The sequence below is a fragment of the Rhizobium sp. BR 249 genome, assembly GCF_047445895.1.
Classification (GTDB): Bacteria; Pseudomonadota; Alphaproteobacteria; order Rhizobiales; family Rhizobiaceae; genus Rhizobium.
The window spans coordinates 1-56,623 of sequence record NZ_JARWKX010000027.1 but is presented as its reverse complement, the minus strand read 5'-3'; the positions used below and the strand labels follow the sequence as shown (position 1 = coordinate 56,623).

At 61.2% G+C, this 56,623-nt stretch carries 55 protein-coding genes, 3 tRNA genes and 1 pseudogene (1 of these 59 cut by a window edge); 15 read left to right on the top strand and 44 right to left on the bottom strand.

Annotated elements, in window-relative coordinates:
- From topA to rpmG, 5 genes are all read left to right on the top strand, one after another.
- Positions 1-595: the final stretch of a type I DNA topoisomerase gene (gene topA, locus QD408_RS22420; RefSeq protein WP_414140806.1), read on the top strand. 2,075 nt of this gene lie to the left of the window's left edge; the window shows 595 of its 2,670 coding nt (coding positions 2,076-2,670); its start codon lies off the left edge, out of view; the stop codon is at positions 593-595.
- Position 596: 1 nt separating this feature from the next.
- Positions 597-2,969: a ribonuclease R gene (gene rnr / locus QD408_RS22415; RefSeq protein WP_414140805.1), complete on the top strand. Its 2,373-nt coding sequence runs from the start codon at positions 597-599 to the stop codon at positions 2,967-2,969.
- Between the two features lie 172 nt (positions 2,970-3,141).
- Positions 3,142-3,594: a DUF983 domain-containing protein gene (locus tag QD408_RS22410; protein ID WP_088685466.1), complete on the top strand. Its 453-nt coding sequence runs from the start codon at positions 3,142-3,144 to the stop codon at positions 3,592-3,594.
- Positions 3,595-3,843: 249 nt separating this feature from the next.
- Positions 3,844-5,028 carry an MFS transporter gene (locus QD408_RS22405; protein WP_414140804.1) on the top strand — a complete coding sequence of 395 codons (1,185 nt, stop codon included), beginning with the start codon at positions 3,844-3,846 and terminating at the stop codon, positions 5,026-5,028.
- 92 nt (positions 5,029-5,120) lie between these two features.
- Positions 5,121-5,288, top strand: a complete 168-nt coding sequence (gene rpmG, locus QD408_RS22400) for a 50S ribosomal protein L33 (RefSeq protein ID WP_003587245.1) — start codon at positions 5,121-5,123, stop codon at positions 5,286-5,288.
- Positions 5,289-6,035: 747 nt separating this feature from the next.
- Here the strand turns inward: rpmG and QD408_RS22395 are convergent.
- Positions 6,036-7,409 carry a PleD family two-component system response regulator gene (locus QD408_RS22395; protein WP_414140803.1) on the bottom strand — a complete coding sequence of 458 codons (1,374 nt, stop codon included), beginning with the start codon at positions 7,407-7,409 and terminating at the stop codon, positions 6,036-6,038.
- A gap of 18 nt (positions 7,410-7,427) precedes the next feature.
- Positions 7,428-7,799, bottom strand: a complete 372-nt coding sequence (locus QD408_RS22390; RefSeq protein WP_003547430.1) for a response regulator — start codon at positions 7,797-7,799, stop codon at positions 7,428-7,430.
- Between the two features lie 133 nt (positions 7,800-7,932).
- On the opposite strand from QD408_RS22390, the gene QD408_RS22385 reads away from it, so the two are divergent.
- Complete coding sequence (locus QD408_RS22385; protein ID WP_414140802.1) at positions 7,933-8,241, top strand: DUF3572 domain-containing protein; 309 nt, start codon at positions 7,933-7,935, stop codon at positions 8,239-8,241.
- A gap of 2 nt (positions 8,242-8,243) precedes the next feature.
- On the top strand, positions 8,244-8,921 hold the full coding sequence (locus QD408_RS22380; protein ID WP_414140801.1) for a hypothetical protein: 678 nt from the start codon (positions 8,244-8,246) through the stop codon (positions 8,919-8,921).
- On the opposite strand, the gene QD408_RS22375 is transcribed toward QD408_RS22380, so the two are convergent.
- Positions 8,896-9,483 carry an N-acetyltransferase family protein gene (locus QD408_RS22375; protein WP_414140800.1) on the bottom strand — a complete coding sequence of 196 codons (588 nt, stop codon included), beginning with the start codon at positions 9,481-9,483 and terminating at the stop codon, positions 8,896-8,898. The genes QD408_RS22380 and QD408_RS22375 overlap by 26 nt on opposite strands.
- 75 nt (positions 9,484-9,558) lie before the next feature.
- Here QD408_RS22375 and QD408_RS22370 point away from each other — a divergent pair, with 75 nt between their 5' ends.
- A complete protein-coding gene (locus QD408_RS22370; RefSeq protein WP_414140818.1) occupies positions 9,559-10,848 on the top strand; it encodes a DNA polymerase IV in 1,290 nt (429 codons plus the stop codon).
- Positions 10,849-10,940: 92 nt separating this feature from the next.
- Positions 10,941-12,185, top strand: a complete 1,245-nt coding sequence (locus QD408_RS22365; RefSeq protein ID WP_414140799.1) for a L,D-transpeptidase family protein — start codon at positions 10,941-10,943, stop codon at positions 12,183-12,185.
- Here the strand turns inward: QD408_RS22365 and dnaE are convergent, their stop codons facing one another.
- On the bottom strand, positions 12,186-15,683 hold the full coding sequence (gene dnaE / locus QD408_RS22360) for a DNA polymerase III subunit alpha (protein ID WP_414140798.1): 3,498 nt from the start codon (positions 15,681-15,683) through the stop codon (positions 12,186-12,188).
- A gap of 516 nt (positions 15,684-16,199) precedes the next feature.
- Here dnaE and QD408_RS22355 point away from each other — a divergent pair.
- Positions 16,200-16,664: a DUF5680 domain-containing protein gene (locus tag QD408_RS22355; protein WP_414140797.1), complete on the top strand. Its 465-nt coding sequence runs from the start codon at positions 16,200-16,202 to the stop codon at positions 16,662-16,664.
- 16 nt (positions 16,665-16,680) lie between these two features.
- On the opposite strand, the gene QD408_RS22350 is transcribed toward QD408_RS22355, so the two are convergent.
- The 26 genes from QD408_RS22350 to QD408_RS22225 form a co-directional block, all read right to left on the bottom strand.
- Positions 16,681-17,364 (bottom strand): ABC transporter ATP-binding protein, encoded by a 684-nt coding sequence (locus QD408_RS22350; protein ID WP_088685457.1) that lies wholly within the window; start codon positions 17,362-17,364, stop codon positions 16,681-16,683.
- Positions 17,365-17,378: 14 nt separating this feature from the next.
- The gene (locus QD408_RS22345) at positions 17,379-18,683 is read right to left on the bottom strand and encodes a lipoprotein-releasing ABC transporter permease subunit (RefSeq protein ID WP_088685456.1); all 1,305 of its coding nucleotides are present in this window, start codon (positions 18,681-18,683) and stop codon (positions 17,379-17,381) included.
- Positions 18,684-18,698: 15 nt separating this feature from the next.
- Positions 18,699-20,021: a proline--tRNA ligase gene (gene proS / locus QD408_RS22340; protein ID WP_414140796.1), complete on the bottom strand. Its 1,323-nt coding sequence runs from the start codon at positions 20,019-20,021 to the stop codon at positions 18,699-18,701.
- A gap of 589 nt (positions 20,022-20,610) precedes the next feature.
- A complete protein-coding gene (locus QD408_RS22335; protein WP_088685527.1) occupies positions 20,611-20,886 on the bottom strand; it encodes a DUF1467 family protein in 276 nt (91 codons plus the stop codon).
- 201 nt (positions 20,887-21,087) lie between these two features.
- The gene (mce, locus tag QD408_RS22330; RefSeq protein WP_414140795.1) at positions 21,088-21,492 is read right to left on the bottom strand and encodes a methylmalonyl-CoA epimerase; all 405 of its coding nucleotides are present in this window, start codon (positions 21,490-21,492) and stop codon (positions 21,088-21,090) included.
- A gap of 2 nt (positions 21,493-21,494) precedes the next feature.
- Entirely contained in the window at positions 21,495-23,165 is a 1,671-nt protein-coding gene (locus QD408_RS22325) for a ribonuclease J (protein WP_414140794.1), read from the bottom strand.
- A gap of 17 nt (positions 23,166-23,182) precedes the next feature.
- The gene (locus QD408_RS22320) at positions 23,183-23,947 is read right to left on the bottom strand and encodes a biotin--[acetyl-CoA-carboxylase] ligase (RefSeq protein WP_414140793.1); all 765 of its coding nucleotides are present in this window, start codon (positions 23,945-23,947) and stop codon (positions 23,183-23,185) included.
- The gene (nuoN, locus tag QD408_RS22315; protein ID WP_088685451.1) at positions 23,947-25,392 is read right to left on the bottom strand and encodes an NADH-quinone oxidoreductase subunit NuoN; all 1,446 of its coding nucleotides are present in this window, start codon (positions 25,390-25,392) and stop codon (positions 23,947-23,949) included. The genes QD408_RS22320 and nuoN overlap by 1 nt, the downstream gene beginning before the upstream one ends.
- 18 nt (positions 25,393-25,410) lie before the next feature.
- On the bottom strand, positions 25,411-26,922 hold the full coding sequence (locus QD408_RS22310) for an NADH-quinone oxidoreductase subunit M (RefSeq protein WP_088685450.1): 1,512 nt from the start codon (positions 26,920-26,922) through the stop codon (positions 25,411-25,413).
- Positions 26,922-28,919 carry an NADH-quinone oxidoreductase subunit L gene (gene nuoL / locus QD408_RS22305; protein WP_088685449.1) on the bottom strand — a complete coding sequence of 666 codons (1,998 nt, stop codon included), beginning with the start codon at positions 28,917-28,919 and terminating at the stop codon, positions 26,922-26,924. The genes QD408_RS22310 and nuoL overlap by 1 nt, the downstream gene beginning before the upstream one ends.
- Before the next feature lie 7 nt (positions 28,920-28,926).
- Entirely contained in the window at positions 28,927-29,235 is a 309-nt protein-coding gene (gene nuoK / locus QD408_RS22300; protein ID WP_010066755.1) for an NADH-quinone oxidoreductase subunit NuoK, read from the bottom strand.
- A 23-nt stretch (positions 29,236-29,258) separates the two neighbouring features.
- Positions 29,259-29,873 carry an NADH-quinone oxidoreductase subunit J gene (locus QD408_RS22295; protein WP_088685448.1) on the bottom strand — a complete coding sequence of 205 codons (615 nt, stop codon included), beginning with the start codon at positions 29,871-29,873 and terminating at the stop codon, positions 29,259-29,261.
- Between the two features lie 144 nt (positions 29,874-30,017).
- Complete coding sequence (gene nuoI / locus QD408_RS22290) at positions 30,018-30,509, bottom strand: NADH-quinone oxidoreductase subunit NuoI (RefSeq protein ID WP_017959943.1); 492 nt, start codon at positions 30,507-30,509, stop codon at positions 30,018-30,020.
- A gap of 40 nt (positions 30,510-30,549) precedes the next feature.
- The gene (nuoH, locus tag QD408_RS22285; protein WP_085736875.1) at positions 30,550-31,593 is read right to left on the bottom strand and encodes an NADH-quinone oxidoreductase subunit NuoH; all 1,044 of its coding nucleotides are present in this window, start codon (positions 31,591-31,593) and stop codon (positions 30,550-30,552) included.
- Positions 31,594-31,605: 12 nt separating this feature from the next.
- Positions 31,606-33,687, bottom strand: coding sequence for an NADH-quinone oxidoreductase subunit NuoG (gene nuoG / locus QD408_RS22280; protein WP_088685447.1), 2,082 nt, complete (start codon positions 33,685-33,687; stop codon positions 31,606-31,608).
- Complete coding sequence (locus QD408_RS22275) at positions 33,668-33,910, bottom strand: hypothetical protein (protein WP_141105683.1); 243 nt, start codon at positions 33,908-33,910, stop codon at positions 33,668-33,670. Before QD408_RS22275 ends, nuoG begins: the two co-directional genes overlap by 20 nt.
- A 1-nt stretch (position 33,911) precedes the next feature.
- Positions 33,912-34,580 (bottom strand): 5' DNA nuclease, encoded by a 669-nt coding sequence (locus tag QD408_RS22270; RefSeq protein ID WP_088685446.1) that lies wholly within the window; start codon positions 34,578-34,580, stop codon positions 33,912-33,914.
- A gap of 2 nt (positions 34,581-34,582) precedes the next feature.
- Positions 34,583-35,887: an NADH-quinone oxidoreductase subunit NuoF gene (gene nuoF / locus QD408_RS22265; protein ID WP_025394097.1), complete on the bottom strand. Its 1,305-nt coding sequence runs from the start codon at positions 35,885-35,887 to the stop codon at positions 34,583-34,585.
- Positions 35,888-35,897: 10 nt separating this feature from the next.
- On the bottom strand, positions 35,898-37,064 hold the full coding sequence (locus QD408_RS22260; protein WP_414140792.1) for an NADH-quinone oxidoreductase subunit E: 1,167 nt from the start codon (positions 37,062-37,064) through the stop codon (positions 35,898-35,900).
- A gap of 16 nt (positions 37,065-37,080) precedes the next feature.
- On the bottom strand, positions 37,081-37,353 hold the full coding sequence (locus QD408_RS22255; RefSeq protein ID WP_414140791.1) for a hypothetical protein: 273 nt from the start codon (positions 37,351-37,353) through the stop codon (positions 37,081-37,083).
- Positions 37,353-38,543, bottom strand: coding sequence for an NADH-quinone oxidoreductase subunit D (locus tag QD408_RS22250; RefSeq protein WP_088685443.1), 1,191 nt, complete (start codon positions 38,541-38,543; stop codon positions 37,353-37,355). The genes QD408_RS22255 and QD408_RS22250 overlap by 1 nt, the downstream gene beginning before the upstream one ends.
- A gap of 67 nt (positions 38,544-38,610) precedes the next feature.
- Entirely contained in the window at positions 38,611-39,213 is a 603-nt protein-coding gene (locus QD408_RS22245; protein ID WP_088685442.1) for an NADH-quinone oxidoreductase subunit C, read from the bottom strand.
- A gap of 18 nt (positions 39,214-39,231) precedes the next feature.
- A complete protein-coding gene (locus QD408_RS22240; RefSeq protein WP_008521904.1) occupies positions 39,232-39,816 on the bottom strand; it encodes a NuoB/complex I 20 kDa subunit family protein in 585 nt (194 codons plus the stop codon).
- A complete protein-coding gene (locus tag QD408_RS22235) occupies positions 39,807-40,172 on the bottom strand; it encodes an NADH-quinone oxidoreductase subunit A (protein ID WP_008521906.1) in 366 nt (121 codons plus the stop codon). Before QD408_RS22235 ends, QD408_RS22240 begins: the two co-directional genes overlap by 10 nt.
- A gap of 246 nt (positions 40,173-40,418) precedes the next feature.
- Positions 40,419-40,495 (bottom strand) — tRNA-Asp (locus QD408_RS22230).
- Positions 40,496-40,545: 50 nt separating this feature from the next.
- Positions 40,546-40,622: transfer RNA gene (locus QD408_RS22225), tRNA-Asp, on the bottom strand.
- 415 nt (positions 40,623-41,037) lie between these two features.
- Between QD408_RS22225 and QD408_RS22220 the strand changes: the two genes are divergently transcribed.
- Positions 41,038-41,113 (top strand) — tRNA-Val (locus QD408_RS22220).
- Between the two features lie 515 nt (positions 41,114-41,628).
- Here the strand turns inward: QD408_RS22220 and QD408_RS22215 are convergent.
- Positions 41,629-42,045 (bottom strand): hypothetical protein, encoded by a 417-nt coding sequence (locus QD408_RS22215; protein WP_414140790.1) that lies wholly within the window; start codon positions 42,043-42,045, stop codon positions 41,629-41,631.
- 22 nt (positions 42,046-42,067) lie between these two features.
- Positions 42,068-42,616, bottom strand: coding sequence for a hypothetical protein (locus QD408_RS22210; protein ID WP_088685439.1), 549 nt, complete (start codon positions 42,614-42,616; stop codon positions 42,068-42,070).
- A gap of 253 nt (positions 42,617-42,869) precedes the next feature.
- On the opposite strand from QD408_RS22210, the gene QD408_RS22205 reads away from it, so the two are divergent.
- The 4 genes from QD408_RS22205 (at position 42,870) to QD408_RS22190 (ending at position 47,144) form a co-directional block, all read left to right on the top strand.
- Complete coding sequence (locus QD408_RS22205) at positions 42,870-43,037, top strand: hypothetical protein (protein WP_190237540.1); 168 nt, start codon at positions 42,870-42,872, stop codon at positions 43,035-43,037.
- Between the two features lie 89 nt (positions 43,038-43,126).
- Entirely contained in the window at positions 43,127-44,110 is a 984-nt protein-coding gene (locus tag QD408_RS22200; RefSeq protein WP_414140789.1) for a hypothetical protein, read from the top strand.
- Positions 44,111-44,133: 23 nt separating this feature from the next.
- The gene (locus QD408_RS22195; RefSeq protein WP_414140788.1) at positions 44,134-46,071 is read left to right on the top strand and encodes an FHIPEP family type III secretion protein; all 1,938 of its coding nucleotides are present in this window, start codon (positions 44,134-44,136) and stop codon (positions 46,069-46,071) included.
- Between the two features lie 38 nt (positions 46,072-46,109).
- Positions 46,110-47,144 carry a pectate lyase gene (locus QD408_RS22190; RefSeq protein WP_414140787.1) on the top strand — a complete coding sequence of 345 codons (1,035 nt, stop codon included), beginning with the start codon at positions 46,110-46,112 and terminating at the stop codon, positions 47,142-47,144.
- A 57-nt stretch (positions 47,145-47,201) separates the two neighbouring features.
- On the opposite strand, the gene QD408_RS22185 is transcribed toward QD408_RS22190, so the two are convergent.
- From QD408_RS22185 to QD408_RS22130, 12 genes and pseudogenes are all read right to left on the bottom strand, one after another.
- Positions 47,202-47,999, bottom strand: coding sequence for an EscU/YscU/HrcU family type III secretion system export apparatus switch protein (locus tag QD408_RS22185; protein WP_414140786.1), 798 nt, complete (start codon positions 47,997-47,999; stop codon positions 47,202-47,204).
- Positions 47,986-48,795 carry an EscT/YscT/HrcT family type III secretion system export apparatus protein gene (locus QD408_RS22180; protein ID WP_414140785.1) on the bottom strand — a complete coding sequence of 270 codons (810 nt, stop codon included), beginning with the start codon at positions 48,793-48,795 and terminating at the stop codon, positions 47,986-47,988. Before QD408_RS22180 ends, QD408_RS22185 begins: the two co-directional genes overlap by 14 nt.
- A 10-nt stretch (positions 48,796-48,805) precedes the next feature.
- Positions 48,806-49,075 carry a flagellar biosynthetic protein FliQ gene (locus tag QD408_RS22175; RefSeq protein WP_414140784.1) on the bottom strand — a complete coding sequence of 90 codons (270 nt, stop codon included), beginning with the start codon at positions 49,073-49,075 and terminating at the stop codon, positions 48,806-48,808.
- Between the two features lie 62 nt (positions 49,076-49,137).
- Positions 49,138-49,791: a type III secretion system export apparatus subunit SctR gene (gene sctR / locus QD408_RS22170; protein ID WP_414140783.1), complete on the bottom strand. Its 654-nt coding sequence runs from the start codon at positions 49,789-49,791 to the stop codon at positions 49,138-49,140.
- A complete protein-coding gene (gene sctQ, locus QD408_RS22165; RefSeq protein WP_414140782.1) occupies positions 49,791-50,810 on the bottom strand; it encodes a type III secretion system cytoplasmic ring protein SctQ in 1,020 nt (339 codons plus the stop codon). The genes sctR and sctQ overlap by 1 nt, the downstream gene beginning before the upstream one ends.
- Positions 50,807-52,126 (bottom strand): FliI/YscN family ATPase, encoded by a 1,320-nt coding sequence (locus QD408_RS22160; RefSeq protein ID WP_414140781.1) that lies wholly within the window; start codon positions 52,124-52,126, stop codon positions 50,807-50,809. The genes sctQ and QD408_RS22160 overlap by 4 nt, the downstream gene beginning before the upstream one ends.
- Positions 52,119-52,682, bottom strand: a complete 564-nt coding sequence (sctL, locus tag QD408_RS22155; RefSeq protein WP_414140780.1) for a type III secretion system stator protein SctL — start codon at positions 52,680-52,682, stop codon at positions 52,119-52,121. Before sctL ends, QD408_RS22160 begins: the two co-directional genes overlap by 8 nt.
- On the bottom strand, positions 52,679-53,308 hold the full coding sequence (locus QD408_RS22150) for a hypothetical protein (RefSeq protein WP_414140779.1): 630 nt from the start codon (positions 53,306-53,308) through the stop codon (positions 52,679-52,681). Before QD408_RS22150 ends, sctL begins: the two co-directional genes overlap by 4 nt.
- A 2-nt stretch (positions 53,309-53,310) precedes the next feature.
- Positions 53,311-54,141 carry a type III secretion system inner membrane ring lipoprotein SctJ gene (gene sctJ, locus QD408_RS22145; RefSeq protein WP_414140778.1) on the bottom strand — a complete coding sequence of 277 codons (831 nt, stop codon included), beginning with the start codon at positions 54,139-54,141 and terminating at the stop codon, positions 53,311-53,313.
- On the bottom strand, positions 54,138-54,614 hold the full coding sequence (locus QD408_RS22140; protein ID WP_414140777.1) for a hypothetical protein: 477 nt from the start codon (positions 54,612-54,614) through the stop codon (positions 54,138-54,140). The genes sctJ and QD408_RS22140 overlap by 4 nt, the downstream gene beginning before the upstream one ends.
- 51 nt (positions 54,615-54,665) lie before the next feature.
- Complete coding sequence (locus QD408_RS22135; RefSeq protein WP_088685425.1) at positions 54,666-54,923, bottom strand: hypothetical protein; 258 nt, start codon at positions 54,921-54,923, stop codon at positions 54,666-54,668.
- A 304-nt stretch (positions 54,924-55,227) separates the two neighbouring features.
- Positions 55,228-56,623, bottom strand: a pseudogene (locus QD408_RS22130) (hypothetical protein); the annotation flags it as partial.

Here is a 56,623-nt window from a genome sequence, read left to right as displayed (position 1 = left end):
TTCGCTGCCGAAAGGCTGGAAGCCCGAAGACATCGACTACGAGAAGGCGATGGCTTTGATTTCGCTGCCGCGCGATATCGGCAAACATCCCGAAACCGGCAAGATGATCTCCTCGGGCATCGGCCGCTACGGGCCATTCCTCCTGCATGACGGTTCCTATGCCAATCTGGAAACCGTCGAGGACGTTTTCTCCGTCGGCCTCAACCGCGCCGTGACCGTCATCGCCGAGAAGGCGAACAAGGCGCCAGGCCGCGGTGCGCGCGGCACGCCGGCAGCGCTGAAGACGCTCGGCGACCATCCCGATGGAGGCGCCATTACCGTTCGCGACGGCAAATACGGCCCCTATGTCAACTGGGGCAAGGTCAACGCGACCCTGCCGAAGGGTAGGGATCCGCAGGCGATCACCGTCGAGGAGGCGCTTGCGCTGATCACCGAAAAGGCCGGCAAGGCCCCCGCTGGCAAAACATCGGCCGGCAAGACGACCAAGGCGAAAGCCAAGCCGAAGGCGGCGGCCGCCGAAGCCAAGACCACCAAGACGGCGGCCAAGCCGAAGACAACGAAGGCGAAAGCGCCCGCAAAATCGAAAAAGAGCTGACGTGAGCAGAATACCGCGCGACAGAACGAACCCTGCGGGCAAGCGCCCCGGCAAGATCGGCCGCGCCGGCAAGGATGCTCCCGCCGTCGAGCCGCTGAACATCGTCCACGGCGCGCTGCCTTCGCGCGAGGTGATCCTGCGCTTCATCGCCGATCATCCGCAGAAGGCTTCGAAGCGCGAACTCGCCAAGGCTTTCGGGCTGAAAGGCGACAGCCGCGTCGAACTCAAGCATATGCTGCAGGAGCTCGAGCAGGAAGGCATGCTGCAGAAGAGCCGCAAGTCGCTGATTCGACCCGGCGCCCTTCCGCCCGTCACCGTTCTCGACATCACCACGCGCGACAAGGACGGCGACCTGATCGGCCGGCCGGCGGAATGGCCAGAGGACCAGGGTGTGGCGCCTGCCGTCGCCATCCGCCAGCAATCGCCGGCAGGCCGCCACGGCAAGGGCAAGGCGCCCGTCGCCGGCCTCGGCGACCGCATTCTGGCGAAGATCTTCCCGGCCGTCGATCGCGGCGGACCGGCCTATACGGCGCGTATCATCAAGGTGATCGACAGGCGTCGCGGCGCCTCGATGGGCGTCTTCCGCGCCACGCCTGGCGGCGGCGGACGGCTGCTGCCGATCGAGCGGCGCGGCGAGGAGATGGTGATCGATCCCGACTATACCGGCGGCGCCAAGGACGGCGACCTGGTCGAGATCGAAATCGCCCGCCTCGGCCGCTTCGGCCTGCCGCGCGCCAAGGTTCTCTCCGTCGTCGGTTCGGTCGGCTCGGAAAAGGCGATCTCGATGATCGCCATCCATGCGCACGGCATCCCGCATGTCTTCCCGCCCGCCGTCATGGCGGAGGCGGAGGATGCCAAGCCGGCGACGATGTCGCATCGCGAGGATTGGCGCGACGTGCCGCTGATCACCATCGATCCGGCCGACGCCAAGGACCATGACGATGCGGTCTACGCCGAGCTCGACCCCTCGCCCGATAATCCCGGCGGCGTCATCGTCACCGTCGCGATCGCCGATGTCTCCTGGTATGTCCGCCCCAAGTCGCCGCTCGACCGCGAAGCGCTGAAGCGCGGCAACTCGGTCTATTTCCCGGATCGGGTCGTGCCGATGCTGCCGGAGCGCATCTCCAACGATCTCTGCTCGCTGAAGGAAGGCGTCGATCGCCCGGCGCTTGCCGTGCGCATGAGCTTCTCGGGAGAGGGCCGCAAGATCGGCCATACCTTTCATCGCATCATGATGAAGAGTGCTGCCAAGCTTTCCTACCAGCAGGCGCAGGCGGCAATCGACGGAAATCCGGACGACAAGACCGGGCCGATGCTCGAGCCGATCCTGAAGCCGCTCTGGCACGCCTATGGGGTGATGAAGCGCGGACGCGACCGGCGCCAACCGCTGGAACTCGACATGCCGGAGCGCAAGATCCTGCTGAAATCAGACGGCACCGTCGACCGGGTCTTCGTGCCGCCGCGGCTCGATGCGCACAAGCTGATCGAAGAGATGATGATCCAGGCGAACGTCTGTGCCGCCGAGACGCTGGAAAAGAAGCGCCAGCCGCTGGTCTACCGCATCCATGACGGCCCGACGCTCGCCAAGCAGGAAGTGCTGCGCGAATTCCTGGCCACGCTCGGCATTTCGCTCGCCAAGGGCGGCAACATGCGCGCCAACAGCTTCAACGGCATCCTGGCCAAGGCCGAAGGCACCGCCCACCAGACGATGGTCAACGAGATGGTGCTGCGCTCGCAGAGCCAGGCGATCTACAGCCCTGAGAATATCGGCCACTTCGGCCTCAACCTGATGAAGTACGCCCACTTCACCTCGCCGATTCGCCGCTACGCCGATCTGATCGTGCATCGCGCGCTCGTCGGCTCGCTCGGCTTCGGCGAAGGCGGCATCACGCCCGACGAAGAAGCCACCCTTGACGATATCGCCGCTGAAATCTCGACCTTCGAGCGCCGCGCCATGGCGGCGGAGCGCGAGACCATCGACCGGCTGATCGCCCACCATCTCAGCACCCGCGTCGGCGAGGAATTTTCCGGCCGCGTCTCCGGGGTTACGAAATCGGGCCTCTTTATTGTTTTGCCGGACTATGGCGCGGACGGTTTCGTCCCTATATCTACGCTCGGCACCGATTATTTCATCTATGACGAGGCGCATCAGGCGCTCTCGGGTGAAAAGACGGGGCTCGGCTATCGCTTGGGCGACAGCGTCACCGTGAAGCTTGCCGAAGCAATTCCGCTTGCCGGCGCGCTGCGTTTCGAAATGCTGAGCGAAGGGCGCGAGATGCCGATGGCGGTGCGCTCCTTCCACAAGGCCGGCCGCCGCGACAGGGGCCAGGTTCGCAAGAAACCGGGAACGCGGCCGCCGCGCGGGCGCCGCTAGAGCATGTCGCGCAAAAGTGTGCAGCGGTTTTGCGTTAACGACATGCGTAAAACAAAGACCTAAAGCGCGAAGAGCGAATCTGAAAGATCGCGACGCGCTTTAGGCCGTTGTGCCGAAGCAGCAATAGTCCGCGTCCGGAACTCCATGCTTTTGGCCTGAAAGGAAAGATGCGATGAGCACACCGACCGACCCGGTCGTCCGCTACGGAGATGCGCCGGAAGTCGAGCGTCCGCTCGGGCGTTCCGTCATGCGCGGGCTGATGAACCGCTGCCCGGCCTGCGGCAGCGGCAAACTCTTTCGCGCCTTCCTGAAGCCCGTCGACCATTGCGCCGCCTGCGGCGAGGCGATGCATCACCACCGCTCCGACGACCTGCCGCCCTATATCGTCATCCTCGTCCTCGGCCACGTCGTAGTCGGCGGCTATATGCTGACCGACATGACCTTCATACTGCCGGTATGGGTCCATCTTGCCATCTGGGCGCCGATCACCGTCATCACTGCGCTTGCCTCGATCCAGCCGATCAAGGGCGGCGTCATCGGTCTGCAATGGGCGCTGCGCATGCACGGCTTCGGCGGAGAGAGCGACAGTCCCGATGATTACGACCTTCCCCGCCGGCCGGATTGAGCGCCTTCACCTTCCAGACATATTTAGCGTGTAGTGCCAGCCCTCCACCGACCACCACCGACACGCGGGAGTCAACGATCCTCACCGACTTGACATGGTAAGCTTTTCTTGTCTGAACAGGCTTTACATTCCGCAGATCACATCGGAAATACTGCGAAACGCTGCTCGTCACCTGGATTTGGCACGTCTGTGCCTTTCTATGTGCGGTGAGAGGTCGATTCGCTCGCGCAGCTTTCTAAGGATGGATAAATGTCTCAGCCGAGAAACGGCACACCAGGCGATCTCGAAGAAATCCATTGGCCTTCTCTGGTGGCAGCCATCTCGTCCATTTCAGCCGTCGGCATAGCAATCGGCCTCGGACTCCCGCTTCTCAGCATCATCCTCGAAAAACGCGGCATCTCGTCCACACTGATTGGGCTCAACACGGCGATGGCCGGGATCGCGGCGATGGCAGCGGCCCCCGTTACGACCAAGCTCGCCCATAAATACGGCGTTGCCCCGACGATGCTCTGGGCCGTGCTGATCTCGGCGCTGAGCGCGCTCGGCTTCTACTACGCCCAGGATTTCTGGATGTGGTTTCCGCTGCGTTTCGCCTTCCATGGCGCGACGACGACACTGTTCATCCTTTCCGAATTCTGGATCAACGCCGCCTCGCCGCCTTCCAAACGCGGCTTCGTGCTCGGCATCTACGCGACGGTGCTTTCCCTCGGCTTTGCAGCCGGGCCGCTGCTCTTTTCGCTGCTCGGCAGCGATGGCATCTTTCCCTTCCTGATCGGCGCCGGCGCCATCCTGCTTGCCGCCATTCCGATCTTCATCGCCCGCGACGAGAGCCCGATACTCGAGGAAAAGCCGGAGCTGCATTTCATGCGCTACGTTTTCCTGGTGCCGACGGCGACGGCGGCGGTCTTCATCTTCGGCGCGGTCGAGGCGGGCGGGCTGTCGCTTTTCCCGGTCTTTGCCGTGCGCGCCCATTTCACCGAATCGCAGGCAGCCCTGCTGCTCACCATGATGGGCGTCGGCAACGTCATCTTCCAGATCCCGCTCGGCCTGCTCTCCGACCGCATCGGCGACAAGCGGCCGCTTCTAGCCGGCATGGCGCTGATGGGTTTCATCGGCTCGATGATGTTGCCGGTACTGATCGACAATTGGCTGCTGATGGCCGGGCTCCTGCTCTTCTGGGGCGGCTGTGTCTCCGGCCTCTATACGGTCGGCCTCAGCCATCTCGGCTCGCGGCTGACGGGCTCCGATCTTGCGGCGGCCAATGCCGCATTCGTCTTCTGTTATGCGATGGGAACCGTGGCCGGGCCGCAAGCGATCGGCGCGGCGATCGATGTCGCTGGAAATAACGGTTTTGCCTGGGCAATCGCCACCTTCTTCGGCTTCTACGCGCTACTTTCCGGCATCAGATTGATGTTCATTCGAAAACGGACTTGACTTTTCGGGCGGGATTCGTAGTTTCGCGCCAGAATTTGCCGTGGAGCCCATCCGGCTTCCACGGCTTTCATTTTCTTAAAGGCAGGACGACCATGGCCAAGGCTACAACAATCAAGATCAAGCTGCTGTCGACAGCCGACACCGGTTTCTTCTACGTCACGACGAAGAACAGCCGTACGATGACGGACAAGATGACGAAGACGAAGTACGACCCGATTGCTAAGAAGCACGTCGAGTTCAAGGAAACCAAGATCAAGTAATCGCTTGATATCTGGGATTTCGAAAAAGCGCGCGCCCACGGGTTGCGCGTTTTTTATTGCCGGAATCGGCCCTCTTTGAGAGATGACAGCGCAAACAGAAAAACGCCGCCCTTCCATCTTCGGGAAGTGACGGCGTTTTCTTGAAAGGGGGTCGGCCAGCATGCAAAACGGCACGAGGAACCGTTATAGCTTGCCTACTAGCCGACCGACCCCACGACCCAGGAGATGCGGCGGACCTGAGCATCATGGGGTATCGACAACTCCTCTACGGGAGCGCTTCTCTTATGAGCCGATAATTTGCGCAAAAATGAAAGAAAATCAACAAATTCTTAATGGTAAAAAATCCGAGTCTGATTCTATGGTTAAAAGTCCAGTTTTGGAACACACAAAGAATCGCCGGCTCTGCTTGGCTTCAGAGCGTAACATCCGGGCACCCGAAGAAATTCGATAATATAACCTAATAACTTACGCCTCCCCTCCCCTTACGTGAGGTGACGCCTCGGCGCTCTATTTAGCCTTGTTGGCACCTACTACTTTTTATAGTTTCCAATTCATCACGAGCCACGGCCTGGCTATGTCAAGACTATCTCGCGCCAGCACATCACAGCAACGCGGCTTGTCCATTTTTGGGCTATTAAGTTGCAAAATTTTCGCCTGGCCTTTGCCGGGCCGGGATTAAAAATCGGTAACAATCTGCTTACCGCAGTGGATAACCTGCGAAGGACGCTGCGGACGGCAAATGATTCGTCAAGCGGCTGCGGCGACGACGCGGTTGCGGCCCGTGTTCTTGGCCTCGTAAAGGGCCAGATCCGCCTGCTTCATCAACTGGTCGGGGGTCAATACGGCAGCGATACGGGAAGCAATACCAAAGGAAGCGGTGACGTTCAGCGCCTGACCGGAGTGTTTCAGCAGGAAGGGAGCGCTTTCGACCGCCGCACGCAGGCGCTCGGCGACGGCGGCCGCAATTTCCGGCGAGGTGTCGGGCATCACGACGACGAATTCTTCCCCACCATAGCGGCAGGCGAGATCGGCGCCACGGATGGTCGAGCGAACGCGGTTTGCGAATTCCCGCAGCACTTCGTCACCGCCATCATGGCCGTAGGTGTCGTTCACCTGCTTGAAGCGGTCGATATCGGTGATCAGCACCGAAAGCGGCCGGCCCCGCGCCATCGAACGGTTGAAGAGCACGTTCAGATGATTGTCGAGATAGCGCCTGTTGTAGAGACCGGTCAGCGGATCGGTCACGGCAAGCTCGATCGTCTGCTTGACGCTGTTGCGCAGGCGGTCGTTGTAGCGCTTGCGGCGGATCTGCGTCAGGCTGCGGGCAACCAGCTCATTGGGATCGACCGGGCGGATGATGTAGTCGTTGACGCCGAGATCGAGCGCGCGGACGACCATCTCGTCGGCGCCCTGCTCGGTGATGATCAGGATCGGCAGGAAGCGCGTGCGCTCCAACGAACGCAGCTGCGAGCAGAGGCGGAGCGGATCGTAATCGTCGAAGTTGGCGTTGACGATGACGAGATCGAACGCATTTTCGGCCGCTTCGAAGAGGGCTGCCTGCGGATCGGAAAGAGCAAGTACATCCGCCACGGGCTTCAGCGCCTTGACGATGCGCTCCTGCGAATTGGCGCGGCCGTCGACGAGGAGCACCTGACCGGCCTCGTCGGCACGGCCCTCGCCTGCCCGCATCAGGTCGTCCATTCCTATCGTCTGGGCGGTATCGGCGCGGATGCGCAGCTCGTCGCTCAAGGTTTTCAGCCGAAGCAGGCTCTTCACCCGCGAGATTAGCTGCAGGTCGTTGACCGGCTTAGTCAGGAAATCGTCGGCGCCGGCCTTCAGGCCGCGCACACGATCGGCCGGCTGGTCGAGCGCGGTGACCATGACGACGGGAATATGCGCGGTCCTCTGGCTGGCCTTCAGCCGCTCGCAGACTTCGAAACCGTCGATGCCGGGCATCATGATGTCGAGCAGGATCAGGTCGACCTGGTTGCGCTCGCAGATCGCCAGCGCCTCGTAGCCATCGGCTGCCGTCATCACGTCGAAATATTCCGCAAGCAGCCGCGCTTCGAGCAGCTTCACGTTGGCCGGAATATCGTCAACCACCAGTATTCGCGCAGTCATAACGGTCTTTCCGATGCGTCAGGCATCGCCCAGATAGGTCTTGATCGTCTCGATGAATTTCGGAACCGAGATCGGCTTGGAAACATAGGCCTCGCAGCCACCCTGGCGGATCCGCTCCTCGTCGCCCTTCATCGCGAAAGCCGTGACGGCGATCACGGGAATCACATGCAGCTCGTCGTCTTCCTTCAGCCATTTGGTAACTTCGAGGCCGGAGACCTCGGGAAGCTGGATATCCATGAGGATGAGGTCGGGGCGATGTTTGCGCGCCAGATCGAGCGCCTCCATGCCGTTTCTCGTCTGAATCGTGGTATAGCCGGACGCCTCGATCAGGTCGCGAAAGAGCTTCATGTTGAGCTCGTTATCTTCTACAATCATTACCTGTTTGGGCATGACAAGCTGTCCCTACGTCCGTTCGCGCAGTCGTTCGTCCCATGAGAAATGCACATGCGGACGAATAGCTCCGTGAAACCGATAGCGCACGCTAGCGGTATTTGGTTGAAGAAAAGGTAACTTACCCCTCGAAATGCAAAGCAACTTCAAGACTTCGAAACAACAGGCCGCCGACCCGCACGAGACGGCGATCGCCGTGCTCGGCTGGCTTGCCGACGATCCCGACATGTTCGGCCGCTTCCTCGCGCTCACCGGTGTGGCGCCCGCCCAGGTGCGCAGCGCCGTCAACGACCCTGCGTTTCTCGCCGGCTTGATGGATTTCCTGATGGGCCACGAACCGACGGCGATGGCTTTCTGCACGGCGAGCGGCATCAACCCCGAGGTGGTAACCGCCGCCTGGCGACATTTTTCCTCGCCCGGTCTCGATTCCGGAGAATACTGACCGTGACTGGCGTAACGGAACTCGACATCTCGCACATCCGCCTCGGTGAACGGCCGCTGATCGTCTGCGACGTCGACGATGTCGTGCTGCAGTTCATCGGTCCCTTCCAGCTTTTCCTTCAAAGCCAGGGTCTTGAGTTCCTGCCGCGCTCGTTCCGGCTTCACGGCAACATCGTCTCGAAGGCAGATGGGGTGGAGGTCGAGGAGCAACAGGTCAGCCGGCTGATCGACGCATTTTTCGAAGCGCAGGAGCAGTGGCAGACCCCGCTCGACCGTGTCGTCGAGACGCTCGGCCAGCTTTCGGAAGTGGCCGATATCCTTTTTCTGACGGCGATGCAGCCGCGGTTCCAGGATCAACGCCGCCGTCTGCTTGACAGGACGGGCCTTCTCTTTCCGCTGCTTGCCAGCGAACAGCCCAAAGGACCGATCGTTCACGCATTGCATGCCAGCCGCTCCCTTCCTGTCGTCTTCATCGATGATATGGCGCGCAATCTGCATTCCGTCAGGGATCACGTCGCCGATTGCCTGCTCATTCACCTGATGCCGGACTCGCCGGTCCATCGTTTCGCGCCGGCAGCGGCCGAGGACATCACCCGGGCCACCGACTGGGCTGATGTGGCCGAACTCATCGAGGCACATTTCCTTTCCGGCACGGTCAATCGCGCAGCTCCAGCCGCATGAGCGGACGGCCATCCTTTCGCCTTGCCACCGTCTCGAAGCCGGCGGCATCGAAAATCGCCGTCGAGCCGATGCAGAGCGTCACGGATTTCGACTGTTTCACATGATCGATCGGACAGGCTTCGAGAAGCCGCGCGCCGTGGCGTCGGGCTTGCTCGATCGCGCCGGCGAGCAGGCGGTGGCTTAATCCCCTGCCGCGCAGTTTCGGCAGTAGGAAGAAGCAACTGACGGCCCAGACGGATGGATCATGCGCATCGCCCTCCTCCAGCGGCCGCGAGACCGTGCGCGGCGAATTGAACTGCGGCACGTCATAGCGCGGCCCCACCTGCACCCAGGCGGCCGGCGCACCATCGGCGTAACAGAGAATGCCCGGCGGCGGACCCGACTCGATCCGTTCCCGCATATGCGTCTTACGCTCCTCGGCCGACATTTCCGTCCTCACCGCATGCGGCAGGCGTAGCGCGACGCACCAGCAATTGCAGAATGCGCCCTGCGGGCCGAAGAGGATTTCGAAATCATCCCAACGTTCCCGCGTCACCGGCTTAAAACGAAGTTCGTTATCCAAAGGCAAAGCTCAGCCCTCTCTTGTGACTCGGAAGCTTAAGGCGTAGTGTCGCCGCGTTCAACCTTTGTTCTCACCATGACGCCCGCGCCCGACAAGACACCCGGCTTCTGTCGCGACTGCCTTGCCGAGCAGAAGGGCGAGACGCGCCGCTGTATTTCCTGCGGCAGCCCCCGCCTCGTGCGACATCGCGAACTCTACGCGTTGACGCTTGCCCATATCGATTGCGATGCCTTCTACGCAGCCATCGAAAAACGCGATAATCCGGAGCTTGCCGACAAGCCGGTCATCGTCGGCGGCGGCAAACGCGGCGTCGTCTCCACCGCCTGCTATATCGCCCGTATCCATGGTGTGCGTTCGGCCATGCCGATGTTCAAGGCGCTGGAGGCATGCCCTGCGGCGGTCGTCATCCGCCCGGACATGGAGAAATATGTCCGGGTCGGGCGCCAGGTGCGAGCGCTGATGCAGGATCTGACGCCGCTGGTGCAGCCGCTGTCGATCGACGAAGCCTTCCTTGAACTTGGCGGCACGGAGAGACTGCATCACGATCCACCGGCGCGCACGCTCGCCAAATTTGCGCGCCGCATCGAAAAGGAAATCGGCATTACCGTTTCGGTCGGGCTTTCCTACTGCAAATTTCTCGCCAAGGTCGCTTCCGACCTGCAGAAACCACGCGGCTTTTCCGTCATCGGCCGCGAGGAAGCGGTGGAATTCCTGGCGCCGCGTCCCGTCACCACGATCTGGGGCGTCGGCAAGGCCTTTGCGGCGACGCTGGAGGCGGACGGCATCCGCACGATCGGCCAGTTGCAGCAGATGGAGGAGAACGACCTGATGCGCCGCTATGGCAGCATCGGCCAGCGGCTCGCCCGGCTGTCGCGCGGCATCGACGATCGTGAGGTGCATCTCAACGATGCGGCGAAGAGCGTTTCGGCCGAGACGACCTTCTTCGACGACATCTCGCGCCATGACGACCTGGTCCCGATCCTGCGCAACCTTTCCGAAAAGGTCTCCTGGCGGCTGAAGAAAAGCGATATCGCCGGCCAGACCGTGGTCCTCAAGCTGAAGAGCGCCGATTTCAAGATACGCACCCGCAACCGCAAGCTCGAAGACCCGACCCAGCTTGCCGACAGGATCTTCCGCATCGGGCTCGAGCTTCTCGAAAAGGAAACGGACGGCACGAAATTCCGGCTGCTCGGCATCGGCGTTACCGATCTCGGCGACGCCGCCCGCGCAGATCCCCCTGATCTCATCGACCGGCAATCGGGCCGGCGGGCGGCTGCCGAAGCGGCGATGGACAAGCTGCGGGACAAGTTCGGCAAGAACACGGTCGAGACCGGCTATACCTTCGGCAGCAAGCGCGATCACTAAACCGTGAGGCGAGCTCACGCTCCCGGCTTTAAAATCTTCCTTAAACTTCGTCCCATAATGTGCCGGACCAGTATTGCGTATGGTTGGGTATCATGTTCTCGCGTCTCGTCTTCGGCCTCGGCTTGCTGTCGGCCACCGCACTCGTGCACCCTGCTCTTGCCGCGGATGTGCGCACGCTGCAGATCTTCGTCTCGAAGAACAAGCAGTCGCTCGCGGTCTATGACGGCACCGAGGTCGTCGCGACCTCGAAGGTCTCGACCGGCAAGGACGGCCACACGACGCCGAGCGGCATCTTTTCAGTGCTCGAAAAGCAGAAATACCACGAATCCAATCTCTATTCGAACGCGCCGATGCCTTTCATGCAGCGGCTGACATGGTCCGGCATTGCGCTGCACGAATCCAATTCGGTGCCGCGCTATCCGGCATCGCATGGCTGCGTGCGCATGCCCGGCGCCTTCGCCAAGATGCTCTACGGAATGACCGAGGCCGGCATCCCCGTCATCATCAGCGATGGCGAATTGGCGCCGCAGCCGATCGACCATCCCAATCTTTTCCGTCCGGACGCGCCGGCGGCAATGCCGCTGCTTTCGGATGTCGAACTGCGGCCCTCCATACCGCACAGCCGCGAGGCACCGGTACAGGTGGCGATGAACGACACGGCTGCAATGCCGATGCCGGTCGCAGCCCCGGAAGCCGAGCCGCCGTCCGAGCCGATCAGCATGCTCATCACGCGCCGGACCTTGCGCGAGACGGTGATCGACATCCAGGCCCTTCTCAACCAGCTCGGCTTTTCCGCCGGCGACCCGGACGGGCTGCTCGGCCCGACGACGGTGGAGGCGATCAGGGCTTTCAAGACGCTGCGGCCGGCGGAATTTGCCGGCGACAGGAGCCTGATCTCCGACACGCTGCTCAAATCGGTCTATGCGGCGGCCGGCAAGGGTGAACCGCCGAACGGCGTCATCATGGTGCGGCGGGCCTTCAAGCCGATCTTCGAAGCGCCGGTGATGATCGCCGATCCGGGCCTGGCGCTCGGCACGCATTTCCTGACGCTGCATGCGATCGATGAAACGGCCGGCACGGCCGACTGGCTCGGCGTGACGCTTGCGAACAATCTCTCCCGCGAGACGATGAAGCGGCTCGGCATCACCAATCAGGAAAGCTCGATCCTCGCGGGCAAACCGATCGCCCGGTCGCTCAGCCGCATCGCGATTCCGGAGGAAACCCGCCGCAAGATCGACGCACTGATCGCGCCAGGCTCGACCCTGACGATCTCCGATACCGGCGTCGGCCCGGAGACCGGGGAAGGCACGGATTTCATCACGATCACCCGTGGGTAATCAGACGAGCTCGACGTCGATGACACCAGGAGCGGCGCGAAGAGCGGCGGCGATCTCAGGCGTGATGCGGTATTTCTCCGGCAGCGCCACTTCCACCTCGCGTTTGCCCTCTTCCTTGATGACGATGAAGGAAACGAGGCCGTCGCCCTTGGCGTTGAGATGGCCGGCCACCATTTTCAGCGGCCCGGAATCTCTGACATAGACGCGCAGCGCCTTCTGCATCTGCAGCGACTTTTCCTCCAGCGACTGGATCGTCTGGATGCGCAAACCGATACCCTCCGGCCGCTCCTCCCCGGTCGCGGTCAGCAGGAAGGATTTTCCGGACTCGAGCACGTCGCGATACTGGTTCAGCATCTCCGAAAACAGCACCGCCTCGAACTGGCCCGAGGAATCGGAAAAGACGATGATGCCCATTTTGTTGCCGGTGCGGGTCTTGCGCTCCTGCTTCGAGATGACGGTGCCGGCAAGGCGCGCATTGGCGGCGCCTTGTTTGATCGCCTGAGAAAACTCGGCAAAGGTCTGCACGCGCATCTTCTGCAGGATGTTGCTGTAGGAATCGAGCGGGTGGGCGGTGAGATAGAAGCCCAGCACCTGGAATTCCTTGAGCAGCCGCTCCGAAGCCAGCCAAGGGGAATAGGGCGGCAAGGAGATCTTCTCCGGGCCTGAGTTGAGTGCGCTGCCAAAAATGTCCGACTGGCCGCTCAGCTTGTTTTCCTGGGCGCGCTGGGCATAACCGAGAATGCGATCAAGGCCGGCGGCCAACTGGGCGCGGTCGGTGCCGAAACAATCGAAGGCGCCGGCATAGATCAGGCTTTCGAGCACGCGGCGGTTCACCTGGCGCGGATCGATGCGCAGGCAGAAATCCTCGATGCCGGCAAAAGGCTTGTCGCCGCGCACCTCGACGATGTGGTCGACGGCGGATTCGCCGACGCCTTTGAGGGCGGCCAGCGCGTAATAGATGCGATTGTCGCCGGTCTCGAAATGACGGAAGGAGGTCTGCACCGAGGGCGCGATCACCTCGATGCCGAGGCGCTTGGCGTCCTGACGGAAATCATTGACCTTTTCCGTGTTGGACATATCGAGCGTCATCGAGGCGGCGAGGAATTCGACCGGATAATGCGCCTTCATGTAGGCCGTCTGGTAGGAGACGATCGCGTAAGCGGCGGCGTGCGACTTGTTGAAGCCGTAGTTTGCGAACTTCGCCAAGAGTTCGAAGATGTTGTCGGCCTGCGGCTTCGATACGCCATTCTTGACGGCGCCGACGACGAAGCGTTCGCGCTGCTGGTCCATCTCCGCCTTGATCTTCTTACCCATGGCGCGGCGCAGAAGGTCGGCTTCGCCAAGCGAATAGCCCGACAGGACCTGGGCGATCTGCATCACCTGTTCCTGGTAGACGATAACGCCCTGCGTTTCCTTGAGCAGGTGGTCGATCATCGGATGGATCGATTCCAGCTCCTCATCGCCGTGCTTGCGGGCATTGTAGGTCGGGATGTTCTCCATCGGGCCGGGACGGTAAAGCGCCACCAGCGCGATGATGTCCTCGATGCAGTCCGGCTTCATGCCGATCAGCGCCTTGCGCATGCCGGCACTTTCCACCTGGAACACACCGACCGTCTCGCCGCGTGACAGCATCTCGTAGGTCAGTTTGTCGTCGAGAGGAATGGCGGCGAGATCGACATTGATGCCGCGCTTGGCAACGAAATCGACGGCGACCTTCAATACCGTCAGCGTCTTCAGGCCGAGGAAGTCGAATTTGACGAGGCCGGCCTGCTCCACCCACTTCATGTTGAACTGGGTGACCGGCATGTCGGAGCGCGGATCGCGATACATCGGCACCAGCTTGGAAAGCGGCCGGTCGCCGATGACGATGCCGGCGGCATGCGTCGAGGCGTGGCGATAAAGCCCTTCGATCTTCTGGGCGATGTCGAGCAGGCGCGCGACCACCGGCTCTTTCGCCGCCTCCTCCTGCAGCTTCGGCTCCTCCTCGATCGCCTTGGAGAGCGGCGTCGGATTGGCCGGATTGTTCGGCACGAGTTTGCAGATCTTGTCGACCTGGCCGTAGGGCATTTCCAGCACGCGGCCGACATCGCGAAGGGCGGCACGCGCCTGCAGCGAACCGAAGGTGATGATCTGCGCCACCTGCTCACGGCCATACTTGGCCTGAACGTAACGGATCACCTCTTCGCGGCGATCCTGGCAGAAGTCGATGTCGAAGTCCGGCATCGAGACGCGTTCCGGATTGAGGAAGCGCTCGAAGAGCAGCGAGAAACGCAACGGATCGACGTCGGTGATCGTCAGCGCATAAGCGACCAGCGAGCCCGCGCCGGACCCGCGGCCCGGACCGACCGGAATATCATGCTGCTTGGCCCATTTGATGAAGTCGGAAACGATCAGGAAGTAGCCGGGGAAGCGCATACGCTCGATGACGCTGAGCTCGAATTCCAGCCGCTCGCGATAATCCTTTTCTTCGTAGCCCGGCGACATGCCGAGCGTGGCAAGCCGCATATCGAGCCCTTCGACCGCCTGGCGGCGCAATTCGCCGGCCTCGGCGCGCTCGGCCTCCTCGGCATCGTCGGTGGCGCCGGTGAAGCGCGGCAGGATCGGCTTTCGCGTCTTCAGCACGAAGGAGCAGCGCCTGGCAATCTCGATCGTATTCTCCAGCGCTTCCGGCAGGTCGGCAAAAAGCTTGGCCATTTCGGCCCGGCTCTTCAGGTAATGATCCGGCGTCAGGCGAAAGCGGCTGTCGTCGGAAACGATGGCGTTGTGCGCAACCGCCATCAGCGCGTCATGGGCGTCGTAGTCGTCGCGCGCCGGGAAGAAGGCTTCGTTGGTCGCAACCAGCGGCAGGTCATGGGCATAGGCCAGCCCAACAATTTTTTGTTCGTGCCGCTTGTCGTAGGTGCCGTGCCGCTGCAGCTCGACATAGAGCCTGTCGCCGAAGAGGCGTTTCAGCGCGAGCAACCGGACTTCCGCCTGGGCGGGATGGCCGTCCTTGAGCGCCGCATCGACCGGCCCGGTCAGGGCGCCGGTCAGAGCGATCAGCCCTTCGGTCCCTGCCTCCTCCAGCCAAGAGGCCCTGATATGGATGGCCTGATTGCCCTCGCCGCCGAGATAGGCGCGGCTGACGAGATCGACGAGGCGTTCGTAACCGGCGTCCGTAGCGGCGAGAAGAACGATCGACGGCAGCTTGATCACCGCCTGCTGGCCGCCGCGCTTTTCCGTTTCCAGCCCGTCTTCCATGTCGATCGAGACCTGGCAGCCGATGATCGGCTGCAGGCCCTCGTCCATCGCCTTCTGAGAGAATTCCAGCGCGATGAACAGATTGTTGGTATCGGTGATGGCGATCGCCGGCTGGCTGTCGCCGGTCGCCTTGTAAAGGATCTTCTTCAGAGGCAGCGCGCCCTCGAGAAGCGAATAGGCGGAGTGGACCCTTAGGTGGATGAAGCCCGGCGTGCCGCCGGTCGCCTCACCCGTTGAACCCTTTGCCGTCTCCGCCATGATATGCCTTCCCAATCACCCGAATGAATCGGACGCATTGTCGGCATTGAGGGCGATGATGTCCAGAAGAAGTCCCGCGTCCGAACCGCATGACTGCCATGCGATCCCCTGAAAACTTTAGATCGCGATGACGATAAGCGAGAAGCTGGCAACGAACATTGCGATGGAGGTGAATGCTGCGATATCACGGATCATGTCAGTCATTTGGCTCTCCTTTACTCGTTATGTTTTTAATTTGTTCCATATATGTTCGCATGTCAACAGGAATCTTTTCCTCCGTACTTGCGTTTGAAAAATGCCCGTCGCGTGCTGCGAATCGCGCGCGGCCTCGATGCCGGCGTTGAATATACCCGGCAACCGCGCCTGGCATTCCCAACCCGGGACGGATCGGCGCGGATCGTCCAATGTCGGACGCGTGTGCCCCAGAGGAACAAAGCGCCGCTCGCCATTTTGTTCTTCTTATGTTCTAACCGTCCTGTTATATCAATTCAGATGAGTCAGGGGAGGAGGATGATAATGCTCGATAGCGCGATGCTGCACGGCTTCATTGTCGAGGCCAAGGCCGCGACCTACGTCGGGGGTGGTGTGCCTCGCCTGCCCTGCCGGCCGGGTGCTCATGATATCGGCTATTTCAGCGGCGACTGGCGCTATCTCGACAGTTATTTCGGCGGCACGGATTTCGCCGGCCAGGAAGTGGTGTGGTTTGCCGATGAACCCATCTGGGCGATGAATTATTTCGGCTGCGTCATCGCGCCCGATCTCATCGACGGCAGTGCGGCCGGAACGGTGATCAAGGCGGCGCTCTCGGCAATGTATCGGGAAGGCCGGTTTCTTGGCGGAATGGAATTCGATCATCCACTCGGCCGTTATATCGACCGCAGCGAAGGCGGCTGCGACCGGTTCAACGGCCATCAATGCATCATGGTCGGCGGCCGCAAGGCCTATGCGCTCGACTATCGCGGCGGGCTGGTCATCCCCTGATCGCTGGGCCGATGCGCTAGAAGTCGACGATCTTGCCGTCCGAGATCGTCACGCGCCGGTCCATGCGACGGGCGAGTTCGTGATTGTGGGTGGCGATGAGGGCGGCGAGGCCGGATTGGCGCACCAGCGCCTCCAGCGCGTCGAAGACGTAAGCTGCCGTTTCCGGGTCGAGATTGCCGGTTGGCTCGTCGGCCAGAAGCAAGCTCGGCGCATTGGCGACGGCCCGGGCGATCGCGACGCGCTGCTGTTCGCCGCCGGAAAGTTCGCCGGGGCGATGGGCGCCACGATGGCCGATGCGCATGTAATCGAGAAGCTGGCCGGCCCGCTCGCCGGCTTCCTTCCAGGACAGCCCGGCGATCAGCTGCGGCATCATGATGTTTTCGAGCGCCGAAAATTCCGGCAGGAGATGGTGGAACTGGTAGACGAAGCCGATCTCGCTGCGGCGGATCGCGGTACGCTTCTCGTCGGAAAGGCCGTCGCAGGCGTGGCCATTGATGGTGACTTCACCGCCGTCGGGATGTTCGAGCAGACCCGCGACATGCAGCAGCGTCGATTTGCCGGTGCCGGAGGGAGCAACGAGCGCGACCATCTCGCCTTTCGACAGCGAGAAATCCGCGCCTTTCAGGATGGCGAGCAGCGTATCGCCCTGCCCGTAATGGCGCTCGACGCCGGTAAGCTTGAGAACGACGTTGCGTTTCATGAAGGCGGCATTCCTTATTCGTAGCGCAGGGCCTGCACCGGATCGAGCCTGGAGGCGCGCCAGGCCGGGAAGATGGTCGCGATGAAGGAGAGGCTGAGCGCCATGACGACCACCGAGATCGTTTCGCTGATATCCATCTCGGCCGGCAGCTGGCTGAGGAAATAGACCTGCGGATTGAAGATTACGGTGCCGGAGATCCAGGAAAAGAACTGGCGGATGGATTCGATGTTGACGCAGACGAGAACGCCGAGCAGCACGCCCGCAAGCGTGCCGACGATGCCGATCGCCGCCCCGGTCATGAAGAAGATGCGCATGATCGCGCCGGCGCTGGCGCCCATGGTGCGCAGGATGGCGATATCGCTGCCCTTGTCCTTCACCAGCATGATGAGGCCGGAAATGATGTTCAGCGCCGCGACAAGCACGATCAGCGTCAGAATCATGAACATGACGTTGCGTTCGACCTGGAGCGCCGAGAAGAAGGTCTGGTTGCGCTGGCGCCAATCGGTAATGGCGATCTGGCGGCCGGCCGCTTCTTCCACCTTGGGCCTCAGATTGTCGATATCGTCGGGGTTGTCGACGAAGAGCTCGATCGACTGCACCAGCCCTTCGGCATTGAAGTAAAGCTGCGCCTCCTCGAGCGGCATGAAGATGATCGAGGAATCATATTCCGACATGCCGATCTCGAAGAGGCCGGAGATCTTGTAGGACTTGACGCGCGGGCTGACGCCCATCGGCGTAATGTCACCATCCGGCGACGTCAGCGTAATCAGGTCACCGACGCGCAGACCGAGCTGATCGGCCATGCGGGTGCCGATCAACACGCCTTCACCGGAGGCATAGCCCACCATGTCGCCCGATTTGATGTTTTCGGAAATCGTCTTGAGCTTGGTCAGATCGTCGGCGCGGGCTCCGCGCACCAGCGCGCCGGTGCTGCCGCCGGCCTGGGCGGAGGCGAGCACCTGGCCTTCCACCAAAGGCAGCGCCATCTTGACGCCGGGCACGGCGGCGAACCTGCCGGCAAGGTCGGCATAGTCGGTGAAAGGCCCGTCGACCGGCTGCACGATCATATGACCGTTGATGCCGAGGATGCGCGAGACGAGCTCGGTGCGGAAGCCATTCATGACGGCCATGACGATGATGAGCGTCGCCACGCCGAGCATGATGCCGACGAAGGAGAAGCCGGCGATCACCGATATGAAGGCCTCCTTGCGGCGGGCGCGCAGATAGCGCCACGCCACGAGGCGTTCGAAGGTGGAAAATGGCTTGCCAGCCGGACCCAAGCCGGATTTGGAACTCCGGTCCACTGCTGCCTCTGCCATTTCGCCTCCGTTTCCTTAAGCCACGAACCTGTTGATCGCCGCTTCGATGGTCATCGTTTCGCGCGCGCCGGTCTTGCGGTCCTTCACCTCGACTTCGCCGTTTGCGACCGCACGCGGGCCAGCGATGATCTGGAAAGGCACCCCGATCAGGTCGGCGGTCGCGAATTTCGTGCCGGCCCGGTCGTCGGTATCGTCATAGAGCACATCCTTGCCGGCCTTGCTCAGCGCGGCATAGATCAGCTCGCAGGTATCGTCGCAGGCCTGATCGCCCGCCTTCATGTTGATCACGACGACATCGAAGGGCGCGACCGATGCCGGCCAGATGATTCCGTTGTCATCATGCGATGCTTCGATGATGGCGGGAACAAGGCGTGTGGGGCCGATGCCGTAAGAACCCATGTGAACGAAGTGTTCCTTGCCGTCAGGCCCCTGCACTTTCGCGCCCATCGGCTCGGAATATTTCGTGCCGAAATAGAAGATGTGGCCGACTTCGATGCCGCGTGCCGAAAGACGCTCGCCTTCGGGAACGGCGTTGAAGGCCGCCTCGTCGTGCATTTCCGAGGTCGCCGCATAAAGCGAGGTCCACTTGTCGAAGATCGCCTTCAGGCCTTCGACGCTGTCGAAATCGGTGTTTTCGCCGGGGATATCGAAACCGACGAAGTCCTTGTGGCAGAAGACTTCGGATTCGCCGGTATCGGCGAGGATGATGAATTCATGGCTCAGATTGCCGCCGATCGGGCCGGTATCGGCGCGCATTGGAATGGCGCGCAGGCCAAGCCGATCGAAGGTTCTGAGGTATGCGGCGAACATCTTGTTGTAGGAATGCTCCGCCCCTTCGCGGGTCAGATCGAAGGAATAGGCGTCCTTCATCATGAATTCGCGCGAGCGCATGGTGCCGAAGCGCGGCCGGATCTCGTCACGGAACTTCAGCTGGATGTGATAGAGATTGAGCGGCAGGTCCTTATAGGACTTGACGGAGGAGCGGAAAATATCCGTCACCATCTCCTCGTTGGTGGGGCCGTAGAGCATCGGCCGGTCCTGGCGGTCCTTGATGCGCAGCATTTCCTTGCCGTAAGCATCATAGCGGCCGCTTTCCTGCCAGAGATCGGCCGACTGCAGGGTCGGCATGGAAAGCTCGATGGCGCCGGCGCGGTTCTGCTCGTCGCGGATAATATTGTTGACCTTGTCGAGAACCTTCTTACCCAACGGCAGCCAGGAATAGATGCCCTGCGACTGCTGGCGGATCATGCCGGCGCGCAGCATGAGCCGATGGGAGACGATTTCTGCCTCCTTGGGGTTTTCCTTGAGAATGGGCATGAAGAAGCGGGACAGACGCATGGCGGATTCCGGACCAGTTGAGATCCCGCGGAGAAGCGGAATCGAAGACAATTGTTAATGTCGGGAGCGTTCATAGCCGCTTCGCGGCAGGAAGGAAACCCGCAACGGACGCTGGCAGCCTCCCCGAGGCGCATGTTCGCACCCGCAAAATGGAAGGACGTGAAAAAGCGCGTATTTATAAGGGTTTGAACGAAAATCTTGTCAACAGAAAAATTTTGCTAGAGTGTAGCAAAAATGCAAAAAAAGGTAATGACAAAGCCCAATGTTTGAGCTAGCTTTAGCTCACAAAACAGGCAAGGAGGTTAATTCTTGCCATTTCGCGGTCAAGTCTTGGGAGGATCAGATCTTAGGCGCGCTCGTCGCAGCCCCGGCAACGGTTACAGATCACGCGATACTTAAAACAAGGCTTTTAGCCTTGTTTTTTTTTGGTTTTCCGCCTTCCACAGATCCAAAAATCCGACCATCTCTCATAGGGGGATATGGCCTCATTCCGTTACGGAAGCTCTTTGCCGTAACAATATGACACTGGTATGACGGTATACCGTCTCTCGAATTTACATCTGCTCAAACTTTGAGCAAAAGCTACTTCTTAGTAGAAGCTCGGCCCCAATTGTGGAAGGGCATCGAAGCCCCAGCCGAAATAGGTGTCGGAGACATACCAGGCGCCGTAGATCATTGCAGAAATCAGCGTCGTCAGGGAAAAGACGAAGCCGGCGCGAAATCGGGTGGGCGCGCTCGGAACGGTGCCAAGCACCACGTCATTATCCTCGGCCTGGGTGCGCAGGCCGATCGGCAGGACGGCGAAAAGCGTCATCCACCAGATGATGAAATAGACGGCAAATCCCTGGAGAAAAATCTGGAGCATCATCATTCCCGTTAAGCCGCATCGGCGGCGAAGCATTCCGTTCTCACGTGGCGGAAATGCTCCATCTCTTCTTTCAGCCGGTCCTTGGAAAACGCAGCGCGTTTTCGACGGATTGTCTGGAGCGCCCTTATACGGCGAAACGGCGACCAACTCAAAGAGAACGACACCTTTGGCCGTCTTTAGGTCACTCTGCCGCAGCGCTCAGACCTGTTCGAGTTCGATCAGCGTGCCGAAGAAATCCTTGGGGTGCAAAAAAAGGACCGGCTTGCCGTGCGCGCCGGTCTTCGGCTTGATATCGCCGAGCACCCTTGCGCCGGCTTCGATCAGCCGATCACGGGCGAGAAGGATATCCTCCACCTCGTAGCAGATGTGATGCATGCCCCCCGACGGGTTCTTTTCGAGAAAGGCCGCGATCGGCGAGTTCTGCCCAAGCGGCTGCAGCAATTCGACCTTGGTGTTCGGCAGTTCGACGAAGACGACGGTAACGCCGTGCTCCGGCAGGGCCTGCGGCTGTGATACCACAGCCCCCAGCGTATCGCGATAGCTGGCCGCCGCTGCGGCGAGATCGGGAACGGCGATGGCGATATGGTTCACCCGGCCGAGCATGATCAGACCTTGGTGACGAAGGCGGTGACGAGAGGCTTCTTGCCCCAGGCATGGTTCGCGGCGGCGCGAACGGCGCGGCGCACGGCTTCCTGCAGCATGTCGATATCCTTACGGCGGGCACGCGGAATGCTCTCGATGGCGCCGATCGCCGCGTCGTAGAGCGTATCTTCCATCTCCTCGCCCTCGTCGTCATAGACCGGCAAGCCGATCGAAACGAGATCGGGATCGCCGATGATGTCGTAGCGGGCGTCGAGCACGATGTTGACCGCGACATGGCCGACATAGGAGAGCTTCTTGCGCTCGCCGATGCCCATCTCGTCGAAATCGCCGATCAGCATGCCGTCCTTGTAGATGCGGCCATGCGGCGCCTCGCCGATCACCTCCACAGGCCCGGGCGCCAACCGCAGAATATCGCCGTTGCGCACGCGCGGCACGATCGCAATACCGGATTGTTCGGCAAGTTCCTTATGCGCCGTCAGATGCGTCGCCTCACCATGCACGGGAACCACGATCTTCGGCCGTGTCCACTCGTACATCCTCTGCAATTCGTTACGGCGCGGATGGCCGGAAACATGGACCAGCGCCTCGGTATCGGTGATGATGTGCACGCCCTGCTCGACAAGGCCGTTCTTGATGTCCTGGATCGCTTTCTCATTGCCGGGAATAGCGCGCGAGGAGAAGACGACGATATCGCCTGCCGCAAATGCCACATTGCGCATCTCGTCACGGGAAAGCTTCGCAAGTGCCGCCCGCGCCTCGCCCTGGCTGCCGGTCAGGATGACAACCACCTTGTCGCGCGGGATATAACCGTATTCCTCCTCGGAGATGAAGGGCTTCACGCCGTCCATCAAGCCGATATCCTGGGCGACGTCGACGACGCGCTTCAGCGAGCTGCCGAGCAACAGCACTTCGCGGCCAGCCGCCTCGGCAGCCTCGGCGACAGTGCGGATGCGCCCGACATTCGACGAGAAGGTGGTGATCGCCACCCGGCCCTCGGCATCCTCGATGATCTTGCGCAGGCTTTCCGAAACATCCTTCTCCGAGGGCGAAACACCGTCACGCAGCGCATTGGTGGAATCGCACATCAAGGCCAGCACGCCCTCGTCGCCAAGCTGGCGGAAGCGCGTCTCATCGGTCAGCGGCCCGAGCGAAGGCTCGTGGTCGATCTTCCAGTCGCCGGTATGGATGACATTGCCGGCCGGCGTGCGAATCATCAGCGACATCGGCTCGGGAATCGAATGGTTGACGGCCACACCTTCGATGCTGAAGGGGCCGACATTGATCGTATCGCCTGCCTTGAACGGCGTCACCGGCACTTCGCCGATCGTAGCCTTCTCAAAATTGCGCTTGGCTTCGAGCAGGCCCGAGGTAAAGGCCGAGGCAAAGACCGGTACATTGAGGCCGGGCCAGAGATCGGCAAGCGCCCCGTAATGGTCTTCGTGCGCATGGGTGATGATGATCGCCTTGAGGTTCTTGCGCTCGCTGGCGAGGAAGCGGATATCGGGCAGCACGAGGTCGACGCCCGGCAGGTCAGGTCCGGGAAAAGTGACGCCGCAATCGACCATGATCCACTGGCGATGCTCGGGCGGGCCGTAGCCATAAAGAGCGAGATTCATGCCGATCTCGCCAACGCCGCCTAAAGGCAGGAACACCAGTTCATCCTGTTTCGCCATAATTTTCGTTTTTTCCGCTATCCAAAAAACACATCACCGGCGGCAATGGACATCATCCTGCCAGCGCCGGTATCGAGCATCAACAAGCCATTATCATCAATCCCGGCGAATTGTCCGGAAATCGACCGGTCCGGTAAATTGACCGTGATCTTTTCGCCGACGCCGCAGGCGATGGCGCGCCAAAGCTCCGTAATCGCGCCGATGCCGCGTCCCTCATCCCATATATCGAGCACATCGGCCATCGCGGCGAAGAGGTGGGCGAAGAGTTCCTCCGGCGAAGCCGCACTCCCCTGCTCGCGCAGGCAGGTGACGGGATAGAGCGGATTATCGGGCATCACCGAGACATTGATGCCGATGCCGACGATCAGCGCATAACGCCCATCCGGCAGTCCCTCGCCTTCGACGAGGATGCCGCAGGTCTTCTTCCGACCGATGAGAATATCGTTCGGCCATTTGACCTCGAGCGGCTCGGCGCCGGGCGGCAGCACCTGGCGGATCGCCTGGTGTACGGCGACGGCGACTGCCAGCGGCAAAGAGCCGAGGCGCTCCATCGGCGCCGGATCGATGAGAAGAAGAGAGGCGTAGAGGTTGCCGGGTTCGGAAACCCAAAGCCTGCCCCGGCGGCCGCGGCCGCCGGTTTGCCTGCCGGCGGTTATCCAGAGGTTTCCGCCATCGCCCGCCCGAGCCCGGGCGAGGCATTCGCTGTTGGTGGACGATGTTTCCGACAGAGCCTCATGCCTGATATCGCCGAGCGATATCCGGCGCCGTCCGTCGGAGGCCATCAGAAGAGCGTCGCGGCGGCAAGCTCTGCCGCGCCGCCGATCGGGCCGCCGATGAGAACATAGGCGGTGACGAAGAGGCCGGAGAGACCGAAGACCAGGCGCAACGCGCCGGAGACACGCGCGAATTCGCCGGTGGCCTCATCGAACCACATCAGCTTGATGACGCGCAGGTAGTAATAGGCGCCGACGACCGAGGCGAGAACGCCGATGATGGCGAGCGCATAGAGCTTTGCCTCGATCGCGGCGACGAAGACGAAATACTTCGCGAAGAAGCCGGCAAGCGGCGGGATGCCGGCAAGCGAGAACATCAGCGCCGTCAGCACCACGGCCATGAACGGGTTCGTGGTAGACAGGCCGGCGAGATCGTTGACATTCTCGACCATCGTGCCGTCCTTGCGGCGCATCGACATGATGATCGCAAAGGTACCGAGCGTCATGATCATGTAGATGACCATGTAAAGCATGACGCCGGAGACACCGGTCTGGTTGCCGGCAGCAAGGCCGACAAGCGCATAGCCCATATGGCCGATCGAGGAATAGGCCATCAGTCGCTTGATGTTCTTCTGGCCGATCGCGGCAAAGGAGCCGAGCAGCATCGAGGCGATCGAGATAAAGACGACGACCTGCTGCCAGTCCGCCAGCACCGGCTGGAAGGCGGTGATGACGATGCGGGTCATCATCGCCATGGCAGCGACCTTGGGAGCTGCCGCGAAGAAAGCGGTGACCGGGGTCGGCGCACCTTCGTAAACATCAGGCGTCCACATGTGGAAGGGAACGGCCGAAATCTTGAAGGCGATGCCGGCGAGAATGAAGACCAGGCCGAAGACGAGGCCGAGCGAACGCGCGCCCTCGACGGAAAGCGCCTGGGCGATTTCGGAGAAGTGGGTGTGGCCGGTGAAGCCATAGACCAGCGACATGCCATAGAGCAGCATGCCGGAGGACAGTGCACCGAGGACGAAATATTTCAGGCCGGCTTCGGTCGACTTCAGGCTGTCGCGGTTGATGGCAGCGACGACGTAGAGCGCCAGCGACTGCAGTTCCAGCGCGAGATAGAGCGAGATCAGGTCGTTGGCCGAAATCATCAGCAGGATGCCGAGGGTCGCGAGCACCAGCAGAACCGGGAACTCGAACTTGTCGAGCTGGTTTTCGCGTGCGTGACCGATCGTCATGAACAGGGCGACCAGCGAACCGATCAGTGCCACCAGTTTCATGAAGCGCGAGAAGCCATCGGCCATGTAGACGCCGCCGAAGGCAAGGCCTTCCGCCGGCACGAAGAGCAGCCACAGGCCGGAAGCCAGGAACAGGACGATGGCAAGGCCGGTGACGACGGGGCCCGACCGCTCGCCCGAGAAGACGCCGACCATCAACAAGACAAGGGCGCCGACCGCGAGGATGAGCTCCGGCGCGGAAAGATGCAGACTGAGGAGAATTGTTTCAGCGGTCATGTCCGATAAGTCCCGTCATCATTTCATAGACAGCGCAACATTCTGCGCTGCGTGCACGGCGGCCGTGTAGTTGTTGACCAGCAGATCCACCGAGGCGGCCGTCGCATCGAAGACCGGAGCCGGGTAAACGCCGAAGAAGATGGTCAGTGCGACCAGCGGATAGAGGATCAGCTGCTCGCGTGGCGAAAGATCGAGCAATGCCTTCAGCTTTTCCTTCTCCAGCGCGCCGAAGATCACCCGGCGATAGAGCCAGAGCGCGTAGGCGGCCGAGAGGATGACGCCGGTGGCGGCAAAGAGCGCAACCCAGGTATTGACCCGAAAGACGCCGATCAGCGTGAGGAATTCGCCGATGAAGCCCGACGTGCCGGGAAGCCCGACATTGGCCATGGTGAAGACCATCATCGCCACGGCATATTTCGGCATGTTGTTGACGAGGCCGCCATAGGCGTTGATCTCGCGGGTGTGGGTGCGGTCGTAGACGACGCCGACGCAGAGGAAGAGCGCGCCGGAGACAATGCCGTGCGACAGCATCTGGAAGATCGAGCCCTGAACGCCCTGCATGTTGGCGGCGAAAATGCCCATGGTCACATAGCCCATGTGCGCCACCGAGGAATAGGCGATCAGCTTCTTGATGTCGTCCTGCATCATCGCCACCAGGGAGGTGTAGATGATGGCGATGACGGACAAAGCGAAGACGAACGGCGCGAAATAATCGGAGGCGACGGGGAACATGCCGAGCGAGAAGCGGATGAGACCGTAGCCGCCGAGCTTCAGCAACACGCCGGCCAGGATCACTGAGCCTGCCGTCGGCGCCTGAACGTGGGCATCCGGAAGCCAGGTATGGACCGGCCACATCGGCATCTTCACCGCGAAGGAGGCGAAGAAGGCGAGCCACAACCAGGTCTGCATCGCCGGCGGGAACTTGTAGGCGAGCAGCGCGGTGATGTCGGTCGTGCCGGCCTGCCAGTACATCGCCATGATGGCGAGCAGCATCAGCACCGAGCCGAGCAGAGTGTAGAGGAAGAACTTGTAGCTCGCGTAGACGCGGTCCTTGCCGCCCCAGACGCCGATGATCAGGAACATCGGAATGAGGCCCGCCTCGAAGAAGACGTAGAAGAGCACGATATCGAGCGAGACGAAGACGCCGATCATCATCGTTTCGAGGATGAGGAAGGCGATCATGTATTCCTTCAGGCGCTTCTCGATCGAGAGCCAGCTCGCCAGCACGCAGAAGGGCATGAGGAAGGTCGAGAGGATGACGAACAGCATCGAGATGCCGTCGACGCCGACATGGTAGCCGATGCCGGTGCCGAGCCAATTGTGCTTCTCGATCATCTGGAAGCCCGGATTGGCATTGTCGAAGCTGGTCCAGATGAAAAGCGAGACGACGAAGGTAAAGACCGTCGTGATCAGCGAGATCCACAGCACGTTCTTGCGGCCGCTTTCACTCTCGCCGTTCATCAGCAACAGGAGCACGACACCGACGAGCGGCAGGAAGGTGACCGTTGAAAGAATAGGCCAATCGGTCATCAGAAGGAACTCCCGAGCATCATCCAGGTAACGAGCGCCGCAATGCCGATCAGCATGGCGAAGGCGTAGTGATAGAGGTAACCGGTCTGCAGGCGGACCACGCGGTCGGTGACGGCGACGACGCGGGCGGCCACGCCGTTCGGGCCGTACGTATCGATGACGCCCACATCACCCTTCTTCCACAGGAAGCGGCCGAGAGCTCGCGCGGTACGGACGAAGAGGAAGTCGTAAAGTTCGTCGAAGTACCACTTGTTCAGCAGGAACTGATAGAGCACGCGATGCTGCTGCGCGAGGATGCGCGGCGTCTGCGGCGAGCGGATATACATGTACCAGGCAATGACGAAGCCGAGCACCATGGAAATGAAGGGGCTCAGAGCCACGAGCGCCGGAACGTGGTGGAACTCTTCGACGAGCTCGTTCTCGGCACCGGTGAAGAGAGCGCCCTTCCAGAACTCCGCGTATTCCTCGCCGTAGAAGCGGCCTTCGAACAGGAAGCCGGCCACGATCGCGCCGATGGCGAGGATGTAGAGCGGAACCAGCATGACCTGGGGCGACTCGTGAACGTGATGCATGACCTCGTGCGAAGCGCGCGGCTTGCCGAAGAAGGTCATGAAGATCAGGCGCCAGGAATAGAAGCTCGTGAACAGAGCCGCGATGACCAGCAGCGAGAAGGCAAAGCCCGCAACCGGCGAGTGCGATGCATAGGTCGCCTCGATGATCACGTCCTTGGAGAAGAAGCCGGCAAAACCGATCGGCGTGAAGGGAATGCCGACGCCGGTGATCGCCAGCGTGCCGATGATCATCATCCAGAAAGTCACCTTGATGTGCGGCCGCAGGCCACCCATGTAGCGCATGTCCTGCTCGCCATCGACAGCGTGGATGACCGAGCCGGCGCAAAGGAAGAGCAGCGCCTTGAAGAAGGCATGCGTGAAGAGATGGAAGATCGCCGCGCCATAGGCCCCTACCCCGAGCGCCACGAACATGTAGCCGAGCTGCGAGCAGGTGGAATAGGCGATGACACGCTTGATGTCGTTCTGCACGAGGCCGACGGTTGCCGCGAAGAAGGCGGTGATCGCGCCGATCACCGTGACGACCGTAAGCGCATCGTGCGACAGTTCGAAGAGCGGCGACATGCGGGCAACGAGGAAGACGCCGGCAGTAACCATCGTAGCCGCATGGATGAGAGCCGAGACCGGGGTCGGGCCTTCCATGGCGTCAGGCAGCCAGGTGTGGAGCAGGAACTGCGCCGACTTGCCCATCGCACCCATGAAGAGCAGCAGGCAGATGCCGGTCAGCGCATGCGCCTTGTCGAGCTGCATGCCGAAGAGATTGAGGATCGCTTCGCCGGCCTCGCCGCCTTCATGCGGGGCGAAGTTCGAGGCGTTGGCGAAGATCGTGTCGAGATTGATCGAGCCGAACAGCACGAAGACGCCGGCAATGCCGAGCACGAAGCCGAAGTCGCCGACGCGGTTGACGATGAAGGCCTTCATCGCCGCAGCCGTCGCCGACGGCTTCTTGAACCAGAAACCGATCAGCAGATAGGAGGCAAGACCGACGCCTTCCCAGCCGAAGAACATCTGGGCAAGGTTGTCCGAAGTCACCAGCATCAGCATAGCGAAGGTGAAGAGCGAGAGATAGGCAAAGAAGCGCGGGCGATGCGGATCGGTGTGCATGTAGCCGATCGAATAGACATGCACTAGCGTCGAGACCGTATTGACGACGATCAGCATGACCGAGGTCAGCGTATCCACGCGCAGCGACCAGGAGACGTCGATGCCGCCGGACTGGATCCAGCGCAGCACCTCGACCTTGATCGGGCCGCCTTCGAGATGGCCCATGCCGACGTTGAAGAAGACGACCCAGGACAGGATGGCGGCGATAATCATCAGGCCGCTGGTGACATATTCCGAAGCCTTGGCGCCGATCGCGCGGCCGAAAAGGCCGGCGATGATCGCACCGATCAAGGGAAGAAAGACGATAGCCTTATAGAGGAACATGAGCCACTCAGCCCTTCATCATATTGACGTCTTCGACCGCGATCGAGCCGCGGTTGCGGTAGAAGACAACGAGAATTGCAAGACCGATCGCCGCTTCGGCAGCCGCGACCGTCAGGATGAACAGCGCGAAGACCTGGCCGACGATGTCGTTCAGGAAGTGAGAGAAGGCGACCATGTTGATATTGACGGCAAGCAGGATCAGTTCGACCGACATCAGGATGACGATGACGTTCTTGCGGTTCAGGAAGATGCCGAAGACGCCGAGCGTGAAGAGGATGGCGCTGACCGTCAGGTAGTGGGAAAGTCCGATGACCATGTTCTTTGTTCCTTGACCTGCCTTTAGACGCCCTGCCCGGGCTTGACCGACACCACCTCGACGGCGGTGGCGGGCGTGCGGGCAACCTGCCTGGAGATATTCTGTCGCTTGATGTTGGTGCGGTGCCTCAGCGTCAGAACGATCGCGCCGATCATCGCCACCAGCAGCACCAGGCCGGCAATCTGGAAGAAATAGACGTAGTTGGTGTAAAGCACGTCGCCGAGAGCGGCCGTATTGGTGCGTTCGGCAAGGGCCGGGATCGGCATGGCAACTGATTTGGCGATCTCGGGCGAGATAACGCTGCCGCCGATGACGACGATCAGTTCGGCCGCGAGGATGATCCCGATCAGCGCACCGATCGGCGCATATTCGAGAACACCGGCGCGAAGCTCGGTGAAATCGATGTCGAGCATCATCACCACGAAGAGGAAGAGGACCGCGACAGCGCCGACATAGACGACGAGCAGGATCATCGCCAGGAATTCGGCCCCGGCCAGCAGGAAGAGGCCGGCCGCATTGAAGAACACCAGGATCAGGAAGAGAACCGAGTGAACCGGGTTCTTCGCCCAGATGACCATGAACGCCGACGCTATCGCGACAAAGGCGAAAAGATAGAAAAATAGAGCCTGCAGACCCATGTTGGTGCCTTTTTCATCTTCCCCCGGGCAGCCGGGAGTTTCCCTGCCCGATAGAGCTTTCCGCGGCGCTGGCCGGCAAAGCTCCTGTGCATATTGACCGCGACGAAAGCGCCTTGGCGCCATCGCGGCATTTCAAAATCTCAATCAGCGGTACGGCGAGTCGATCGCGATGTTGCGCGCGATTTCGCGCTCCCACCGGTCCCCGTTATCCAGAAGCCGCGCCTTGTCGAAATAGAGTTCTTCGCGTGTTTCCGTCGCAAATTCGAAATTCGGCCCTTCGACGATCGCGTCGACCGGGCAGGCTTCCTGGCAGAAGCCGCAATAGATGCACTTCACCATGTCGATGTCGTAGCGCACCGTGCGGCGCGTGCCGTCGTTGCGGCGCGGGCCGGCCTCGATGGTGATCGCCTGGGCAGGACAGATCGCCTCGCAGAGCTTGCAGGCGATGCAGCGTTCCTCGCCGTTCGGATAACGGCGCAGCGCATGCTCGCCGCGGAAGCGCGGAGAAACCGGGCCCTTTTCGAAGGGATAGTTGATCGTCGCCTTCTGGCGGAAGAAATAGCGCATCGACAGAAAGAAGGCGCCGACGAATTCCTTGAGAAACAGCGAGTTGATGGAGCCGGACAAGCTTGCCATCTTCAACCTCCAATTTTGCCGGAAACGAGAGCGGACATGATCAAGCCCATCCCATCAGTTTCAGCACGAATGCAACGATGATGACCATGGCGAGCGACAGCGGCAGGAAGACCTTCCAGCCGAGGCGCATGAGCTGGTCGTAGCGGTAACGGGGAACGAAAGCCTTGACCATCGCGAACATGAAGAACACGAAGCAGGCCTTCAGCATGAACCAGATGATGCCGGGGACCCAGTTGAGGATCCAGATATCGACCGGGGGCAGCCAGCCGCCAAGGAAGAGGATCGTCGTCAGCGAGCACATCAGGCAGACGGCCGCATATTCGCCGAGCATGAACATCATGTATGGCGAGGAGCCGTATTCGACCATGAAGCCGGCGACGAGTTCCGATTCGGCTTCCGGAAGGTCGAAAGGCGGACGGTTCGTCTCGGCGAGCGCCGAAATGAAGAAGATGATGAACATCGGGAACAGCGACAGCCAGTGCCAGTCGAGGAACGACGCCGGCAGGCCGAGCATGGTGCCGAGGCCCGTGTGCTGCGCATTGACGATATCGGTCAGGTTCAGCGAGCCGACGCAAAGAAGCACGGTGACGATGACGAAGCCGATCGAGACTTCATAGGAAACCATCTGTGCTGCCGAGCGCAGCGCGCCGAGGAACGGATACTTCGAGTTCGAAGCCCAGCCGCCCATGATGATACCGTAGACCTCGAGCGAGGAAATCGCGAAGATATAGAGAATGCCGACATTGATGTTGGCAATCACCCATCCGTCTGCAAGCGGCACCACCGCCCAGGTCGACAGCGCCAGAAGCACCGTAACCAGCGGAGCCAGCAAGAAGACCGCCTTGTTGGCGCCGGCCGGGATGATCGGCTCCTTGAAGACGAACTTCAGGAGGTCGGCGAAGGACTGGAACAGGCCGAAGGGACCGACGACGTTCGGTCCCCGGCGCAGCTGCACGGCAGCCCAGATCTTGCGGTCCGCGAGCAGCACGTAGGCGATGAAGACGAGCAGGCAGACCAGAAGCAGCAGCGACTGACCGATCATGATGATCGCCGGCCAGACATAGGTCGAAAAGAAAGAATCCATAGTCCCCTGCCCTTACTCTGCCGCGACTTTGAAGTTGTTGCGGGCCAATGCCGAGCACTCGGCCATGACAGCCGAGGCACGCGCTATCGGGTTCGTCAAATAGAAGTCTTTGACCGGCGACGCAAACCCTGACTTGTTCATCTTGCCGGCTTTTTTCGCGACTGCGGCAATTTGGGCGCTATCGGTTTCGGCGATCTCGTCGATGGCGGCAAAATGCGGGAAAGCGGCATAGAGGCGGCCACGCAGTTCATTGAGCGAATCGAAGGGAAGCTTCTTGCCGAGCACGTCCGAAAGAGCGCGGATGATCGCCCAGTCCTCGCGGGCATCGCCCGGCGCGAAGCCTGCGCGGTTGCCCATCTGGACGCGGCCTTCGGTGTTGACCCAGGTGCCGGATTTTTCGGTATAGGCCGCAGCCGGCAGGATGACGTCGGCGTGATGCGCGCCGTTATCGCCATGCGAGCCGATATAGACGGTGAGCTTGGCCTTCTTGGCGGTGAAGTCGAGTTCATCGGCGCCGAGCAGGAAGAGCACGTCCATCGAAGTCAGCATCTCGGCCGCATTGACGCCCTTGGCACCCGGCACGAAGCCGAGGTCGAGGCCGCCGACGCGCGATGCAGCGGTGTGGAGGACGGCGAAGCCGTTCCAGCCTTCGACGACCGCGCCGACCGAACCCGCGAGCTTGGCAGCGCTGGCGAGAACGCCTGCACCGTCACTGCGCGACAGCGCACCCTGGCCGATGATGATCATCGGCTTTGCGGCATTCTTCAGAACATCAGCGAAGGCATGGCCGCCATCGACGAGATCCTTCAGCGTGTCGGGACCGGCGCCGAGGTAGTCATAGCTGTAGCGCAGTTCGCCCGGCTCGCCGATCACGCCGATGGGGAACTTGCCGCGGCGCCAGCGCTTGCGGATACGGGCGTTGAGGATCGCCGCTTCGAAGCGCGGATTGGCGCCGATGATCAGCAGCGCGTCGGCCTGGTCGATGCCCGCGATGGTCGGGTTGAAGAGGTAGCTTGCGCGGCCGAGCGACGGATCGAGTGCCGTCCCATCCTGGCGACAGTCGAGATTGTCAGATCCCAGCGACTTGACCAGTTGGGCGAGCGCATACATTTCCTCGACGGAAGCGAGATCGCCAGCGATCGCGCCGATCTTCTCGCCTGAGGTGGCGCTGACAGCAGCCTTGATGGCGCCGAAGGCCTCGGCCCACGTAGCGGGCTGCAGGCGGCCGTCGCTGCGGACATAGGGCCGGTCGAGGCGCTGGGTCTTCAGTCCGTCCCAGATGAAGCGGCTCTTGTCGGAGATCCACTCTTCGTTGATGGCTTCGTTGACGCGCGGCAGGATGCGCATGACTTCGCGGCCACGGGTATCGACACGGATTGCCGAACCGACGGCATCCATGACGTCGATCGATTCGGTCTTGTTCAATTCCCAGGGGCGCGCCGTGAAGGCGAAGGGCTTGGAGGTGAGCGCGCCGACCGGGCAAAGGTCGACGACGTTGCCCTGCAGTTCGGAGGTCATTGCCTGTTCGAGATAGGTGGTGATTTCAGCATCTTCACCGCGGCCGATCAGGCCGAGTTCGGAGATGCCGGCGACTTCGGTAGTGAAGCGAACGCAGCGCGTGCAGTGAATGCAGCGGTTCATGACCGTCTTGACGAGCGGTCCGATATACTTGTCCTCGACGGCGCGCTTGTCTTCCTGATAGCGCGAGGTGTCGATGCCGAAGGCCATCGCCTGGTCCTGCAGGTCGCATTCGCCGCCCTGGTCACAGATCGGGCAATCGAGCGGATGGTTGATCAGCAGGAACTCCATCACGCCTTCGCGGGCCTTCTTGACCATCGGCGTGTTGGTGAAGACCTCGGGCAGTTCGCCGTTCGGGCCGCCGCGGATGTCGCGCACGCTCATGGCGCAGGAGGCCTGCGGCTTCGGCGGGCCGCCCTTCACTTCGACAAGGCACATGCGGCAATTGCCGGCGACCGACAGGCGCTCGTGGAAGCAGAAGCGCGGAACCTCGGCGCCGGCGTCTTCGCACGCCTGCAACAGCGTGAAATGATCCGGAACTTCGATCTCGTTGCCGTCAATCTTCAGTTTTGCCATCGTCGCTCAGTCCTGTTTCCCGTTTGCCTGAAGACGGCAAACAAACCTGTTTTTGCAACACCATCATTGCCAAGCCGGAGCTTTCGTCCTGCCGGCAGCTGATGTCGCCCAAATTCTCTGTCGCGCATTCCAGACCCGGAACCCGCATCGGCATCTGCAGCTTGAGGCCCCCGCCCGTCCGCCGATCTGCCCGTTTTTCCGGCCGATTGATCCGGCCGGACATCTCATTTCTTCCTGCGGCCCCGCCCTGCCAGAATTTTCGCCTGGCCGGACCAGTCGTCGCGCCCGATACGGCCGTTGAAGCCGAGCTCGGCGTCCAGCCGGGCAACCTCTTCGTCGGTCCAGGCGGCAATCTCGGCGAAGCTGCGAATGCCCCTGGCGTTCAGCACCTGCTCCAACTTCGGGCCGATGCCGGCGATCAGCTTCAGGTCGTCGGCCTTCCCAGTCCGCGCAACCGGCTTTGCCTTCACAGCCGCCTTCGGCTGGCTCGCAGGCACCGGTTCGCTGGCCGGCGTGACCACCGTCAGTTTCGGCCTTGCCTTCTTCTCGACCAGCGGCTTGGCGAAAGCCTTGGCCGCCGGGCGGATATTTTCCGGCCGGATATCGACACCGGGCGCCGGCTCTTCCGGCGGGGTGTCATCGAGAGCGGCGGCAAGCTTGCCTGTCGTTTCCAAGGCGCTCTGGAAAGCCCCGAAAAAGGCGCCGGCCATCTGCGTCGAGAAACCGAAGCCGATCGCGGTTGCGGCGGCAAAGGCTGCGGCGGGATGGGCCATCAGGGGATGCACCGGCATTGCCCGCGCATTTTCCAGCACCTCGGCGGCAAGACGGCCGAAGCCGGCCGCAAATTCGGCAGCCTCTTCCTTCTTCCTGCTGTCGGATGCCTTGTCCGCCATGATTATTCAGCCGCCTCCAGAACCGCGCCGTGATCGAGCGCGCTTGCCGTATACTGGTCGATGCGCTTTTCGATTTCCGGACGGAAGTTACGGATCAGACCCTGCACCGGCCATGCGGCGGCATCGCCGAGCGCGCAGATGGTGTGGCCTTCGATCTGCTTCGTCACCTGGAACAACATGTCGATTTCGCGCTTCTGGGCATTACCCTTGGCCATGCGCTCCATCACGCGCCACATCCAGCCCGTGCCTTCGCGGCAAGGCGTGCACTGCCCGCAGCTCTCATGCTTGAAGAAGGCGGAGATGCGGGCGATCGCCTTGATGACGTCGGTGGACTTGTCCATGACGATCGCGGCGGCAGTGCCGAAGGAGGAGCCGACGCCGCGCAGGCCGTCGAAATCCATCGGGCAGTCGATGATGTCCTTGGCCGGAACGATCGGGCAGGATGCGCCGCCCGGAATGACGGCGAGCAAGTTGTCCCAGCCGCCGCGAATGCCGCCGGCATGGCGATCGACCAGTTCGCGGAAGGTGATGCCCATTTCCTCTTCGACCGTGCACGGCTTGTTGACGTGACCGGAGAGCATGAACAGCTTGGTGCCGACATTGTTCGGGCGGCCGATGGCCGAAAACCAGCCGGCGCCGCGGCGCAGGATCGTCGGGGCAACGGCGATCGATTCGACGTTGTTGACGGTCGTCGGGCAGCCGTAGAGGCCCATATTGGCCGGGAACGGCGGCTTCAGACGCGGCTGGCCCTTCTTGCCTTCCAGGCTTTCGAGCAGCGCGGTTTCCTCACCGCAGATATAGGCGCCGGCGCCGTGATGGACGAAGATGTCCATGTCCCAGCCGAGCTTGTTGTTCTTGCCGAGCAAGCCGTAATCATAGCATTCGTCGATCGCCGCCTGCAGCGCTTCGCGTTCGCGGATATATTCGCCGCGCACATAGATGTAAGCCGCGTTGGCGCCCATGGCGAAGCTCGCGACGACGCAGCCTTCGATCAGCGTATGCGGATCGTGGCGCATGATGTCACGGTCCTTGCAGGTGCCGGGCTCCGATTCGTCGGCATTGACGACGAGGTAATGCGGGCGTCCGTCGCTTTCCTTCGGCATGAAGGACCATTTGAGGCCAGTGGGGAAGCCGGCGCCGCCGCGGCCGCGAAGGCCAGACGCTTTCATCTCGTTGATGATCCAGTCACGGCCCTTTTCGAGGATCTGCTTGGTGCCGTCCCAGTGGCCGCGGCTCATCGCGCCCTTCAGGGATTTTTCCTTGAGGCCGTAGATGTTGGTAAAGATGCGGTCTTTATCTTGTAACATGCTTCACCTCTTACCGCGGCTTCTTGCCGAAGACCTTGATATATTCCGCTTCGCCGCCCTTGGCGAGCGCCTTGGCCTGCTTGACCCAGTCGTCGCGCTCGATGCGGCCGCGGAAGTTCAGGTAGCCGTCGACCCATTCGCGTTCGGCCTTTTTCCAGCCTGCGACCTGCGCGAAGGTGAAGATGCCGATTTCGTTCAACGTCGCCTCGATCTTCGGACCGACGCCGGAGATCATCTTCAGATCGTCAGGCGCGGCGGGCTTTTCGATGCCGGCCGGCCGGTTCTTGTCGGTCAGGCTGGGCTTTGCCACCGGGGCAGCCTCGGCCTTGACGGCGGGCTGCGGCGCCGGTTCGGCAGCGGCCGTTCCGGAAACCGGCTGCTCCTCGACAGCCTTGGCGTTTTTCGCAGCCGCCTTCGGCGCCGTTGCCGGCGTCTTCAGCGCGGCATTGGTCTCCGCATCCGTGCTCTTCGGACGGGCGGCCTCGGAGGGCGGAACCGGAGCGGCGTCGACCGGTGCCGAGATGGTTTCGGCATCGGCCTTCTTGGCGCGCGCCCTTGCCTTCGGCTCTTCCGTCGTCAGCGAGGTCGGACCGCCTTCAGGCGCGGAAAATATCCGATCGATCTGAGTGCCGGGCTTGATGCTGGCGCCGTTGCCGGCGGCAAAGGTGTCGATGATCTCTTCCAGGCGCTCCGGGGTCAGATCCTCGTAGGTGTCCTTGCCGATCATCACCATCGGGGCGTTGACGCAGGCCCCGAGACATTCGACCTCTTCCCAGGACAGCGTGCCTTCGGCATTGCGCTCGAAGGGATGGGCATGGATCTTGCTCTTGCAGACTGACATCAGCGCTTCCGAGCCGCGCAGCATGCAGGGCGTGGTGCCGCAAACCTGGACATGGGCGCGCGTGCCGACGGGATGCAGCTGGAACTGCGTATAGAAGGTCGCGACCTCGAGCACTCTGATATAGGCCATATCGAGCATATCGGCGATCTTTTCGATCGCCGCGCGCGTGACCCAGCCATCCTGCTCCTGCGCCCGCATCAACAGCGGGATGACCGCCGATTGCTGGCGGCCGGCGGGGTATTTCTGGATCGTCTTGTCCGCCCAGACCGCATTTTCATCGCTGAAAGCGAATGCGGCAGGCTGAAATTGATCTTCGGCTAATCGACGAACGGACATTCTTCCTCACGCCTTGTCAGTTTAGGGTTCCACACCGCGAAGCGGTCAAAGACTGCATTTCGCAGGCATAGGCCGACTGGTCTTTCTGCATAAACACTACGAATTTGCTGCCATTCGGAATGGCAGCCTTGATCTGATAGCCCTTGGACAAAAGCTCGCCCATGGACGATTGCGCAGCCGGCGGCGTCACTTCCTTATGGCCCAGCGGTACGCCGAGGGTATCGGCCTCCTGAGCCGAGACCCCGGATGCCGCAAGAAGAAGTGCGACGGCAAGCGGCAGACGCTGCATCAGCGGTCCACCTCGCCAAAGACGATGTCGAGCGAACCGAGAACGGCTGCGACGTCGGCAAGCTGGTGGCCGCGGCACATGAAGTCCATCGCCTGCAGATGTGCATAACCTGGGGCACGGATCTTGCAGCGATACGGCTTGTTGGTGCCGTCGGAGACGAGATAGACGCCGAACTCGCCCTTCGGCGCCTCGACGGCGGCATAAACCTCGCCAGCCGGCACGTGGTAGCCTTCGGTATAGAGTTTGAAGTGGTGGATCAGCGCTTCCATCGAACGCTTCATTTCTCCACGCTTCGGCGGCACGACCTTGCCGTCGATCGACGAGAAAGGACCGGTCTTGGCATCCGAAAGCAGGCGGTTGACGCACTGCTTCATGATGCGGACCGATTCGCGCATCTCGATCATGCGGATCAGGTAGCGGTCGTAATTATCGCCGTTCTTACCGATCGGAATGTCGAATTCGAGATCGGAATAGCATTCGTAAGGCTGGGCGCGACGCAGGTCCCAGGCAGCGCCCGAACCGCGCACCATGACGCCGGAGAAGCCCCAGGCCCAGCAATCCTCCAGCGAGACGACACCGATATCGACGTTGCGCTGCTTGAAGATGCGGTTGCCGGTGAGCAGATCGTCGATGTCGTCGAGCGCCTTCAGGAACGGATCGCACCAGTCGCCGATGTCCTGCACAAGCTTTTCCGGCAGGTCCTGGTGGACACCGCCCGGACGGACATAGGCGGCGTGCATGCGTGAGCCACTGGCGCGCTCGTAGAACACCATCAGCTTTTCACGCTCTTCGAAGCCCCAGAGCGGCGGCGTCAGCGCGCCGACGTCCATGGCCTGCGTCGTAACGTTCAAGAGATGCGAGAGGATGCGGCCGATTTCGGAATAGAGAACGCGGATCAGCTGGCCGCGGATCGGGATCTCGATGCCGAGCAGCTTTTCCACAGCCAGAGCATAGGCATGCTCCTGGTTCATCGGCGCGACATAGTCGAGGCGATCGAAATAGGGCACGGCCTGAAGATAGGTCTTGGTCTCGATCAACTTCTCGGTGCCGCGGTGCAACAGGCCGATATGCGGATCGACACGCTCCACAATTTCGCCGTCAAGCTCCAGGACAAGACGAAGAACGCCGTGCGCCGCCGGATGCTGCGGTCCGAAATTGATGTTGAAGTTGCGGACGTTATGTTCTGTCATTTGCAACGCGCTCCGCTATTGCAGGCATGAGCCAGTGGGCAATAGGCAATAGTGTATTCTTCAGATCCTACTGCTTCGCCTTCTCATCGCCCGGGAGCACATATTCAGTGCCTTCCCACGGCGACATGAAGTCGAAGTTGCGGAATTCCTGTTTCAGTTCCACCGGCTCGTAAACGACGCGCTTTGCCGCATCGTCGTAACGAACCTCGACGAAACCGGTCGTCGGAAAGTCCTTGCGCAGCGGGTGGCCTTCGAAACCGTAGTCGGTCAGGATGCGGCGCAGATCCGGATGGCCGGTGAAGAGCACCCCGTACATGTCCCAGGTCTCGCGCTCGAACCAGTCGGCGCCGGGATAGACGGCGCAGGCGGAGGGAACCGGCGTATCCTCGTCGGTCGCGACCTTGACGCGGATGCGCAGGTTCTTCTTCGGCGACAGCAGATGATAGACGACGTCGAAACGCAGCTCGCGCTGCGGCCAGTCGACGCCGCAAATGTCGATCAGGTTGACGAAACCGCATTTGGCATCGTCACGCAGGAAGGTCAGCAGCGCGATCAGGTTTTCACCCGTCGCCGTCAGCGTCAGCTCGCCATACTTCATCTGCGAAGCGGCAATCAAATTGCCGCGCGCTTCGCCAAGGTAGGACGCAAGCTCAGTCAGGGCTTCACTCATATGCCTAGTCCTTAACCCTTAGCGTTCGATCGTGCCGGTGCGGCGGATCTTCTTCTGCAGCAGAAGCACGCCGTAAAGCAGTGCCTCCGCCGTGGGGGGACAGCCCGGCACGTAGATGTCGATCGGCACGACGCGGTCGCAGCCGCGAACGACCGAATAGGAATAGTGATAGTAACCGCCGCCATTGGCGCAGGAGCCCATCGAGATGACATAACGCGGCTCGGGCATCTGGTCGTAGACCTTGCGCAGCGCCGGCGCCATCTTGTTGGTCAGTGTGCCGGCGACGATCATCACGTCGGACTGGCGCGGCGAGGCACGCGGCGCAAAACCGAAGCGCTCGACGTCATAACGAGGCATCGACAGCTGCATCATTTCGACGGCGCAGCAGGCAAGACCGAAGGTCATCCACATCAGCGAGCCGGTACGGGCCCAATTGATCAACTCGTCGGTCGAGGTGACGAGAAAACCCTTGTCGGCGAGTTCGTTGTTGATCTCACCGAAGAAGGCGTCGTTGCTGCCGATCGGCTTGCCTGTGGATGGATCGATGATCCCCTTCGGCTGCTGGGCAACAAGCGGCTGATTGCTCACAGGGGTCACTCCCATTCCAGGGCTCCCTTCTTCCATTCATAAATAAAGCCGATGGTCAGCACGAGAAGGAAGACCATCATGGACCAGAAGCCGAACCAGCCGATGGCGCCGAAGGAAACGGCCCAAGGGAAAAGGAAGGCGACTTCGAGGTCGAAGATGATGAAGAGGATCGACACGAGGTAGAAGCGGATGTCGAACTTCATGCGGGCGTCATCGAACGCGTTGAAGCCGCATTCGTAAGCCGAAAGCTTTTCCGAATCGGGCGCTTTGAAAGCCACGGCGAACGGCGCGATGAGCAGCGCCAGGCCAATGACAAGCGCGATACCGATGAAGATGGCGATCGGAATATAGGAACTGAGCAGTTCAGTCATCATGTTCATCCCTGCTTGCCGGCGGCGCCAGGAGGCGCATATGGGCAAATGCCCGGCAAGCGAACGTGCGTTGCAACAAGCCGTGGTTAGCGCAGCCGAAGCCCCGGCGCAAGACTTTATACAGAGGCAATTCGACGAGTGCGCGCGGACATTATCAAGCAGATGCAACGATGTCGCGACAAATCCGCGCAAGCGGCTTGAACCTGCATGGCTGACCACTGGAAACTGCATGGCTTTGAGAAGAAATGGCGCGAGTGACGGGGCTCGAACCCGCGACCTCCGGCGTGACAGGCCGGCACTCTAACCGACTGAGCTACACCCGCGCATAACGGACGGAAGAACCGGATGGCGGCGGATGTCGCCGGCTTGGAAATGGCGCGAGTGACGGGGCTCGAACCCGCGACCTCCGGCGTGACAGGCCGGCACTCTAACCGACTGAGCTACACCCGCACTTCATTTTCAAGCAATCCGGATGCCTTCGCACCCTCACCAAAACGGCTGCCCGTTTCGATGAGCGGCTAACTACGGGGTTCGCCTTTTAGTGTCAAGCAGGTTTGGAGACAAAACCATGACAGCCGTTGAATTGTTTCGTCGAAGCTCCTGCAGAAAGGATGAAAAGCCGGCAATTCCAATCTCCGCAGCCGTACCGAAGCATGGTCGAAGCCGGCGCCGCCGGCAAAACGCATATGTCGGCCGCCACCCCCTCCCCTTTATCCACAGCCCCGCCTCGCCCGACCGGCACGGCGAGAGACATGATCACCGCCAAAAAAATCAAAAAATCTTCACAAACACTCTTGCGGTTTTGCCGCGATCCGCATAGATCACGGCCACCAACGCGGCAGGCCGATCCGGCTTCGCCAGCGATGGGCGATTAGCTCAGTTGGTAGAGCGCCTCGTTTACACCGAGGATGTCGGGAGTTCGAGTCTCTCATCGCCCACCATTCCCTTACAAACCAAGCCGTGTAGCTTCGAATTTGCTCAGTGAGCCATTCAAGTGAGACATTGGCCCGCACAATCCCACCTATATTCTGAAGTCACGCAACGGCGTTTTCCATCCGCGCTGGCCCCTCCCCCGTGAAATTCATCCACAGAAACCGGCATCCGACATCAAGGTAACGAATCGGGCACCCCACTCTCCCTAACAAAACCCGACGATGAATTGCTGCTCCGCTTCATCGATAAGTATGGCCTCGACATCGCCAAGGGAACGGACCAGTACGACAAGCTGGAACGAGATATGAAACGGGGCTATCGGCGCTTTTTTGAAGATGTGCTGGCCTATGATTCGGCTGTGGCGGATTTCGATCTTGATCAGCCAACCTCATCCACGGCCATCGCGCAGTTCATACTGCTTAAACGCCATGCCGGACCTCCGTGCTCAACACGGCGTCCTATGAAGCAGCGATTAACGGATTTGGGAAACCTGAATGTCGATCCGACCTGGATATTGGTAATTTCAGTCGAACCTCGATGCGCGTGCCAGCTTTTCCGCGGCTTCGATCGAAATTTCGGTGCGCAAGGCAGCCTTCTCCGCACGGGAAAAATCGGCAGCGGCCTGTTCTGCCCGCTCCTGAGCGGCAAGCCGGTCGAGTTTGCGTTTTTCCAGCACCGCGCCGGCATCGGCCTCATGGCTGCGTAATAAGGATTGACGCATGACGGCGTCCTGAAGCCGTGCAGCGGGAATAATGCCGTTCTTGCGCAATTCGTCGATAACGGGGTTGCCTGCGGCTCGGCTCGCGGCGATGTCGAGTTCTGTGGAGGCCCTCGCCTCCTCCTCTCTTGCCCGTTCGGCGTCCGCGCGCGCCTCGGAGAGGCTGCGGGAAAGATTGTCGGCCCGCAGATTGCGTATTTCCAGCAACTGCTTGAGAGACATCAGTGCCTTCATCGCTGCCCTTTCAGGCGCCGTCGTTCGTCGTCAGGATTTCCAGCTGGCCGCCCTTGATGATTTTGATGCTGTCGGCCTGCTGCCGGCTCAGTACATCTTCGACGGCCTTGACGAACACGGCCGGGCCGCGCACGAGCACCAATCCGCTGGCCGCATCTTCACGCAAGGCATCGTCGGGCAGGAGCGGGAACAGCGCGCGTATGGCATTTTGCTCGGCCTTCCAGCTGCGGCCGCCGCGATCGAGGACGACGGTGGAGACCTCCTGTTTCGGCGCGATGATAATGCGGCTGCCGTCATAGGCGACGAATAGATTGCTGGCATCGCCAAGCTTCACGAATGCCTTCGCCCCGTTTTCCTGGACGGACCAGTGCTCGACCTTGCCGGTCAGCGTTCCGACGGTAGTGACCGGGATGCCCGACATGAAGGAAAGCGTCTGAACGACATCGCTGAGTGGCAGCGAGACGACATCCAGGCGCACCTCTCGCTCACTTGCTCCAGCCGATAGAGGAAAAGCCGCCAACAGTCCGATAGCGGCAGTGTAAACAAAACGCGCAAACATCTGAGTTTACCCCTCGGTCCGGACGCTCCGTCAGCAACATGATCGAGCGAAGGCACGGAATACGAAATCGAGATCATTAATAATTATCTGATCTACTATTACAGATCGCCAAGATCCAGGGAACACGGCTCATATCCATTTCGCGCATTCATTGTACATATTGCGCATTAATAACTTTTTAACATAAGCTATTGAAACCCATCTTGAATTCTGCAACGTTCTGGCCGCCAAAACCATGCAAGGAGTTCAAGACATGGCTACCAGCACCAGCACTTCCACACTCGATGCGGGCATCGGCTCCGCAATCTCCGCCTTCAAGGCGGCTCAGAACGAAGCAACCGCGCAGAGCCTGCAGGTTGCAACCGAGATCACCAAGATCAACGGCGTCGCCAACGCCATCAAGAAAATCGGTCCGGGCTGATTGAACGCAATGGCGAGACGGGTTCGCCCGTCTCGCTTTCCCCGCTCTCGAAGACAATAGAAGCCGCTCGACGGACGGTTCGGGAACAGATGGCTATCGATTTAGATCTCTCCTCGCCGACATTCAAAGGCGCCGCCGGCAACGCGGCCGCCGATAGCAGTGTATCCGGCGGTCTTGCACCGGCCATACGCATCACGCGCGCCGGGCGAAGCTCCATGCTGCCGTTGACGACGGAGCGGCAGATGGTCGGCGGCAGCGCCGATTGCGACCTGATCATCCTCGGCGACAAGCCGGAACCCGCCTTGGCCATATGTCTGCAGCGCTCGCGCGGCTCCTATACGGTGTCGTTGACCGCGTTGCGGGACGGCCTGACGGTCGATCGCCGTTCCATTCAGCGCGATCAGACGATTACCCTCGGGAAAAACCAGACCATCTCCTTTGACGGCACGACATGCCGGCTCGAAGGTCTTGGCGCCGCGCGCGCGCGGTTTGCGCCGCGCCGGATCGCCGCTGCCGGCCTTCTCGTGCTCGCGGCAATACTTCTGTTGACCGGCCTTTACGACAGCAACGCGCCGGCGCAACAGGCGCCGCTCGTCAAGGCTCAAACGGCCCCCGAACCGGCGCCGTTATCGGCTGCGATCGCCGCCGAAATCCGCCAGGCCGTTCGCATGGCGCAGCTTTCTCCCGATTTGAGCGTCGTCGCCACCGCCGACGAAATTCGCATCGGTGAGGGATCGCCGCCCCTCAGCCTGCCCGACAAAACCAAGCTGCGCGGCATCATCGCGTCGATGAGCCGCCGCAGTTCCGTCGCCATCGTCGATCTCACTGCCCTTTCCTCCGGCCTCGACGGCTTCGTCGCCGCCGCCGGTTATACGCCCGTCAGGTTCATCATCGGCTCCGACGGCCACCGCTACGAGGAAGGCGATGTCGTTCCCAGCGGCTGGCGGATAAAGGAGATCCGCAATGACCAGATGATCGTTTCCCGCGACAGCGAGGACGATACGGTCAATTTCGCCTCCGCCGGGAATGCCCAGCCCAAGCTGGCCGAAATTTCCAGCAGCGAACAAGATTAGGCGATGGCGTCGAAAGCCGGATCATGAAGGTAAGGTCATCCGCCATCGCCATGCTTGCGCAGCGCACGGATATGCTGCTCGCGGTGTTTTTCGCCTCCGTCGTCACGATGATGGTGCTGCCGCTTCCGACAATCGTTCTGGACGTGCTGATCGCCTTCAATCTTTCCTTCGCCTTCGTGGTGCTGATCACCACGACCTATCTGAAAAGTGTCCTCGAAATCTCGACCTTTCCGGCCGTCATCCTGATCGGCACGCTCTTCCGATTGGCCCTGACGATTTCCTCCACCCGGCTCGTGCTGGCGGACGGCGATGCCGGCGAGATCATCATGGCCTTCGGCGACTTCGTCGTTTCGGGAAACGTCGTCGTCGGCCTGATCATTTTTCTGATCGTGGCGCTGGTGCAGTTCATCGTGGTGACGAAGGGCGCGGAGCGCATCGCGGAAGTCGGCGCGCGTTTCACCCTCGATGCCATGCCGGGCAAGCAGCTCGCCATCGACAGCGACCTGCGCAACGGTCACATCAGCACGGAAGTCGCGCAGAAGCGCCGGGCACGCCTCGAACAGGAGAGCCAGTTCTTCGGGGCGATGGACGGCGCGATGCGGTTCGTCAAGGGCGATGCCGTCGCCGGACTGGTGATCGTCGCCGTCAATCTCATCGGCGGCCTGGCGATCGGCATTTTCCAGAAGGGCCTGAGCTTTGCCGAAGCCGCCCATCTCTATACGCTGCTGTCGATCGGCGACGGCCTGGTGTCGCAGATCCCGTCCATTTTGATGGCTGTCGCCGCCGGCATCGTCGTGACCCGTGTTTCCGACGACGGCAACGACAGCCTGGGCAGCGATATCGGCCGCGAACTCTTCCGCGAACCTCGGGCATTGGCGATTGCCGCCGCCCTGACGATATGCGCCGGCTTCGTGCCGGGATTTCCCACAGGCGTGCTCGGCGCGATCGGCGTGTGCCTGGCGGGCCTTGCCTTCGCGGTTCATCGCCGGCGCACGGGCCAGCCCGCAACCGGATCGGCGAATGCGGTGGAAAGCGCCAATTCCTATCCGCTCGACAGGACGAAATATGGCGATCCCGTCGTCGCCACGGTCTCCATGGAAACGCTGGCGCGGCTTGAAACGATGAGCCTCGGCGAAATGCTGGACGGGCGTATCCGCATGGCGGCGCGCGCCGTCGGCGTCTCCGTGACGGTGCCGACGTTCAACGCCGATCCCCGCATGGCCGAGGATCTCATTCATCTCCAGGTAGAAAACGTACCGGCCGGCCTCATCAAATGCGGCCCGGAACGAACGGCCGAACAGATCGCCGACGATATCGTGCGCATCGTGCGCCGCCATATCGGCGCGCTTTTCAGCGTCGACGACGCCGCGCAATGGCTCGGCAGCCTCGAACCGCGTCTCGGCAAACTGGCGATCGATGTCGCCACCCAGGTCCCGCTGATGCTGACGGTCGCGGTCGTCCGACGGCTTCTGGATTCCGGCGTGACGCTGTCCCAGCCGCGCGGACTTCTGGAAGTGATGCTGCATGCCGGCACCGATCACGAGCCGGACGCCCTGGCCGAAATGGCGCGCGCGGCACTGGTCAAGCAGATTGCCTTCGGGCTTCTCGACCGGCGCGGATTGCTGCCGGCACTGGTGCTTCCCGCCGAATGGGACCATTTCGTCCGATCCTATGGAGAGGTGGGCCGAACGGCTGATAAGATCGAGATCGGCGAAAAATTGCGTCTTCTCGCCGAAGACACCAGAGCTGCCTTGGCCGACGCCAATGAACGCGGGCTCGACCCCGTCATTGTCATGCCAGGCGAGCTTCGTCTTCCCACTCAGATGCTGATGATCCACCACAACTGCCGCATTCCGGTGCTGGCGGCGGAGGAAATCGATAGGGATATCACGATCGACACGGTTGGAGAGGTCGGGCAAATCCGGAACGCTGCCGGATCAAGACAAAGGTCGAGTGTATAAACACTTGAAGTAGAAGAGACCAGCAGGGGATGAATGCAATGTATGGCGTAGATGGACAAAAGCCCATAGACTTCGACAGAACCTCCCGTTTCGACGTTGAGTCCGATTGCCATGGCAGCGGTAATAAGATCGACATGGGCTCGCATCGCACCCAGAACACGGATTTCACCACCAGCCGAATCCGCAAGGTCTCACCCTTCGAAGATCTCTCCGGCAACCCGCCGATGCTGACCTCCTATGTGCCGACGTCGCGGGGAACGTCGGAAAGCGGCATGGATTCCGATTTCAAGGATGTGCTGCGCAAGCTCATCAACTGGCAGCCCGACTCTGAGAAGCCTGACAACGGGATGACCGATCCGGTTACACCCTTCAAGGTGAACGAAACGCCCGAGATCGAGACGGTTTCGCCCGGCTCTTCCGACACCAAGAAGGTCGATCCATCCGACGAGAAGCAGACCACGGTTTTGCAGACCACGACGGAAAAGTCCGGCCTCTCGAAGGAAGGCGACATCATCGTCGTCAACGAACCGATCGTCGTGGATGGAGGCGTGTTCGACGGCAAGGGCGCGACCTATACGGCCTCTTCCAAGCTCGGCGATGGCGGCCAGTCCGAAACCCAATCGCCGGTGTTCATTCTCAAGAACGGCGCGACGCTTAGGAATGTCGATCTCGGCGAGAACGGCGCCGACGGCATTCATGTCTATGGCGGCGCGACACTCGAAAACGTCAATTGGCAGAATGTCGGCGAGGATGCGCTGACGGTAAAAAGTGCGGGCGACGTCACTATTATCGGCGGCTCTGCCAAGGGCGCGACCGACAAGATCTTCCAGATCAATGCCGACACGACGTTCTATCTGAAGGATTTCGTCGCTGACGGCTTCACCACGCTCGTGCGCACCAATGGCGGCAAGCAGATCGATGCCGACGTCACCATCGATGGCGGCTCGTTCTCCAACGGCAGCAACGTCTTCCGCACCGACAGCTCGCTTGCCAGCGTAAAGTTCCTGTCCGATATCACGCTGGACAATGTGAAGAACTGGACGCGTGTGGGTGACAACCAATCGGGCGTCTGAGACGTCCACCGGAACGACAAAGTGAAGATCGGGCGGGCGCCTCAAGCTCCCGCTTTTTCATTTTTGGTCTGGCCCTTGCCTGCGCGGCGGGCTGCTGCGCATTTCCGCGCCGATCTGTCTGCGCGCCGATTTCAGCTTCGGATCGCCCTGAGTATCCTTGTATTCCCGCCGGGCCTCAGTCTTGGTCATGCGATGCTCATGCTTGAACAGCGCACGTGAAATGCGGATGTCGAAAAACGCCGCCGCCACCATGATGCCGGCGGCAATGACCAGGATCGAGCCGAGAAGATGGGCTGCCGTGGAGAGCGTGCATGCTTCTCCGCAAAGAGGCGACCAGAAGATGCTGTTGAGGAAATAGAGGATCGCACCGCCGCCGGCGGTTGCGAGCAGGACAAACTTGACGAGCCCCTTGACGAACTCGGCGATGCTCGCGAGCGAAAAAAGCCTCTTGATGCCCTCGAACGGATTGAGCCGGGTGAAATCGAAGCTCATATGTTTGAACGATACGGGAAACCCCTGCCCGTCGAGGATCGACACCAGGATGGTCGCGGCAAGACCCATGGCAAGCGGCAGCCAGATGAGATCGAGCAGCGCCACGCCGGTTTCGCTCAAGCCGACAGTGACGGCGTCGGAGACGTCGGCTCGCGCGGCGGACTGAAGGCCGGCATCGAAACTGCGGGTGAAATCCTCGAGGATATCAGGCAAGCCCCAGGTGACGTAGACGGCGATGGCAAGGACGGAGATCGCAACCGGGATTTCCTTCGAGCGGGGAACCTGGCCCTCGCGGCGGAGCCGATCGAGCTTCACCCGGCTCGGCGGCAGGGTTTTTTCCTCGGTATCGTCATTTTTGGCCATGGGTCACCTCCAGCATGGCTTTCACCTCGTTGAATCCGTCGATCCAGAGATCGTGGAAATAGCTGGAGATGAAGGCCGTGTAGATGACGAGGATGACCATGACCGCGAAGTTCTTGATGGCAGGCAGGCTGTCGTTCAGCGGGAACTGTTTGGACGACCGGCCGACGAAGGCCAGCGACAATTCGAGCGCGCAGGTGACGATCATGAACGGGGCGGCGAGCAATCCGGCCGCCTTGAAGAGCCGGCCGAAAACACCGAGGATCATGTCGAGCGGGTCGTCGGGCATGGCGGGCATCAGCTTGAAGAGCGGCCAGAGTTCGAAGGATTTGTAGAAAATAGCAATGAGATCGATCATTCCGCCGGCGCTGACGAAAATCACCAGAGCGATCGACATCATCAGCGAACCGAGCGGTGCGGTTTCCAGCGCGTTGATCTGGTCGAAGAGATTGGCGGCATTGGCGCCGCGATAGACATCGGTCATGTCGCCCGCTGCCTGGGCCGCCCAGAAGGGAATGCCGAGCCCCATGCCGATGAGCGCCCCGAAGCAGAGTTCCTTGATCGCAAGACCGGCAAGATCGAACCAGGACGTATCGCCGAGCGCCAGCACCGAATAGGCGAAGGCGACGGAGGGCGCCGAAAGGCCGATCGCCAGCCCGAAACGCAGGATGCCGACGATGCTGAACAGCGAGAAGATCGGGAAGATCAGCAGGATACCGAGCGCGCGGGCGGCTCCGAGCATCGCCGCGGCAGGTGCCGCGACCTCGATGCCGACGAGCGGAAGATGATCCGGCCCCATCCGCCTCGCCTCACTGAACCATGGTCGGGAAATCATTGAGGATATGAATGGAATGTTCGATCAGCGGCGTCGCCAGCACTCGGCCGAACAGCAGCAGGGCGATGGAGATCACGAAAATCTTGACGATCTGCGCGATGGTCTGTTCCTGGATCTGTGTGGCGGCCTGGAAAATGGCGATGACGAGCCCGAGAATTGCCGCCAGGCCCAGAATGGGACCGGCCAAGGCGAAGGTCGCCATGACGGACATGCCGATTTCGGCGGCGACCTGATCCTCAGCCATGACACGCCTTTCCGCTGGAAACGGCTGGCGCCCGAATTGGTGCTTGCTTGAAGGCGGGATTCTTACTGCGCATAGGACAGCACCAGACCTTCCAGCAATCGCCGCCAGCCGTCGATCGAGACGAAGAGCAGCAGCTTGAGCGGTGTGGAAACGACAGTCGGGGACATCATCTGCATGCCGAGCGCCACGAGAATGGCGGAGACGGCGAAATCGATCATCAGGAAGGGTAGATAGATCAGGAACCCGATTTCAAATGCCCGCGTCAGTTCCGAAACGAGGAAGCTCGGCGTCAGCACGGTAATGTCGTCGGAGGCGATGGGCGTTGCCGGCGCGTTCGCCCAAATCTTCTGCGATGCCTGCACGAAGAAGTCCCGGACCTCGGCGTCGGAGAATTTCAGCATGAAATCCTTGAGCGGAGCCGCCACCTTGACCATGCCGTCCGCCATGCCGCCGATCGTGCCGAAATCGCCGCTATGGGCCAGCAGCAATTGCCAGCTGCTTTGCAATACCGGGTTCATCACGAATGCGGAGAGCACGATGGCGATGGCGAAGACCAGGAGGTTCGGCGGCGTCTGCTGGATGCCGATCGCATTGCGCACGATCAGCAGGACGACCGAAATCTTGGTGAAGGATGTCGCGATCACGGTAATGACGGGCAGCATCGAGATCGCCGCCATCGCCACGAGGCTCTGGGCAAGGGGAAAGGTCTGTTCCATCAGTCGTGCAGCACTGTCACGCGAACGGCGCTCAATCCATCCACGGAGATGATTTCACCCCGCCCGATGACGCGGCCCTGGGCGATGATGTCGACGGCATCGGTCATGGGCCGGTCGAGCGTGAAGACATAACCTTCGCCGATCGTCTCGAGCGTGCGAAGCGGAAGCTCCATCCGTCCGGCATCGAAGACGAGCTTGATCGGGATGCTGTCGACAGGCGACGGACGCGGCTCGCCCTGCAATTCCTGATCGACGGTTTCATTCGTCATGAAATGCCTCATTGGTCCGGTTGGCGTCGACAGAAGCGGCTCCGAGAGCACCGCGCCCTTGTCCGATCGCATGCAGGTTGCAAGGTAACGTTCCCCGGTGATCGCGATGACGGTCTCTGTCGCCGCCCCGTCGATGACGATGCCGTCACCCAGTCGCAGGGATTTGATCTCACCGACCGACAGCACGGCATAACCGCACCGGATACTGACTGTCGTCGTCAGGGAATCGAGGGTGTGGCGCGGCAGGCGGCTCGCCCAGCCGACCAGCCCACCAAGAAAAGCCTCGTCGAAGCGGCCGCTCAAGGGCAGGCTCATGCCGTTCCAGCCCACTTCGAAGCCGAAATTGCCGTTGAAATCCGGCTCCGGCTCGGTGCCGATCCGCAGCAGCGAAAGGCCGATGCCGATCTTGTTCTCGATCGCCTCGAAGACCTCGGCAAATTGATGTTCGACTACCGCCGCCTTTTCATGCGGCGACAGTTTTTCCCAGAGCAGCAGCGGTTCCAGCCTTTCAGCCACCAACCGCAACGCTCCAGCCGAAGCGACCAGCGTCTGCTCCCACTCACCGATACGGCAGAGAACAGCGACCGGATCGGCGATCCGTCTTGCCGCGATATCGGGGGATAACGGGCGAATGGAAAGCGCCTGCTCACGGACCGGAATGTGCCAGGCGGCGCGCATCGTCGTGACGGATCGGGAAAAGAAGCCCTCGGCCGTCGACGACCGGGACCCTATGGGCGCGACGATATTCATCGGACGAGCTCCTCGAGCGCTTCGACGATCGCGCCGAACGGCTGCGGCTTGCCTTGGCCGTCAAACAGGAAGCGCTTGATAAGCCCGTGTTTGGCGACGGCCTCGTCGACGGCCGCATCGCGCCCGTGGCGATATTCGCCGACGCGGATCAGCAATTCCACCTCGTCATAGAGGGCAAGCAGGGAGCGCAGCCTGTCGGCGGCCTGGCGATGGCTCTCGCTGACCACTGCGCTCATCGTGCGGCTTCGGCTGGCCAGCACGTCGATCGCCGGAAAATTGCCTGCTCTGGCAATCTTGTCCGAGAGCACGATATGGCCATCCAGCAGCGATCTGGTTTCCTCGGCGATCGGATCGTCCTGTTCCTCGCCCTCGACGAGAACCGTATAGAACGCCGTCATCGTGCCGTTTGCGCTGTTTCCGGCGCGCTCGAAGATCTGCGGCAGGACCGCGAATACGGAGGGTGGAAAACCGCGCCGCACCGGCGGTTCGCCTGCGGCGAGCCCCACTTCGCGCAAGGCGCGCGCCATGCGGGTGACGCTGTCGATGACGAGCAGCACATGTTTTCCCTGCTCGCGAAAATACTCGGCAATCGCCGTTGCCGTCATCACCGCCTTGAAGCGCTCCAGCGCCGGGCGATCCGATGTCGCGACCACCAGCGCCACATTCGACGGAACACCTTCCGGCATGTTGCCGGCAACGAATTCACCGACCTCGCGTCCGCGTTCGCCCACCAAGGCGCAGACGATCACATCGGCCTTGCTGTTGGCGACGATCTCCGACACCAGCGTCGACTTGCCGGCGCCCGGTGCGCCGAAAATACCGATGCGCTGGCCCTGACCGCAGGTCAGCAGTCCGTCCAAGGCGGCAATTCCCGAGGTAAACGGCTGCCGGATGGGGCGGCGTGACAAGGGATCGACCGGCTGGCCATAAAGCGGCTGCAGGAAGCGCGCATCGTCGCCGGCAGGGTTGGCGGAAGGACGCAGGAGATTGCCATGCGCGTCGACGATTGCGCCGAGCAGGAAATTGCCGACGGAGACCGCCGGTTCCCGGCCGGTCGGGACGATTTCAGTGCGCTGAGAGATGCCGCGGGTTTCGCCGTGAAGCGAAAGAAGCGCCATCTCGCCGTCGATACCGACGACGTCGCCAAGGCCGATGCGGCCCCTGCCCGGCTCATGCAGCTCACAAAGTTCGCCGATCCGAACCGAAGGAATGACCGCCCGCACCAGCAGGCCCGAAACACTTTTCACCCGGCCGCTCTGCCGCCGCACTTCCGCCTGTTCGAGCGTCCGTTCCATTCGAAGCAATGCGTCAGCCATGAACGAGGGCCTCGATCAGGGTGGCGAGCTGGTCTTTCAGGCCGATCTGGCTTCGTCCCGCCGATGTCTCCAGGACGATCTCACCGGAGGACATCAACGGATCCGTTTCGATAGTGATGCGATGGTCGATATCCGCAATCGCCCGGGCCATCATGGCGGCATCCTCGGGGGCGACATGCAGGGCGACCTCCTCGGCCTCGGCAGTCTGAGAGATGGCATGACGAACCAATCTCCTCGTGCGCTCGTCGGCCTCCATCGATCCGAGGATCAATCCGACCGATTTCAGAACCACGGCCTCAATCCAGCCGTTGAGATTGGAAATCTCCTGTTCGGCTTTTCCGAGAGAGGCGGCAAGCCGTGCAGCGGCATCACGAACGCCCTGTTCGAACCCGTCGCGATAGCCATCCCCGGCGGCTTGCTCGCGGGCAGCGGCAAGCATCGACTCGGATTGAGCAGCGCCCTGACGGGCCGCTTCCAGGATATCAGCTGCGTCCTTTATCTGGCCAAAGCTCTCTGCCGGAATGATGCGGTCATGACGTGCAAATTCCGAGCTCATCGTCCGGCGCCTTCCTGTATGGGGGCGACGTCATCGACGGCGGCCGCCGCCAAAGCGAGCGCCGGGCTCTTCAAGAGGGAAGCGGAACCGCTTTCCGCCATGTCGCGCCAGCCCGCCGACCGCCAGGCCGGGGAGATCCGGTATTCGTCGGCCAGCAGCGCCAGCATGGACCAGCCATCGGCCTCGACGATACGGCTTGCCTCCTGGCTCAAGAGATCGAGCGGCGGCGTTGCCGCGGAAAGATTGATGTGGCCGAGAGCGAATGCGACCGCTTCCTCGCCGTAAACAGCCCTGAGGTTCCCAAGGGTCGGGCGATCGACCGCAGGGCAGAAGGCCGCGAGATGATAGGCGAGGCCCGCCCGGAGTGCCGCCTTTGCGCGTTCGCCAGCGCTCATGGCAATCAGGCGGCGGGCGCCGTTGGGAAACGTGGCGGGATCGCCATGGGCTTCCGCGATCTCGGTAAAAAGCCGCCGATGCAACCGAGGCGAGAGAGACGTCCCACCCGCAAGCAGCGGCCCGATCGCACCCCATCGCACGGCCGTCGGGATATCCGCGGAGAGCAAGGCTGACTTGCGGAGCTTTGCCGCATTCGAGATCGCCTCGCCGTCGAAACGCGGCGTGCGCATGCTCAGCGCTCCTTCCGTTGCGGCAATAGCAGCAGCAGGCATGCGCCGATGGCGAGGATGATTGCGCCGATCACGGCCAGATTGGGACCCTTGAACGCCGAGAGGGCGCTTTGCACCATCGAGAGCGACGCTGTTGCGGGTGCGGGCGTCACGCTTGCCTCCGGCGTGGCCGCGGCCGTTCCCGCTGGAGCCGGCGGCGCGCCGACTTCCGACCAGGGGCTGACCACCACCGAGACATCCTCATAGGAGAGGTCGCGGATGCTGTTGACCAGAACTGACCGGCTTTTCATGTCGATCTCGTTGAGATTCGCGCCGGGGCGATATTGCAGCACGGCCGCGGCCCTTGCCTTCTCCTTGATGAGCCCGCGGCCATTCTCTTCCGGCAGCACCACATGCACGCGTGCCGAAGCAACACCGTCGAGCCCCGAAAGCGTTTCTGAGAGCTGCTGCTCGATGGCATAACTCATCCGCGCCTTCTGCTCATAAGGCGTCACGAGGAAGCCGTTGCCGGGAAAAAGCTCGGCGACATTTCCGAACGATTGGCGCGGCAGGCCGGCGCCGGCGAGCAGTTCTATCGCTCGGGCATGGTCGGCGGAATCGGCGGTGATCGCATATGTCCCGCCCTTTTCGCTCTTCATCGTGACAGCGATCCCCGCACGTTCGAGCAGGACCTGGGCATCCAGCGCATCGCGCTGGTCGAGCCCCGTCAACACGTCCTGGCTGCAGGCGGCAAGGAAGAGGCAGAGGGCAAGCAGGGCCGTCTTTGGAAGGACCTTGCGTGCAGACGAAGAGAGCAATGATCTCGAATGGGCCGATGCGATCATGACGTTCACTGGCCCTGGGTCAGTCGTTTGGAAGACGACATCACGGACTGAGTGAGCGACGACAGCAGCGTCGTACCGGTCGCGAATTGCTGTGATTTCTCCAGCCGGTCGATCGAGGTGGCGATGTCTTCGATCTTCGGCCCGCTGTGAGTTTTATCAGTCGCAAACCGCACGAGCGGCGTCTCCGGCTGGCCGTTTCCGCCCACGGGCATGAAGAATGCCGACAGCCGGTCGAGAATGCTGGAGGGCCTCGTATTGCCTTCCGGCGAGTAGGACGGGGGAATGGCGTCCGATTCAGGCGCGATCTTGCGGCTCTGGGTATTCGGAATGGATGCGAGCTCGGCTGGCTTGAAGCCGGTGAAATCCGTCGGCTGGAGGCCGATCCGCTCCGCCACGATCTCCGAAGTCTTCAGGACATTGCCTGTCGATACACCATCGACGGGCGGCGTGAAGGCGCGGCCGGAAAGTTCTTCTCCACTCATTGCAATTCCTCAACTCGGTACACGTCAACTGCAAGCGATGAACGGAAAACGCTACTCGTCGCTGCCTTCGTCGATCGCCTCCTTGGCGAAATTGAAAAGCGAATTGTTCAGCATCAGGGTGTTGGAAATCATGCCTGGCAGAAAGGCGTCGACAGCGGCGGAGAGAATTTCGCTCTCGCTGTTGGGATCGACCTTTTTCGTCGTGCTGCCGGTGGTGCCCGTGGAATCCGTCTTATTGGTCGTCAGCTCCACGGAGACAGGGTTCGCAGGCGCCAGGTTCAGGTCGGAATTCACTGCATCTACGGCCATATGAGCACTTCCATCAAGGAGTTATCAAAATGAATGCATGTTTTGATATGGATAAAAAAACGGATGGTCAATTGTATAAACTTAACCGATGGTTAATTTTTAGAATTAACGATCTTCCTAGGTAAATTTGCTTCCAATTATATTATAATGCAATGTTTCTTGTCCATAAAACGCAGCGAATATCCAAATTGCGCATAAAATTTATACTTTAAATTATTGCAAGATAATATTCACAGTCCCGCCGGCAATGAGCCGGCCGGGCCTGTGAATATTCAGATATCGGGCGCTATGAAATCGCTCGGGATCAGCCCACCGCCGTACCGCGCCGCTTCTCGACGTCGGCGGTGATCGCATCCCAGTTCTCAGGTGTAAGCTCGCGCTGTTCCGGTTCGCGGGGCGCGGGGTTCATGCCGCCCTTGGCGCCGACGATCGGACCTGTTTTGGCATAGATGCCGACGGTGTCGTTGACCGTGCGCTTGAGCATGTCGTTCACCATGTCGGTCTGCTTGTGGAAGGCTTTTTCCTGCTTGATGCTCTGGTAGATGGTATAGCCCGACCAGGCCGCCCAGGACACCGCGCCGGCGACCGCGAAGGCGAACGAGAAGCCGCCGGAGACGAGCGCTACCGTAGCGCCGGTGCGACCGAGGAAGGTGGAATTCACCAGCATGTTGGCAACGCCGGCCAGGCCTTCGATCGCGCCGATCGTATCGGCCGCAGTCCCGATCCCCATGAAAATCAGATCGACCGGATCGCCCTTGCCGCTCGTAAGCCCCTGCAGGAACTGGTAATATTCGACCGGCAGCCAGGCAACGCCGGCAACGGCGCCGATCGTCGTCCCGGTATTCTTGAAGAAGGCGGAAAGCACGCTGCGCTGCGCCCGCGCCAGTTCGTCGGAAACGCCGACGAGCGAACCGATCCCATCCAGCAGCGAGAAATTCGAAGCCTTGATCGCCGAACCGAGCGCGCTGCCCATGTGAGCCAGCGCGCCAAGGGCATGCAGCACCACGACGCCGATGCTGTCCCAGGTTGGGCTGGTCATGTTGAGGCCGGCATAGATGGAACGGGAGGCCGTCAGCACCGACATCACGCCGGAGGATAGCGCCGCCTTGTATTTGACCGGATCGACCCCTGCCGGCGTGGAGGTGGCGGTTTTGTCGATCAGTTTGCCGAGTTCGGCCTTGATGGTCTCGACGCTGCCGCCCGGACGCATCGTCGCCCAGAGGGCGGTGAAGATCGTCGTGAAATTGGTCTTGTACTGCGCCATGGCTTCGGCGTTGCCCTTGAACAGGGTTTCCGCCAGCGCATCCAGGCTCGGGGCGATGATCTTTTTGATCGCCTCCTCGGCGGTCTTGCCGTCAACGATGATCGGATCAATCACATCCGTGCCCGGCATCAGCGTCTTCATCAGCCCGGACATGGAAAGCCCCATGCCCTTGAGGCTGGATGTCAGATATTCGCTGTCGATATAGGGCAGGTCGAGCGCCTGGATGGTCTTGCTCCAGCCATTGTCCTTGGTGCCGAACATGCGCTCGGCGATCCAGGCATCGCCGCCGCTGCCGATGAAGAAACGACTGTCGGAACCGCCCGTCGCGGCGATCCCCTTGCCGGCCAGGCCGGTGGCGACCATGATCGCCGCCATGACGTCGTTGAACGAATAGCTGGCGAGATTGCTGGAGGGCAGCGGCGAGACGTTCTTGTCC

Coding starts and splice junctions, on each gene's coding strand:
- QD408_RS22410 (WP_088685466.1), top strand. CDS start 3,142: ATGAGCACACCGACCGACCCGGTCGTCCGCTACGGAGATGCGCCGGAA.
- QD408_RS22405 (WP_414140804.1), top strand. CDS start 3,844: ATGTCTCAGCCGAGAAACGGCACACCAGGCGATCTCGAAGAAATCCAT.
- rpmG (WP_003587245.1), top strand. CDS start 5,121: ATGGCCAAGGCTACAACAATCAAGATCAAGCTGCTGTCGACAGCCGAC.
- QD408_RS22395 (WP_414140803.1), bottom strand. CDS start 7,409: ATGACTGCGCGAATACTGGTGGTTGACGATATTCCGGCCAACGTGAAG.
- QD408_RS22390 (WP_003547430.1), bottom strand. CDS start 7,799: ATGCCCAAACAGGTAATGATTGTAGAAGATAACGAGCTCAACATGAAG.
- QD408_RS22385 (WP_414140802.1), top strand. CDS start 7,933: ATGCAAAGCAACTTCAAGACTTCGAAACAACAGGCCGCCGACCCGCAC.
- QD408_RS22370 (WP_414140818.1), top strand. CDS start 9,559: ATGACGCCCGCGCCCGACAAGACACCCGGCTTCTGTCGCGACTGCCTT.
- QD408_RS22365 (WP_414140799.1), top strand. CDS start 10,941: ATGTTCTCGCGTCTCGTCTTCGGCCTCGGCTTGCTGTCGGCCACCGCA.
- dnaE (WP_414140798.1), bottom strand. CDS start 15,683: ATGGCGGAGACGGCAAAGGGTTCAACGGGTGAGGCGACCGGCGGCACG.
- QD408_RS22355 (WP_414140797.1), top strand. CDS start 16,200: ATGCTCGATAGCGCGATGCTGCACGGCTTCATTGTCGAGGCCAAGGCC.
- QD408_RS22350 (WP_088685457.1), bottom strand. CDS start 17,364: ATGAAACGCAACGTCGTTCTCAAGCTTACCGGCGTCGAGCGCCATTAC.
- QD408_RS22345 (WP_088685456.1), bottom strand. CDS start 18,683: ATGGCAGAGGCAGCAGTGGACCGGAGTTCCAAATCCGGCTTGGGTCCG.
- proS (WP_414140796.1), bottom strand. CDS start 20,021: ATGCGTCTGTCCCGCTTCTTCATGCCCATTCTCAAGGAAAACCCCAAG.
- QD408_RS22335 (WP_088685527.1), bottom strand. CDS start 20,886: ATGCTCCAGATTTTTCTCCAGGGATTTGCCGTCTATTTCATCATCTGG.
- mce (WP_414140795.1), bottom strand. CDS start 21,492: ATGCTCGGCCGGGTGAACCATATCGCCATCGCCGTTCCCGATCTCGCC.
- QD408_RS22325 (WP_414140794.1), bottom strand. CDS start 23,165: ATGGCGAAACAGGATGAACTGGTGTTCCTGCCTTTAGGCGGCGTTGGC.
- QD408_RS22320 (WP_414140793.1), bottom strand. CDS start 23,947: ATGGCCTCCGACGGACGGCGCCGGATATCGCTCGGCGATATCAGGCAT.
- nuoN (WP_088685451.1), bottom strand. CDS start 25,392: ATGACCGCTGAAACAATTCTCCTCAGTCTGCATCTTTCCGCGCCGGAG.
- QD408_RS22310 (WP_088685450.1), bottom strand. CDS start 26,922: ATGACCGATTGGCCTATTCTTTCAACGGTCACCTTCCTGCCGCTCGTC.
- nuoL (WP_088685449.1), bottom strand. CDS start 28,919: ATGTTCCTCTATAAGGCTATCGTCTTTCTTCCCTTGATCGGTGCGATC.
- nuoK (WP_010066755.1), bottom strand. CDS start 29,235: ATGGTCATCGGACTTTCCCACTACCTGACGGTCAGCGCCATCCTCTTC.
- QD408_RS22295 (WP_088685448.1), bottom strand. CDS start 29,873: ATGGGTCTGCAGGCTCTATTTTTCTATCTTTTCGCCTTTGTCGCGATA.
- nuoI (WP_017959943.1), bottom strand. CDS start 30,509: ATGGCAAGCTTGTCCGGCTCCATCAACTCGCTGTTTCTCAAGGAATTC.
- nuoH (WP_085736875.1), bottom strand. CDS start 31,593: ATGGATTCTTTCTTTTCGACCTATGTCTGGCCGGCGATCATCATGATC.
- nuoG (WP_088685447.1), bottom strand. CDS start 33,687: ATGGCAAAACTGAAGATTGACGGCAACGAGATCGAAGTTCCGGATCAT.
- QD408_RS22275 (WP_141105683.1), bottom strand. CDS start 33,910: ATGTCCGGCCGGATCAATCGGCCGGAAAAACGGGCAGATCGGCGGACG.
- QD408_RS22270 (WP_088685446.1), bottom strand. CDS start 34,580: ATGGCGGACAAGGCATCCGACAGCAGGAAGAAGGAAGAGGCTGCCGAA.
- nuoF (WP_025394097.1), bottom strand. CDS start 35,887: ATGTTACAAGATAAAGACCGCATCTTTACCAACATCTACGGCCTCAAG.
- QD408_RS22260 (WP_414140792.1), bottom strand. CDS start 37,064: ATGTCCGTTCGTCGATTAGCCGAAGATCAATTTCAGCCTGCCGCATTC.
- QD408_RS22255 (WP_414140791.1), bottom strand. CDS start 37,353: ATGCAGCGTCTGCCGCTTGCCGTCGCACTTCTTCTTGCGGCATCCGGG.
- QD408_RS22250 (WP_088685443.1), bottom strand. CDS start 38,543: ATGACAGAACATAACGTCCGCAACTTCAACATCAATTTCGGACCGCAG.
- QD408_RS22245 (WP_088685442.1), bottom strand. CDS start 39,213: ATGAGTGAAGCCCTGACTGAGCTTGCGTCCTACCTTGGCGAAGCGCGC.
- QD408_RS22240 (WP_008521904.1), bottom strand. CDS start 39,816: ATGGGAGTGACCCCTGTGAGCAATCAGCCGCTTGTTGCCCAGCAGCCG.
- QD408_RS22235 (WP_008521906.1), bottom strand. CDS start 40,172: ATGACTGAACTGCTCAGTTCCTATATTCCGATCGCCATCTTCATCGGT.
- QD408_RS22215 (WP_414140790.1), bottom strand. CDS start 42,045: ATGTCTCTCAAGCAGTTGCTGGAAATACGCAATCTGCGGGCCGACAAT.
- QD408_RS22210 (WP_088685439.1), bottom strand. CDS start 42,616: ATGTTTGCGCGTTTTGTTTACACTGCCGCTATCGGACTGTTGGCGGCT.
- QD408_RS22205 (WP_190237540.1), top strand. CDS start 42,870: ATGGCTACCAGCACCAGCACTTCCACACTCGATGCGGGCATCGGCTCC.
- QD408_RS22200 (WP_414140789.1), top strand. CDS start 43,127: ATGGCTATCGATTTAGATCTCTCCTCGCCGACATTCAAAGGCGCCGCC.
- QD408_RS22195 (WP_414140788.1), top strand. CDS start 44,134: ATGAAGGTAAGGTCATCCGCCATCGCCATGCTTGCGCAGCGCACGGAT.
- QD408_RS22190 (WP_414140787.1), top strand. CDS start 46,110: ATGTATGGCGTAGATGGACAAAAGCCCATAGACTTCGACAGAACCTCC.
- QD408_RS22185 (WP_414140786.1), bottom strand. CDS start 47,999: ATGGCCAAAAATGACGATACCGAGGAAAAAACCCTGCCGCCGAGCCGG.
- QD408_RS22180 (WP_414140785.1), bottom strand. CDS start 48,795: ATGGGGCCGGATCATCTTCCGCTCGTCGGCATCGAGGTCGCGGCACCT.
- QD408_RS22175 (WP_414140784.1), bottom strand. CDS start 49,075: ATGGCTGAGGATCAGGTCGCCGCCGAAATCGGCATGTCCGTCATGGCG.
- sctR (WP_414140783.1), bottom strand. CDS start 49,791: ATGGAACAGACCTTTCCCCTTGCCCAGAGCCTCGTGGCGATGGCGGCG.
- sctQ (WP_414140782.1), bottom strand. CDS start 50,810: ATGAATATCGTCGCGCCCATAGGGTCCCGGTCGTCGACGGCCGAGGGC.
- QD408_RS22160 (WP_414140781.1), bottom strand. CDS start 52,126: ATGGCTGACGCATTGCTTCGAATGGAACGGACGCTCGAACAGGCGGAA.
- sctL (WP_414140780.1), bottom strand. CDS start 52,682: ATGAGCTCGGAATTTGCACGTCATGACCGCATCATTCCGGCAGAGAGC.
- QD408_RS22150 (WP_414140779.1), bottom strand. CDS start 53,308: ATGCGCACGCCGCGTTTCGACGGCGAGGCGATCTCGAATGCGGCAAAG.
- QD408_RS22140 (WP_414140777.1), bottom strand. CDS start 54,614: ATGAGTGGAGAAGAACTTTCCGGCCGCGCCTTCACGCCGCCCGTCGAT.
- QD408_RS22135 (WP_088685425.1), bottom strand. CDS start 54,923: ATGGCCGTAGATGCAGTGAATTCCGACCTGAACCTGGCGCCTGCGAAC.